The following is a 57671-nucleotide window of genomic DNA, read 5'->3' on the forward strand; positions in this document are numbered from 1 at the left end:
TTTGTTGACAGAAATACTATTTTATTGCTGCCCGCCGTACATATTGAACGCCGCCATATGTTTCTGGAATATGGCTTCATATTTCTTGGCAGCAGCCTCTTGCTTGGCTTCGCGGCATTCCTGAACGATCACTTGCATGGTGTACAGATAAACGCTCGTATCGCGGCGTCTGGTAGTACCATTATCCTTCGCCCAGCTCAATACCTCGTCAGCACGGGTCGCCATGGTCTCGGCAATTTCCAATGCTTTTTTGGTTTCCCCCAGGTCAAACAACGGCCCGATAAAATTAGCCGAGAACTGGTCGTAGGGGATGCTCTTATCCGGCATGGTACTCAGCGAACGCTCAATGGCCTTCTTAGCCTCGTCCTTTCGACCATCCGCAATCAGCTGGCCTGTCAGACGCAGGAATGCGATGCGCGCTGTTGCAACCGGTGAACCCAGGTAGGTATTGTCGTAATAGGTATTCGGATTGTCCAGGTCGCGCCAAAACATTTTGGTCATCATGTTGTTGTACATCACATCCACGTTCACATAGCCATCACTTGCTCCCGGCACTTTAACAGGCAACAAACGGTAGGCATAGCCTTCCAGTTGCATGTATTCTTTGAGATTCAGATAGCTGGAACCTCCGAGTGTCGACGAAAAGTAAATGGGGCGTTGCCAGTCATTAGTTGCGATAATATCCAGCATGATCAGATCCGATTTATACAAATCACCTTTTCCAATCGTCCAGCTGATCGAATCGCTCACAAACGGAATCAGATCGCTTTTGATGATATTCATTTTTTTCACCGCTTCCGCATTTACAGGCAGGAACAGTACCGACGATGGCAGGATGGACGTCATATCGCCGCTCGTCAACGGAACCTGGATCGCCTTGTTTTCCTGCTTCACCAGGCCAAGATACTCTTTGAGGTTGATCCCCGCTTTTACACTCGGAATTTCGTAGAATGGAACAATGTCGTTCTTTCCGAATGCATAATTATTCTTATCCAATGAAATGGGCAAAGCCTCCGATTTGTAGGTAGGGCGCTTCATCTGATCGATATACCAGTCGGTACCCAGGAGGCTGAGGTTACACACACGCACATCTGTACGGAAGCCCTCTACTTCCTGAACGTACCACAATGGGAAGGTATCGTTATCACCACCTGTGAAAAGGATCGCATTCGGCGCACAGGAATTGAGTAGGTTTTTCGCAAAATCAACCGAATGATAGCGATGGTCCCTGTTATGGTTATCCCATCCTTTGGCTCCCATCATAACCGGTACGACCAATCCCAATGCAGTTGCCACACCGGCTCGGGCCGTTCCGCTTTTCACGAATTTGCTGATGGCATCCGCGATCGCAATGACACCATAACCGATCCAGATACAGAAAATATAGAACGAACCCACATAAATATAATCCCGCTCACGAGGCTCCGTCGGTGGTGAGTTGAGATAAACAACAAGCGCCACACCGGTGAGGACAAACAGGAAACCCAGAACGAGCAGGTCCCGCTTCTGGCGGAAATACATCATGACCAGACCAAACAACCCGAGCAGGAACGGCAGCATGAAATAGTTGTCATGTGCCTTGTTGTTAGCAATCGGCTCCGGATATTTTTTAGAAATATCCCAGGGAAGCATGTTACCAGCCCCCTCCTCATCGCTTTCCCGACCCACAAAGTTCCAAAGGAAATAGCGCCAGTACATATGTCCGATCTGGTAGGAGAACATAAACGACAGGTTATGTCCCATTGTCGGCCTCTGACTTTCGGCAAGACCAGTCAACTGCTGGTACAACTGGGGGTGTCCCGATTGCGTGCTGTACATACGAGGCAACAGCATATTGGCACCTGGTTCATACTCATACTCCGGACGGTAATCGTAAATCACATACTTTCCGTCCTGCTTACGATACATCGGCGCTCCGCGCTTCTGGCTTACCGGGCGGGATACAAACGACGGGCCGTACAGCAATGGCCGACTGCCATATTGCTCACGTTTGAGGTAAGAAACAAAGCTCAATACGTCATTCGGGTTGTTTTCATTGATCGGCGGGTTGTATTCTGCGCGAACCAATACCATCAGGTAACTCGCATATCCGATCAAAACAAATGCCAGCGAAAGCAGTCCGGTGTTCAGCAACACGTTTCCTTTCTTTTGCGAATACCGGATACCCCATATCAACGCACCGATGAAGAGAACGATGAAGAAAATCACGCCGGATTTATAAGGCAATCCCAAAGTGTTCACAAAAAATATCTCAAACTTACCTGCAATGCTCGGCAGCCCCGGGATGATGCCCGAGTTGATAATTCCAAGCACTACCAAACCTCCTATGAATGCGATAATCCCTCCAAAAACATTGATTTTCTGGTATTTCTTAAAATAATAAACCAGTGCAAGTGCCGGGATAGTCACCAGGTTCAGCAAGTGGACACCGATCGAAAGCCCAACCAGGTAGGCTATCAGGATAAGCCAGCGGTTTTCAGCAGCCGGATCCTGGATGCGCTCCCATTTGAAAACCGCCCAGATGACAATCGCCGTAAAGAAAGACGACATCCCGTAAACTTCCGCTTCCACTGCTGAAAACCAGAATGAATCAGACCAGGTGTAAGCAAGAGCACCTACCAGGCCAGCACCCATCAACAGGATGTTATCAGCCGAAGTAAGTTCTTCATCGCTCTTGGCGATCAGCTTGCGGACCAGCAAAGTGATAGTCCAGAACAGAAAAAGAATGGTAAATGCGCTGCTCAGCACGGATACCATGTTGATCCAGTAAGCTACGCTGGAAAGATCACCAAATGAAAAAAGAGAAAAAAGCCTGCCGATCAAAAGGAAAAACGGCGCACCTGGCGGGTGAGGCACCTGTAACTTGAACGCACAGGCGATAAATTCGCCGCAATCCCAGAAACTGGCGGTGCGCTCGACTGTCAGGGCATATGTGATGAATGCAATAGCAAAAACAATCCAACCCGTAAGGTTGTTAATACGGTTGAAACGGGTCATCTGAAAGACGGTAAATTTGAAAAAGTTATATGCACAATGGGCAAAGATGGCGGCTCTTTTTGAGCAGTTCTATCAATGATCGGCCAAAATTAGCAAAATTACCACAAGGGCAAGGGTTTTCGAATCTTAAAAAACGTTAAAGTCGGCCCGCCGGCTGTTGGTGGTCAGATATCCATAGCCGATAGCTGGCAGTCGAAGTCACTTATAAAATATCCATTTGGCCAACTCCTTGTAGGACACCTTTTTGCCGTACATAAGAATACCTACACGATAGATCCTGGCCGCGATCCAGGTAGTACCGATAAAGCCGAGCACCAGCAACACCATCGACAATGCTATTTCCCAGGCCGGCACCCCGAATGGAACGCGGACCATCATAATAATGGGTGAAGTGAAGGGGATAATCGATGTCCAGAATGCAAGCGTACCGTCCGGATCACGCAACACGAACTGCGCAAAAACAAACGAGAAAATAATGGGCAGGGTAATAGGGAGCATAAACTGCTGGGTGTCCGCGTCATTGTCCACCGCCGCTCCCACCGCACCGAACAATGCACTATACAAAAGATATCCTCCAAGGTAGTAGAACAAAAAGCAACCCACGATGAGCGGAATATTCAGGCTCGACACCGCACCCAATACTTCGGCCACGGGGTTATCTACGTTTCCGCCTGGCATGCCCTGGTTCGGCATCTGCACCTTATTCATTTCCTGCGCCATCTTTGCCGGATCTTTGGCCATTTTGCTCCCCAATACTGCCGAAGTAGCACTGGTCAGCGCGGTAGTCAGCAAAATCCAGAGCACAAATTGTGTGAGACCTACCAATGCCACGCCGATAATTTTTCCCAGCATTAATTGAAAAGGCTTCACCGATGAAATGATCACCTCTACAATCCGGCTGGTTTTTTCTTCTGTAATGCCCCGCATAACCTGCGTTCCATAGATGAAAACCGACATGTAGATCAGGAATGCGCAAATACCGCCAATGACCGTAGCTGCACCCGAACTGCTCGTTTTTTCACCTTCCTCACTCAGACTGATCGTCTCTGAATTGATATTCACCCGCGAATCTTCGAGGATCTTATGGGTAATTCCCGCTTGTTCCAGCTTGATATCCTCGATCTGTTTCTCGATAACCTTTTCGATCTCCGATTTCAGGTCCATACTCACATTTTTATCTGAATAGATGCGCACGCCCTTGGGGTGGTCGATCACATTAGCAGGAATATAGACCAATGCGTTAGCATCGCTCTTCTTGAAACTGACTTTTGCCGAGTCCAGACTGGTATCGATATAGCTGAATTTCAGTGCTTCGGAATCCTTGAATTCCTTTTTGAATAAACCACTCTCATCGAGTACTTGCACCGCCTTGGTGTCCACCGAACCCAATGCCACCCAAATCACAGTTGCATAGAATCCCACAAATAAAAGAGGGCCCAGCACTGTCATAATCAGAAATGATTTTTTCTTAACTCTGACTAGGTATTCCCTTTGGATAACCAGAAATATATTTCGCATAAGATTTTGATTAATAAGAGGAAACGGGAATAGCGCGCGTCACGCTTCCGGCACTTCATTCACTGCCTTCATAAAAATATCACTCATACTCGGGATGTTCTCCCCGAATGCCCGGACCTCAACCTTCGATAACAAATTGAGTAATAACGCATTGGAAGTAGCATCACCGTCCAGATGAATACTGGACCGGAAATAACCGTCTTCCAGCTCTTTTTGATCCAGTACCTGGTAAATACTGTCGAGCTCGTCGAGATAACCTTTATATTCTACAAAATAGGTGTGTGTCTTGAACTGCTCCTTGATCTGCCGTTTCGGGCCATCGAGTACCTTTCTGGATTTGTGTATCAGGGCAATATGATCGCAGAGTTCCTCCACCGTTTCCATTCGGTGGGTCGAGAATATAATAGTACAGCCTTTTTGTTTCAGTTCAAGGATTTCGTCGCGGATGAGATTCGCATTGATAGGATCAAAACCGGAGAATGGTTCATCGAGGATGATCAGGTCGGGCTCGTGCAGCACCGTGGAAACGAACTGGACCTTCTGCTGCATCCCCTTCGAGAGGTCAGCTATGGTTTTATCCCACCAGGTTTTGATATCAAATTTAATAAACCAGGTTTTGAGTCTTTCCATGGCCTCCTGTTTCGAAAGGCCTTTGAGCTGCGCCAGATACAGCAGTTGCTCCCCCACTTTCATTTTTTTATACAACCCCCGCTCTTCCGGCAGGTAACCGATCCGCGAAATGTGGTTTGGGTTGAGGGGCACCCCATCGAAGAATATCTCACCGCTATCCGGCCCTGTGATCTGGTTGATAATGCGGATCAAAGAAGTTTTGCCGGCTCCATTCGGCCCCAGCAAACCAAAAATACAGCCTTTGGGAATAGAAATACTTACGTTGTCCAAAGCAATATGATTGGAATATTCCTTCGTTACGTTCCTTACCTCAATGATGTTCATACAATTCAAAACGGTATATACGCGTCAAATATGCGAAGTATTTGTCAAGGCGATTGTCACCACAGGTACAAAAGTCTCTTTTGACTGACAAAAGGCAAAAATAAAAAGCGGACGGATAACCCGCCCGCTTTGGTCGAAAGACGCGATTAATATTTAAGCGTATTTTTCTCTGATCTGGAACAGCACCCAGAAACCCACAAGTCCGCCGATAACGAAACCGAAAATACTGAGCTGAATGAGGTTACTCACGAGCCCGATCAGCAGGGCGTAGTACAACAGGTTCCAACCAGCCCTTTTCCGTGCTTTGAGGGGAGAAAATGCCAGGAGATACATGACGAGCGTTACAATACCCAATGCGATACCCACGTAGAAGTTAAAACCTATCCCAACCGAAGCTGCGCCCATTCCGAACACCGCCCCTCCGACGCCAAAGGCAGTCAGCAAACCGAGGATGCCGAGGACCGACAGCACGAGGATAAAGTAAGGGCCGTACTGCACCAGGAATTCCTTCACGCTGTCGGAGAAGGGAGGGAATTTTTGGAGGAAGATCGGTTCCAGTTCTTTTTCAAGAGGTAGTTTAGATTCCATAAAACGGGGATTTATTTGAGCTGAATTTCAATTAATTAATTTCTAAAACTAAAACAAAATTCAGGAACCCGGCCCCCACAACCTAGTAACCGTTCCAACTGTTTATTTAGCGGCCTCCGGTGCGTTTTCCTCCAACATCCGCTGGCTAATCCTCCGGATAAGGTACGAATACAAATCCGGAAAATTCGCCTATCAATGCAAACAGACAGCAATATTCGTCCGCATTCTTATAGTTTTCAGTGAAAAGCAGCACCGACTCTTCTCCGATCAGCTTCCGGTCCACAAATTCCTGCAGATACGACGCCTTATACACGTAAAGGTTTGTCAGCTCATGGGAATCAATCAGCAGCGCACCCAGGTCCATACTGTTGTTAGTGACGGCAAAAATAGGGTACTCCGAAAACCCGCGCTTGCGGATCTGATAGGAAGCTTCTTTGAGCTGGTCGGCTACCTTAATAAAATCCTGTGATATATTGCCCATCAGTTTCTGATTCAGATCCGGCGAATTTGCATCGTCCATCAGGGCATTTTCATTGCTATTATTGATCATATTTTTACTTCGGATGTGGCCTTTTATTTACTTCGGCTGTCGGCTACTGGCAGTCGGCTTTGCGTTTGATGTTGATAACCCTGACATAAAATCGATGGCCGACAGCCGATTGCTACTACATTCTCGCCGCCAGCAACAATGTCAGGTCTTTATAACGCATATTGAAACTTCTTGCGATATGCGAATTGGTGAGCGTGCCTTTATGGCAATACACTCCTTTCATAAACCACCGATTGGCATAAATCATTTCCTCGATACCTCCAATTGTGCCGGTTTGTAACAAAAAAGGCAGAAAAACATTGCTGAGCGCAGTGCTCGCCGTATGCGCCACCCGTGAAGGAATGTTGGGGACACAGTAATGGATGACATCATTGTACTTGAATATCGGGTTTTTGTGGGTCGTCATCCGGGATGTTTCAAAAGATCCGCCCTGATCGATGCTTACATCGATGATCACCGATCCGGGTTTCATCTGAGAAACCATGTCACGTGTCACGACCATGGGGCTAAGTCCGTTCTCTGCACGCATCGTGCCGATCACCACGTCGGCCCGCCCAATGGCTTCTGCAAGTGTTTCGGAATCGATGATCGACGTGTATAAATTTTGACCAATGGAATATTTAAGTCTCTGCAGGCGGTAAATGTGCTTATCAAAAACCTTCACATCTGCTCCCACGCTCAGCGCAGCGCGTGTGGCGTATTCAGCAACTGTACCCGCGCCCAGGATCACGATCTTGGTAGGCGGGACACCCGTGATGCCTCCCAGGATAATGCCGCGACCGCCATTGGGCGTGGAAAGGTATTCAGCGGCAATGAGCAGCACCGTACTCCCGGCGATCTCACCCATTGCCCGGATGATCGGCTTTCCCCCTACTTTATCTTCAATCAGCTCATAACCGATGCCGGTGATTTTCATCTCGTTGAGCTTTTCAAAATAACTTTTTTCCAGCGCAGGCAGGTTCAATGCCGAAATCAGCGTCGTTCCGGCCTTCACAAAACCAAACTCTTCTTCTACCAGCGGCTCCACTTTCAGTATGACATTGGCCTGGTAAACCTCCTTAGGGCTGTGAACGATTTTAGCACCCGCTTCGCTGTACTCATGATCCGACAGGTTCGCCCCTTTGCCAGCATCCTTTTCCACCCATACTTCATGACCGTTCCTGACCAGTATCGCTACCGCATCCGGCGTAAGCGCTATCCGGCTCTCCTGCAGTGAAACTTCCCTGGGCAAACCAATATGCAATGAATTCTGGTCCTTCCTGACAGCCATCAGTGATTCCTGCGGATACAGCACCGACTGTTTGGCAAGCTCTTCAAAACCGGTAATCTGAGGTTGTGCCATTGAATAGCAAAATGAAAGTGAAACTGTTACTGACTAATTAAGACCTCTTATACCTTGGTGACTTCCAATATTCTCATGCCACTTTCATCCGCGACGAGATGCAACTGCATATAATGCGGTGGCCAGAGGTTCTCAATCTTCCCGGGCCATTCTACAAAACAGAAATCCCCTGAATCGAGATATTCCTCGACACCCATGTCGAGCGCTTCCGTTTCGTCCTTAATTCGGTAAAAATCAAAATGATAGATAGTTTTTCCACCTGCGTCATACTCGTTAACCAGGGAAAAAGTGGGGCTTTGAACGTGAGTCGTAACCCCTAGATGCTTGCACAATGCCGTAATCAGCGTTGTCTTTCCGGCGCCCATTGCCCCTTCAAACAGCCATACGGGGGTGTCCGCACCAAGCCTTAGGAGTGCCTCGGAAACACTTCCAAGCTCGTCGAGTTCTTTAAAATGAATGGTGGTGGGCTGTGCAATCATGTTACAAAAATACACAATTTGGAAAACCCGTGACAATTTTATGCCCCAGACACCCCCTTCCGACAGAAATAAAAAGCCGGGATCTACTGTCGCATCTCCCGGCTTTGTTCATGATCAGGCTTGTGGGCCGTCAGACCTTCCACTCTTTACGCATGGATCTCCCCAGCAGCTTATCTGCCTCTTTGTCTCCCACAAATAATTCTTTAACAGGATCCCACCGGAGCGAACGTTGCAACCGGTACGCAATGTTTCCAACATTACAAACCGAAGCCGTGCGATGCCCTGTTTCCACGTCACAAATCGGCGGCTTCCTGGTTTTAATGGCATTCAGGAAATCCTTATAGTGGTTATCACTAACATATACATCCGAACTTCCGTCGGCAAACGCCTTGTCCTTTAATGTCTCCGGAGTTGTTTTTAGCTCGCCCCTCGCCACAAAAACTTCTCCTTCCGAACCTACGAAGTGGCAATGTTGCTTGCCTTCCATAGGCCTGTGGATCAACTCCACGCCGTTGGCATATTTATAAACAAGCCCCTTACCAGGTTCTGAATAGACGAGCTCGACCGGCCCGCTGGCGTCCATATTCAGGCCCCATTGCGCTATGTCGAACATATGTGCGCCCCAATCGGTCATCCCGCCACCGCCAAACTCGGCATAATCCCTCCATTTGGGCCAGAAAGTTGCATCCATTGCAGGAGCTAGCTCATTGTTATAAGGCCTTTCGGTCGTGTTAGGCCCCATCCAGAAATCCCAGTTCAAGCCATCCGGCTTCACCTCGCTTTGCAGATCCCATTCTTTCGGCGGCCCGCCCACGTTCACATATACTTGTTTAACCGTACCGATCGCACCGCTTCTGACCAGCTGGACTGCTTTGGTAAACTCCTTCGCAGAGCGCTGCATGCTTCCCGTCTGAAACACCCGGTTGTGCTTCCTCGCCGCATTCACCATCGCCCTTCCTTCCCGGACTGTCAGCGATAGCGGCTTCTCACAATAAATGTCCTTCCCGGCTTCAGCAGCACGAACTGCCATCGCAGCATGCCAGTGATCAGGCGCCGCGATCACTACCGCATCGATGTCTTTTCTCGAAAGCAAATCCCGGAAATCATTGATACCGACGGCAGCCTTATATTCACCCTGTTCCAGCTTCTCAGCATACCATTTATTGGTCGCGTTCACAAACATATCCAACTTGACGCCATAAACATCCGACGCGGCCACAATGCGCGTCTCACGCGTATCCAGGAAGCGGTTACGCAATCCGCCGCTCTGTCGGCCGCAACCAATGAAACCCATTGTAACCATGTCACTCGGAGCCGTATGGCCTCTCCCCAGGACATGTCTGGGCACGATCATGAATGATGACACTACCGCTCCTGCTTTAAGGAAATCACGGCGGCTCAAACGCTCAGTAGTCATATTTTTTCGAGAAATTATCCTGATTGAATTTAAATTAAAGCCCGAAGCCAGTGATTCTACTGGATATTGGAGTCTTATATTGCAATCGCATTTAACTTCCTAAACCACAGCCTTTATGATCAAAACAGTACTGACACTTGTCATAGCCGCCTCCCTGTCGGTCAGCGCACAAGTCACTCAGCGTAACATTCTTTCCAAAAAGTACAGTCAGAGCACGTTGCGAGAGGCCCTTGTCAACCGGGAGAGCTGGAAACCGTATCCCCAAACGCCCGAAGAATGGCGGAGTAAAACCGATCCTGCCCACCTCAGCGCTATCATCAAAGCCGGGGAGGAAGCGCTGGAAAAACCCATCGCTCCCATTTCAGCGAGCCTGCTGCTCGAATACGTACGGAGCGGTGACCGGGAGAAACACGGTACGGCATCTTATGGCCGGCGCAACCAGTTAATGAACCTGGTGTTAGCCGAGTCGGTTGAAGGCAAAGGCCGGTTCGCAGAAGCCATTATGAATTCAGTGTGGGCCATTTGTGAAGAAACTTACTGGGGCGTGCCGGCTCATCTCGGTGTTCAGAAAGCGAAAAATGGCCTTCCCGACGCGGAAGATCCCACTGTCGACCTATTTGGGGCGGAAACCGCAGCGGTACTCGCGTTAACGGATTACCTGGTGGGGGAAAAACTGGACAAACTTTCGCCGCTGATCCGCCCGCGAATGTATTTTGAAACCAATAAAAAAATCTTCGAGCCGCTCAAACAGAGCAATCGTTACGGCTGGCTAAGTAAAACTAATCCGGTTAATAACTGGAATCCCTGGATCGTATCCAATCTCCTCATCGCCGATCTCCTGCTCGAAAGAGACAACGTAAAGCGAATCGATCACGCATTTGAGTACATGGTATTTCTGGATTCGTATTTCAACAGCCTCGGCGAGGATGGTGGCTGCGATGAAGGACCCAGCTATTGGTTTGCTGCCGGCGCAAGTGCCTACGATGCACTGGCTATTCTGGAAAGTGCCACAAACGGCAAAATCAATGTGTATGACGATCCATTGATCAAAAAAATGGCCGCATACGTCTACAAGGTACATATTGCCAATGACTATTTCGTCAATTTCGCCGACGCCGACCCGAAGCTCAGGCCCGATGGTGCCATGCTTTATCGCTTCGGCAAAGCAGTTGGCGATCCGGAGCTCGTTGCATTTGGCGAGTGGGCATTCGGGAAATTCGGCCCGGTGGTGGGCGGTAACGGTTATCAAAGGCCCCGAAAGATCTGGAACCTCCTGACCATCCGTGAAATAGACCACGTCCAACCCGAAACTTTCAAGCCGGTCTCTTATGCATGGCTGTCCGATATCGAAGTGCTCACCGGACGTTCCGGGAACGGGCTTTATCTGGCCACGCACGCCGGCCACAATGCCGAAAGCCACAACCACAACGATGTAGGCGATCTCATCGTGTATGCCGACGGCGAGCCGGTAATTGTCGATGCGGGCAGAGGAAACTATACCGCCCGGACATTTTCCTCCAAGCGGTATGAGTTGTGGTTTACGCAGTCGAAATACCATAACCTACCTATTGTCAATGGCTTCGGACAACCCGCAGGAAAGAATTTCAATGCTCGGAATGTTAAAAGCACCACCAACGATAAGGAGGTTTCGCTCGCAATGAACATTGCTCCGGCCTTCGCCCCGGAAGCCGGCGTCGAATCATGGGATCGCCTGGTGAAGCTCGACAAAGTCAAAAACAATATCGAACTGGCTGATAGCTACCTGCTCAAACAGAAACCGGATACGATCCAACAAATCTTCATGACCGTTTGTGATGTCAGCACGGACATCCCGGGAAAAATCACTTTCACAACAGCCGGTAAAAAAAAGGTCTTGCTCACTTATGATCCTAAGATCTGGACTGTCACAATCGAATTACCATCCACCGAAGGAATGGAATACAGCAGTTTCAAAACCAAATGGGACGGTCATCCCGTTCGCAGGATCATTCTCACCAGCAAGAAATTGCAGGCAAAAGGGAAACATAATTTTATCATCTCAAAATCTTAATGCAGTCCATGAACTTATCCAGAAGAGATTTCCTCATTAACAGCACGCTGGCAGCGGGCATCATTCCTGCTTTACAGAAAGAAACGCTCGGCAGCCCCGTCGCTGGCGCGGCGGAAAACCTGAAAGTCAACATATTCTCAAAGCATCTTCAGTTCCTCAATTACCAGGACATGGCGGAAGTGGCCAAGGAACTCGGATTTGATGGTATCGACCTGACAGTACGTCCCAAAGGTCATGTGCTCCCGGAAAAAGTGGAAACAGACCTGCCGCTGGCCGTGGAAGCGATGAAAAAAGTAGGGATCAATCCGCTGATGTTCTGCACGGCGGTGGAAGATGCCTCCAACCCGGTCGACAAAAAATTACTCGAAACCGCGGCGAAACTGGGGTTCAAGTACTATCGCATGAATTGGTACCGCTACAATGAGCAGCGCGCCATCCCTGAACAACTCAATGAATTCGGTGGAAAAATGGCCGGACTGGGCCAGCTGAATGATAAATTGGGCATTCATGGCTGCTATCAGAACCATTCAGGCAGAATGGTTGGCGCATCGATGTTCGAAATATGGCAGATACTGCAAAAAGCCAATCCCAGAACAATGGGTGCCCAATACGATATCCGCCACGCCACTGTCGAAGGAGGACTCTCGTGGCAAACCGGCCTCAACCTCATCCGTCCCCATATCAAGACGATTGTCATCAAGGATTTCATGTGGGCTCAGAACAATGGGAAATGGGGAGTCAAAAGCGTGCCGCTTGGGGAAGGAATGGTTGATTTCAAAACCTATTTCAAACTGCTGAAAGAGCATAAGGTAGATGTCCCCATTTGCCTGCACCTCGAATATCCGCTCGGAGGGGCTGATCAGGGCGCCTTCCAGATTACCGTCGACAAAAAGGTAGTCTTCGATGCCATGAAACGGGACCTGCAAAAACTGAAAGAGCTATGGGCAGAAGCCTGAACCATTTTCTCACTTGTGTTCCATGAAACCTGCCCCAATCCTCCTTTCCGCCTCCATCGCCATGCTGAGCAGCTTCATAATCGGCACAAATCCGGGGAATGCAGACTGGCCGGAATACAATGGTGACGGCTCCAGAAGCCATTATTCGCCGCTGAAACAGATCACCGCGGCTAATGTAAGTCAGCTCAAAGTGGCGTGGACTTATGCTTCCGGCGGGGCCGATACGTTACGGAACCGGACGCAGATGCAATGCAACCCGATCATAATCGAAGGTGTGCTCTATGGCGTTTCGGCGGGCACGCAAGCTTTTGCCATCGATGCTGGAAGCGGTCGTGAGCTATGGAAAACGGATATTGCCGATAACGGAGGCACAACAAGCCGGGGCGTTACCTACTGGTCCGACGATCGGGATAAGCGCATTTTCTTCGGTGCCGGGAAATGGATCTATGCATTGGATGCTGGTACCGGAAAACCGGTGCAGGCCTTTGGCGAAGACGGAAGGATCAACCTAAAAAATGGTATCGAGCGGCCAGGTTCAGATGACTACGTTACACCCAATACTCCCAATACGGTTTACAAGAACCTGCTGATCACCGGAGCACGTGTCAACGAATCGGAAACTGCATTGCTCGGAGATATCCGTGCATTTGATGTGCATTCCGGGAAATTGGTCTGGACGTTCCACACGATCCCGGCCAAGGGAGAATATGGAGCAGAAACCTGGCCGGGCGATGCCCGGCAAAATTTCGGGGGAGCCAATGCGTGGGCCGGGATGGCCATTGACCGTGAACGTGGGATCGTGTACATTCCCACAGGTTCGGCGGCCTATGATTTCTATGGCGGGAATCGGCCCGGCAACAATCTTTTTGCCAATTGCCTGATAGCGCTCGATGCAGCCACGGGAAAGCGTCTGTGGCATTATCAGCTCGTTCACCATGATATCTGGGACCGCGATCCGCCCTGCCCGCCTAACCTCGTTACGGTCTTGCAAAAGGGCAAACGGATCGACGCCGTGGTTCAGGTAACCAAGCAAGGTTATGTTTTCGTTTTCGACCGGGTTACAGGAAAACCATTGTTTCCCATCAAGGAAACTGCATTTAATTTTCCAGCCATTGATGGGGAAAAAGTAAGTACGACCCAGCCTATTCCAACACTACCGGTACCTTTCACGAGGCAGCAGTTTACGGCGAATGATTTCAGCTCATTCGTCGCAGATCGTGATTCTCTCACCCGTGTTCTCGCGAACGCGCGTACCGGCAGCGCGTACATACCCATTACGGCTCGTATGACGGTCTTCTATCCCGGAACGGACGGCGGAGCTCAGTGGGGAGGAGCCGCAGCAGATCCGGGCGGTATTATGTATGTTCCCGCCAAAGAAATCCCTGTTTATACCTCCCTGGTAAAAAAACAGGTACCTCAAAATACAAAAGGCGTCACCGGCGCACAGCTCTATCAGATCAACTGTGCGGCTTGCCACGGAGCAGACAAAATGGGGAACCACGACGGCTCCTATCCTTCCCTCGCCAATCTCGAAAAACGACTCACTACGACTCAGATTCAAACAATTCTGCAAAATGGACGGGGAATGATGCCTTCTTTTACCCATATCTCCGAGACGGAAAGAAAATCGATTGTTTCTTATCTGACCAATAAGGAAACCGGAGAGAGTATTTCGGTAGATAACCGTAGTAGTCAGGTGCCCTACCAGCACACGGGATACAATCGCTGGTATGACCGCAATGGATACCCCGTGAGTCAGCCACCCTGGGGTACCCTGACTGCCATTGACCTGAATACCGGGAAACGAAAATGGCAGGTGCCACTGGGTGAGTACAAAGAACTGACAGCAAAAGGCATCCGGCCGACCGGCACCGACAACTACGGAGGGCCTCTGGTCACCGCAGGTGGCGTGATATTCATTGCAGCGAGCCGTGATGAGCAGTTCCGGGCGCTGGATAAGGAAACAGGTAAGATTCTTTGGACTGCCGCATTGCCCGCGGCCGGGTATGCATCGGCGAGTACCTATTCGGTGAATGGCAAGCAATATGTCGTCATAGCCTGTGGCGGCGGTAAATTGAATACGAAGTCAGGAGATCAATTTGTGGCTTTTGCACTGCCGTGACAACCAGTCAGTTCCAGAGGATCGGAACCAGCTTATCTCTTTGCCCCACTCAGGTCTTTTGATCCTCAGTCCAACAACCTTTTTTCCTTAATAGATTTTCAACCCTATCCATCAGCTCAGCATTCTCCAGACCGACAATTTTCCTAATAATCTCTATTTTCTTTTCGTCCGTTGTCATGGCAAAAGCATTTCGTATTAGTCAAACATACTGTTATGACGGCAAAACGCCAATAATCAATCCTTAAACCAGTGATGGAAACCTTGCTGATTTTTCAACTAGGGTTACCTTTGCTTCAAAGCAAAATTTAAAACTATGCCTTCAAAAATTCTCAATGTCGGTTTAATCGGTTTCGGTTTATCGGGACGCTATTTTCATTCGCCATTCCTGAGCACTAACCCTGGATTTAAGATCAAAACGGTGGTCGAAAGGACCAAAAACGAGGCACAGGAGTTTGACCAGTCCATTGGCAATGCACGGTCGGTAGACGAATTGCTGGCCGATGAGGCAATCGACCTGGTTTTCGTATGTACCCCCAATGATACCCACTTCCAATATGCGATGGACGCTCTGGAAAACGGCAAACACGTCGTTATCGAAAAACCCTTTTCCGCTACCGCAGAAGAAGCCAGGCAACTGACCGAACTGGCAAAGAAAAAAGGGCTCGTGCTGACTGCTTATCAAAACCGCCGCTGGGATTCCGACTTCCTGACCATTCAAAAGCTTTTGGCAGAAGGCAAGCTCGGCGATGTGATCGAATATGAATGCCGGTACGACCGCTTCCGCGAAGCCACCAAAGGTTCTTGGAAAGAAAGAAGCGTTCCGGTCGGCGGCAATGTCTATAACCTCGGCCCGCACCTGATAGACCAGGCTCTGGTGCTGTTTGGCGAACCCGAAACTGTTACTGCCGATATCCGCATTGTAAGGCCCAACAGCGAAATCGATGATTATTTTGACATTCGCCTGGGCTATGCCGACAAACTGGTGATCGTCAAATCCAGTCTGATGGTTTACGAAAACCACCTGCGCTATGTCCTGCACGGTACGAAAGGTTCATTCATCAAAGGTGGACTCGATCCGCAGGAGGAAACTTTGCGCAAAAACATTCTCCCTTCCGAAAAACCATGGGGTGTGGAGCCGGAAGATCGCTGGGGAAAACTTTACAGCGAAGCATTTACCGGCATTATCAAAAGCGAGGCGGGCGATTATATGCCATTTTATCAGAACGTTTACGACGCGATCGTGGATGGCGCCGAGCTGGCTGTCAAACCCGAAGAAGTGTTGCGCACTTGTCGCGTTATCGATCTGGCGTTCAAGAGCAGTGAAGAGAAAAAGGTGCTGACTTACTGAATTAGCCCCTGTAAAAGCAAAGGCAGCCCGGAATCCCGGACTGCCTTTTTAATATCAAATCAATCAGGTTGTTATTTGATAACTGCTGTCACCTGACGTTTTGTTTCTGTGGAGATCACAAACGGCTTGGTAGAAATCTCGCTGCCATTGTTGATCACGAAGCTGTAATTTCCATCAGCCAGGTTCGACAGGTCGAAAATTTTCGAATAGTTTTCCGACTTAGGGATGGAGGTGCTGTAAACGATCGTTCCAGTGTAATCTTTGATCACCAAAGAAGATCTTTCTTTCACAGTTTCCAGAGAAAGTTTAAATTTCAGTTCGCCGGTCGAAACAAGCTCGATAGATGCATTGTTTTCTTTTGCCTTGTCAGCAGCGATTGTAAGATTTGCAGCAGATACTCCCACCAAAACTGCGATTGTCAAAATTGCCTTTTTCATTTTATTTGAATGTTTAATGTCTAATTCAATGTTTTCAATTGTACTTTTCTGGCATTTACTCATTCTCGCCTTCAAGTTTCCTCAAACCAGCTTTTCAGTTACGATCTCTGCTGTTTTGTTGATTCAAAGTTACCTAACATTGTCATTAAAAGTCAATAACCCCATTTCTGAACCGCAAAAGTTCTTTTTCTTGTGACGCATTAATATTGAAATAATTATATGTTTCTAGAAAAAGTACAGCAAGTCGTTTGAAATCTGCCAGTTAAATTAGAAAAGTACAATTAACAATTATTGCACTTTTCTAATAATTTTAACTAACATTACCTGCCTCCTGTTTTGCTACGAAGGCATTCATTAACACGAAGGCTCCTGATTTAGCGTGTCTTCGTGTAGGCTGTAACAAAAAATCGTTTCATGCTTAAAGTATTTTCAGAGCCTGCACGTCTGCCATTTCGTAACCGATTCCATTCTCCTTGTCTCAAAAAAAGCCAAATATCATTCAAACTGTCGCTTCCTATGGCAAGCAGTTACTTGGCTTTATCCGTCAACGGGTCAATTCCGACGAGGACGCGGAGGATATTCTGCAGGACGTCTGGTACCAGCTCAGCACCGTGCCCGAGATCGAGGCGATCGAACAGATGAGCAGCTGGCTTTACCGTGTGGCCCGTAACCGCATTATCGACAAGTATCGCAAACAGAAACCGGACTCACTCGAAGACTATGGTTATGAAGACGAAGACGGGGAGTTCCATTTCAAAGATATCCTGCTTGCCGACGACCGTACGCCTGAAACAGCTTACCTGAAAGAGCTGTTCTGGGAACAGCTTACGCTCGCATTGGAAGAACTACCCGAGAACCAGAGACAGGTTTTTATCTGGAACGAGCTGGAAGACCAAACCTTCCAGGAAATCGCCGACCGGACCGGAGAGAATATCAAAACTTTAATATCCCGCAAACGCTATGCCGTCCGCCACCTGCGCGGGCGACTGGAAAGCGTGTATCAGGAGTTTGTAAATTACTAAATTTGCCCGATCATGATGAACCCGCGAAACAGACCTCACAGACACAAGATAGCACTGCCTGTCTTTGTGATGATTGCCGCCCTATTGCTCGGCGCGGTTGTGCAATGGCTTTGGAATGCGATCCTGCCCGCTGTGGCAAACGTCAACCCGATCAGCTACTGGCAAGCAGTAGGTTTATTTGTTTTATGCAAGATCCTGTTCGGCAATTTCAGGAGGCCGGGACGTCCCGATCCCCGCGAAAAATGGCGTCGGTTCAGAAATAAATTTGGGCACGAGGATTTCGAACGTATCGCGGCGTGGAAAAGCAAATGGATGAAAATGACCGACGAAGAACGCACCCGCTTCCGGCAGGAAATGTGGAACAGACGTCGGAAACCTCCAGAAAACATGTAACACACCTCAAACCCGGTCCGAAAGCCGGGTTTTATTTTTGTTAGCATTTAAAGTAATTCCTGTCCTTCCGCGTCAGCATAGGTGTGCACGCATTCAGCTGTGCGATCATTCATCAAAACCGGATAAAACGACCATGTTCATTTCAATTTTCAAAATCGCAGCCGCCGGGGTTCTGGGGTTAATGCTTCTCCTCGCCATCCCCTTTCTGATATTTAAAGCATTTCTCTTCTTCCTGTTCCTGGGGCTCTTTTTCAGACTGATACGGGGGAGACGAACATACCGGAGATGGAGACATCATCATCCCTATTTTCCGGATTATCAAAACCGATACGATGGCTTTCACGAGCGCGAGGGCCTGTATGAGCGGTTTGAATATCATCCCAAACAAGTTTAACCACATTCATTAACTAAAAACCAATCAACATCATGTGTAATAACAGATTCGGACGTCGTGGCTTCGGAATGCGCCACGAGCATTATGCAAATCATTTCGGAGCTCAGCGCGATTTCAGGGTGCCGGTCAATATCGTCAAAAATGACGCCAGTTATGAAATGCTGGTATTTGCACCCGACCGCAGCAAAGATGACTTCAAGGTCAATGTAAGAGGCCACGAACTGACCATTTCTTACGAACTCAAAAACGATCAGGGCGAAAATCGCAATTGGATCCGGCATGAATTCAGCAAAACCTCATTCGAAAGGACGTTCATGATCGATGACAGCGTCGATACTGAAAACATCCGTGCTGAATACACCAACGGCATTCTGCAACTCACGCTTCCGATCATCCCCGGTTCCGAAAAACCGGCGCAGGAAATTGCGATAAGCTAGAAACTGCTGCACCTGCTGGTAACAAAGAAAGCCCCCACGTAACTGCGGGGGCTTTTCTGATTACAAACGCTTAACAAATACTGGTTTTAACTAACCAAAATCATTTATTTCTAATGTCGATAATCGCACGAGATGGACTACTCATGCTGTTACTAATCTATTTTATTAGTTCAAGCCACCCCTTATCGGTTCTTTTACCTCCACACCTATTGTACATTACTGTTGAATAATAATATTGACCAGCGGAATTACTTGATGCAGAACTATTAGGCCATAATATTAGACCTCCATTTAATAATGCCGGACTTACAGCACTAATTACCTTAGGGCCGTATACAATGGCACCCCACCGATTAAAAATGGTAACTTCAACTGACGACGCTTGCAGTGATCCAGTACCATGTGCCAAATCAAATAACTTAAAATCATCGTTGCTGCCGTCCCCATTGGGTGTAAAAACATTTGGGAACCAATATGAAAATGCTGAACAACCTGTTGATCCTGTACCACCAATCGGGTCACCTGTCGGATTATAACAATAAACTGCAGCGCTCCAATGGTCACTATTGGTAGCATTTGTCTGAGTTTCTACGGTTAATGTAAAACTTGAACTGGCAGATGTCTTGTAAAAATAGAGTGTACCGGTCGTCGCCGCATTAATAGACGCCCCCCAGGGACCGGTATAACTGGCTTGCCCCAGCCACCCACTAACATTTCCATAAATATCAGATGAAGCCGCGACAGTTGTGCCCGTTTCGTCTTTCACCGTAAATCTATTAGGAACGTCATCGACCGTGACCGTCAAACCAACAAGTCTTCCAACCGGCTCTGCGCTAACATCGATCGTATAACCGGTGTAAACGTGAAAATTGTTTGGAGTTGCCCAAAAGCCATCCATGTAAGCACCACACGCATAATTGCTGGCAATTTTTAAGGAGTTTTTAGTTCGATTACTTGACTGTGTTAATACAGTTTCAGGAGAATCAACATTTTTGTCACAAGCAATAATAAAAACTGTCTGGAGTAGAATAAGGAGAAAACGGCTTAAATTTTTCATGTTAGTTAGATTTATGCTTAATAAAAACGACCAACTTCAATTTAAACAAATATTTATTGGTTAAGTAATATAATTATTTACCGGTAAAACTATTATTGCCTTCGCAAAGGATAATGGCATGCTCAACAATTAGTTTATGCTGTGGATTCTAATGGGCATTAATAACCCGTATATTTCTACTTCCCTTTGAACCAAGTATAGTAACGCTTTCAACATAGGAAGGCAAAAACAATGCATGGCTCGATTGCGAGAGAAACGATGAACCGTAACCTGGTTCCTCTTTCCTCGTTTTTCCGTTTTTAAAATGCAGCAATACAGATGTTTCACCGACGCCGAGCCCCACTTTTTGCGTCGGCTTCGAGGCACGGTGAAAGCGCAGCAGTTCCCGGTTCTGGGAAGTTACCGAGAGCCATTTACCGTCGGATGAAGCCAGACGTACCAGGCTCTTCATATTGCCATTGACCATGTACCCGCTTTCCGAGATCCTGAGCGGACGGAAACTGCCCTTGCCGTCGCCTGTCAGGACAAGTCCGTACATGGCGTCATACCGCCCGACCGAAACTTCCGAACCATAATCATTTCCCGAAAGCATTAGATCCAGGTTGCCGTCCTGATTGAAATCGTCGGCTATCATTCCAAAAACAGGGGCAAACTGCGCCTGCACCGGCAGCTCCCGGATTGCAAACTTGCCGCCGCCCTGATTCTCGATATAGCTGCTTTTCATCCACGTGGCCGACAAATGCAATGCGTCTTTCAGCTCCTCCGGTTTCAATATTTCCCCCAACCCCGATTCCGCAAACTTCCCGTATTCCTGAAAGCGCTGACGCACCTGGATCACCTGCTTACCCATGTCGTCGCGTGTGTTGTAGGGAAACTCTTTGTAAGTATCGTCCTGCGCCCTGTAAAAGACCGTCGGGATGGCGTCGAAATAGCCATCGTTGTTAAAATCTTTCGCGTACACGCTCACGGGGCGGCTTTCGGAAGCTCTGCTAAGGGTATTCATTCCAAGGTTTCCGCCGATATAGTCCATATCGCCATCGTTATCGAAGTCGCCCGCGGCAAGGCTCCCCCACCACCCTTTTTGGGCTTCCAGTCCGGAGACAACCTTTTTTAGTTTCCCTTTCTCGTTTTTCAGGAAAGTCAGCGGCATCCATTCTCCGGCGAGCAAAAGGTCTGTCCAGCCATCATTGTCATAGTCGGTCCAAAGCGCATCACATACCAGCCCGATTCCGGCAAGCTCGGGCGCCACAAGTGCCGTGACATTTGAAAAACGTACCGTAACGCCATTGGAATCGTTGCGTAAAATATAGCTGGAAACCGGTTTCGGATATTTTCCTGCCTCCACCCTGCCACCGACAAACAAATCCAGATCACCGTCACGGTCGAAATCGACGGCTTTTACACAGGAGCCGTTTACCAGAAATGCTGGCAACGCGGCAGTATCACGTGCGAAATGCCCCTTTCCGTCGTTGAGATATAGGGCATTCTTCAATGCGTCGGATCCTTCCTGCAACTCATAACTGCCGCTGACGATGTAAAGATCCAGATCCAGGTCGCGGTCGGCATCGAAGAGCAGCACACCCATGTCCTCCGAAGTCTTTTCGAATCCTTCGGCCCCGGGCAGCAGGTCTGCAACGGTGAATTTGCCGTCCGGCCGTTGAAGCAGAAACCGCCCTTTATGCAGATATGCACCACCCACAAATACGTCCTCTAATCCGTCGCCATTCACATCCCCGGCCGCAAGTGCCGGCCCGAATTGCGACATCTTGTGCGGCAGCAATTTCTGTACATTAAAATCAATGATATCCATTTCCTCGTGGCGATAAGGCACATTCAAATCGCTCGTAATGTCGGTAAACAGCTTCTCTTCCGGTGACGGAACAATTACCGGCTGAACCACCGCTTCCTTCTCCTTAACCACAAGCATCTGGTTGGCTTTGATATTTTTCAGAACCTGGCTCTTGCCACCGGGCCATGTGACTTTTACCTGTTGAATGTTCTGCTCCCGCCCCAAACCAAAATGGACAAATGGCTCCACGGTCGAAAGGTAGCCCCGATAAGGAGAATTTTCGGCGACCTGTTTCTTCCCGTCGGAATAAGTGATTTCCGCGATGGCACCGATACCGGCCCGGTTATAACGCTCCCCATTAAACGCAATGCGAAGATAATTGCTTTCGGCCGGCTTGATCTGGATACTGTTGTTGCGGTAGACAGCGGCTGAGTCATTGATATTATTGACGATGTAGTCGAGGTCGCCATCATTATCCAGATCGGCATACGCAGCCCCGTTGGAAAACCCCGGTGTTTCGATCCCCCACGAATCGGAAACATCTTCAAAAGTCAGATCTCCCTTGTTTCTGAATGCGAAGTTCCTGACCCTCACGCTCGGAATGTAGTCCAGCATCATCATTGGAGCCATAATGCTCGAAACTTCATTCCGGTAGGCTATAAAATCGAGATCGGTAATGTCTCTCGGAAAACCGTTCGTAATGATGATATCACGCAATCCGTCGTTGTCGAAGTCGGTCACCATCGGCGTCCAGCTCCAGTCGGTTTCGGCCACTCCGCTAAGCAGTCCGATTTCACTGAATACCGGGGTGTTGGCTTTCCCATTAATTCCTCCCTGGTTCAATTGCAAGGTATTGCGGGCTACCTGGTATTGATAGCCAAACAGTTCGTTGTTCTGATAAGTGACATAGCTGTTCGCCGGTGTCATCATTTTTTTTCGTCGGTTGGTAGCAGGCATCATATCCACTGCCACTACGTCCACGAGTCCGTCATTATTGATATCTGCCACGTCATTGCCCATCGCGGAATGAGAAGTGTGTTTAAAATAATCCGGCGCCTTGTCCGTAAAGGTGCCATTCCCATTGTTGATGTACAGCAGGTCATTGGTCAGATAGTCATTAGTAATGTACACGTCCTTCCAGCCGTCCTGATTCACATCCGTGACGTTGATCCCGAGGCTGTACCCTTCGATCAGAATGCCCGCCTCCCTGGACACATTTGTAAAAACGGGATGATTGAGCTTTGCGTCCCAATCGTTCCGGTAAAGCCTGTCGGTCCTGCGCGACGATCCGTCGACAATTTTTTTATGGTATTTATTCGGAAAGTTATTGTCATCCATTTCATTGACGATCAGGAACAGGTCGAGGTCGCCATCGTTATCGTAATCAAAAAATGCCGCATTGGTGGTGTGTGTAGTGTCTGCGATACCATATGCTTTCGCCATTTCCTTGAAAACCGGCACTTTGTTCGCGTCCAGCCCCTGGTTGACATACAACAGATTTTCGCGCTCCTGCGGTACCTTGCGTACTGACGCGCATACATATATGTCGAGCAGATTATCATTATTAATATCCACCAGTGCGACTCCGGTCGACCATTTGTTGCTCGGCGCGACGCCCGCTTTTTCCGTAACATCTTCAAACTTGAAATCCCCCTTGTTCAGATACAGCTTATTGGAGGTCGTATTGCCTGTAAAGTAGACATCAGGAAGGCTATCGTTGTTAAAATCGCCCAATGCAACTCCTCCTCCGTTGTACACATATTCGAATGCCAGAATATTCATCGTATCATTTTCCGCAATCCGATTAGCAAACCGGATGCCTGTTTCATCCACAGGCAATTCCGTAAAAATTTTAAGCTCTTTCTTGCAGGATACCAGCAGCAATACCGCCGCAAAAGCCGGAATGAGGTGCTTAGCGAACATTAGTCAGGTGCAATAAAATGATAGAAACGGGATATTTCGAAATTAAGAAAAGGAGATGGTAAATACATACCATCTCCTCCGATTTAGTTAGATTAAAAAATCAGAAACCAGGGTTCTGTTTGAGCACATCAGCGCCCTGAAGATCTATTTGTCCTTGTGGAATCGGCAAGAGCTCGTATTTGGCCGTAAACTTCGCTGTACCCAGCGCACCTGTCAATCTGGCAGCCTCATAGGTCAGATAAGCGTTGAGTTCTTTGTCTGCTACTCCCCAGCGAACCAGATCAAAAAACCGATGCCCTTCCAGGTTCAATTCGAGCTTTCTCTCGAAACGCACAGCAGCCCGCGCTACCTCCTTATCCGTCCAGGCTGTTTTATAAGTACTGATCACGTATTTGGCTGCGGGGGCACCGTTCTTCATGACAAAGCCATCCGGATTAGCCGCCCTCGTACGGACCATATTCACATATTCACGCGCTTTTTCCAGTGTTCCTGCTTCCACTTCCGCTTCGGCAGCCATCAACAGCACGTCGGCGAAACGGATCACCGCATAGTTGATGGCAGTATAACCAGGGGTCCAGGAGCTGTTGTCCTGTAATGAGCCCACGTCGGTTTTGTAGTATGCAAATTTCTTGGGGCTGTACGGGCCGCCATTCGCCTGGTTACGAATCCAGTCGGCACCCGGGTGATCGATCCAATCCAGGAACGGGATGCCCCGACGACCCACCGAATGATCCAGACGTGGGTCCAGATTACCAGCATCCGGCGTGAACTTGTCCTTGGAAAGCAAGCCCATATCGGTCACAACAGCATTAGCAGCCGTATTGTAGGAGCCGTCCAGCAACGGCAGGCCATTCGAATTGGTCCGGTGTGAATTAACCATTTCAAAGCTAGGCTGAAAAAATCCACAGCAGTTGCCAGGTCCATTCGCGCCGGTATTATACGGCCAGTTCAAATCGAATTCAGGGTTGGCATTATTCACACTACCCGTATTCGCAGCCGCCTGTACTGCAAACACCGACTCCTGGTTGTTATCATTGGATGCCCGGAATACATCTGCATATTTGGGTACCAATCCGTACTTCTTACCATTGGTTGTTTGCCCATTGGCAATGATCAGATCAAAAAGCCCCTTTGCTTCTGCAAATTTCTTTTGAAACAAATAGGTTTTTGCCAGATAAGTCGCGGCAGCCCATTTATTGGCCCTACCTACAGCATCCTGGGTAACGGGCAGGTTGTCATAGGCAAATTTGAAATCCGCCTCAATCTTAGGCCAGAGATCAGCGTCGTTCTTCACTTTCTCTATACCCGAGCCGTAATCCACCGTTTCATCGACATAGGGCGTATTGCCGAATGCCCTTTTCAGTTCGAAATAATAGTGCCCTCTCAGAAACCGCGACTCGGCCGTGATGCGTGTCTTGGTAGCATCTGTAACATCCGGATCCGCTTTGGCTACCAGCCGCAATACGGCATTGGCCCGGGCGACGCCTTCGTAGTTACCATTCCATTTATCGAGAATCACACCCTGTGTACTCTGGTATTCGTAACGCTGGATCGGGTTGATGTCGCTGAAATCACCGGGATCGGTACCTTTATTGGCATCGCCACCGCGAATACTGCCCCACACCCAGTTACTTGGACTGGCCATCCGGCCTCCGGCACCTTTGCCGTTGATCTGCCCGTATACCGAGATCAACGCTCCTTCCAGTCCTTTGGTAGAGGTCAGCAGCTCTTCACTCACTGCACCCGTCGCCGGCTTTTCCAGAAAGCTCTCTTTACAGGAGAAGAATAATGTCATTAGTACGGTGATGACCGCCATACTATTGGAGAATATCTTTTTCATCAGTCAGAATATTTATGATTCAGTAATGTAGAAATGTCCTGTCAAACCACCGGTCAGAAACCCAGGTTGAGACCGAAGACCCAGCTTCTGGTTACAGGATAGTTACCTACATCAATCCCAAATTGCGTATCTGCGTTACCGCCTACACCCGGATCGAGTCCCTGGTATTTCGAAATAGTGAAAATGTTGTTGGCCGAAGCATAGATCCTCAGTTTTTGCATTTTCAACTTCGACAGCAGCGTTTTGGGCAGGTTATAACCCAGAGAGATATTCTGCATTCTTACATAGTTGCCGTTTTCTACATAAAATGAGTTAGCCTGGGTATTCGTGCTAAAGTTGGAAGCACTTTCAAAGATCGGGATGGTGGCACCGGTGTTGGAAGGTGACCAGGAGTCTTTCACCCTTTCGCTGATGGCTGCACCCGCAAACGATGGATAAAAATCTGTAAACCATTTCGATGCATTGAAAATCTTGTTACCCACGGAGGTATACATGTAGGTTTCCACCTCGAAGTTCAGGTAGGTCAGTTTCAAGTTCAGGCCGCCGGTGAATTTAGGAACCGGACTTCCCAGATATTTACGGTCATCTGCATTGATCAGGTTATCGCCATTGACGTCTTCATACCGGAAGCGGCCAATACCTTTGCCATCCTGCGCAGGTGCACGGTCAACTTCTTCCTGGGTCTGGAAGAGGCCGGTTACATTGTAGCCATAGAATGCGGAAAGCGAATATCCCAGTTGATTGCGGATCGGCTGAAGGCCCCGGTAACCAGGGTTGATGCCCGACAGGTACTTGTCGCCGCCCAAGTCGCCGATTTCGTTTCTCAGCACACTACCAGTTACATTTAGCTCGTAGCCCAGTTTGTCGCCCGCCTTCCCTTTTGTGATGATCTGAAAGTCGATACCCTTATTGGTAATGGTACCTGCATTCACATAAGGAGGTGTTGCACCGGGGCCTACCACAGCGGGTACTCCTTTCTGGAACAACAGGTCTTTGGAGTCTTTCTGCCACAGATCAAGGATCACGTCCAGTTTACCGTTGAATAAGGTCGCGTCGAAACCGATGTTTTTCGTAACACTGGTTTCCCACTTCGCCTCCGCATTGCCCAGTTTGCTACGATAGTACCCTTCCGCTGCGCTTGTGTTGGAACCCGTAATGTCATAAGCCGACGATCCGATTCCCGCGGAATAGAGGCTGTATTGATTGTCCGGACGGACGGCATTGGAGTTCCCCATCGTTCCGTAGCCCCCTCTGATTTTCAGGTCGCTCAGGAAAGTCAGATTTTTCATGAAACTTTCAGAAGTGACACGCCAGGCCACCGAGACCGCCGGGAAAACCCCATAACGGTTGGCCGCACCAAAGCGCGACGAACCATCGCGGCGCAATACACCGGAGATAATGTATTTATCATTGAAAATGTAATTCAACCGGCCGAAGAGCGAGTAAAACGTCACCCCGTTGTTCAGCTGGCTATTTACCACTTTCGATGACACATTGGACATGTTCACGTAGTTGATATCATTCGAGAACGGGTTGAGACCGGATGCCTGTAGATCCCTGCTTTTACCGGTGTTCAAAGCTTCCTGCCCCACCAGGACGTCGACATTATGTAAACCGAAAGTCTTGCGGTATTGTGCGGTATTGGTAAAGCTCCACGCAAAGCGGTAACCCGAACCTTCGCCATATCCAACGGCCGAGTTGTTCTCGGAGTTTTCATACTGACGGCGTGAATAATTCCAGTAGGTGTAGTTGTTGTACTGCCCACCGACACTCGACCGTAATGTCAGGTTTTCAATCGGATCATATTCCAGATAGAAGTTACCAAAGCCATTGGCATTAAAGGCATTGTTGTTTTTCATCCCGTCGCGGGTTGCCACCGGATTCCTGGGGTTATTGAACCCTTTGGCCGCGGTTCCCGCATATCCGCCAAACACATCATAAACCGGAATGATCGATGGCATCCGGAACGCGCTCAGAATATCGTTTTCATCATTGGCAACCCCCTGCCCGTTATTGGCGCCCCCGATACCGAGCACCTGCCGGTAAGTTCCTTGTATATTTTCTCCGAACCGGAGATTTTTGAGGATATTGAATTCGGTATTGACACGGAATGAGTAACGTTTGAAGCTGTTATTCAAAAGGATACCCTGCTGATCCTGTAAACCCAACCCGACAAAGTAACGGCCATTTTCACCACCGCCTGAAAATCCAAGTGAATGCCTGGTCACAGGTGCAACCCGGGTGATCGCGTCATACCAGTCCGTACCTTCTTTATTGGCCTTCATGACCTGATAAACCGTTCCAGCGGTAGGATCGACATTGTACTTCTTTCTTTCCGCCTCCAGGTCGACCGTGCCGGTAACGCCATAGGATCCGCCTACCATCAGATAATCCGGAATGACAGGACTCGCGCCCGTTCCAAATTGCGGATGAGTCCATGTCTTATCGCCCACTTTCCAGCCTGAATTGCGGAATGCATTCCATGTCCAGTCAGCAAAATCCGTGGGGTTCATCATTTTCTGACCGCTTCCGGGTGTTGTAAAACCGACCAGGCCGTCATAGGTAACACTCAGTTTCCTGTTCCGCGTACCTTTTTTCGTGGTATAAACAACCACACCCGCTGCGGCACGGGCTCCATAGATGGATGCCGCGGCTGCATCTTTCAGGACTGTGGTCTGGTCGATATCATCCGGGTTGAGAAAGTCCGTAGACCCCACCGGTACCCCATCCACGATATACAATGGCTCGTTGGCCTCGAAAGACCCGAATCCGCGAACACGGATCTGGCTATTGGTACCGGGCTGCCCGTTGGTAATTACAGTAACTCCGGCAACACGTCCTTGTAACTGTTGCTCCACATTACCCGAAGGAACTGCCGTCAGATCCTTGGATTTTACCAGGGCTACCGAACCGGACGTTTCGCGACGCTTATCGGTAGTATAACCGGTCACGACCACCTCTTCCAGCGCCGCCACGTCGTCCTCCATTTTCACTTCGATCACGGTCTTGTTACCGACGATGATCTCCTGGGTTTTGTAACCCACGAAGCTCACCACGAGAACATCTCTGTCTGATCTTGCATTGACAGCAAACCTACCCTCCGCATCGGTATTTGCACCGATCTGTGTGCCTTTGACGAGAATGGTTGCTCCCGGAATTCCTGTGCCTGCGGGGTCTATGACCACACCTGTTACCCTTCGCTCTTGCGCCATCGAAACTTGGATCGTTAAAAAGAGGAGGAGAGAAACAAGCAAAATCCGCCGGGGATTTTTGTAGATTCTTTTCATAATTTTTAGCTAGGTTAATAATTCATTAGGCATATCAAATTTATCATTATTTAAGCAAATAATTATCTTAATAATTTACTCATTTTTATTTTTTGACAGAATAGTACCATAAATAGCTAAAATAATGTTACCAAAAGTCTCAAATAGTGACAACAATCACTTTTTGAATCGCGCTTTCTCAATCCACAATACTATACGATATTATGATTGGCGGCATTCCGCTGTCAGGAATGTCCCTGCGGGGAAAGAATCAAGTCATTTAGGCTACTTTGGAATCCGTTTAAGAGTATACGGTCGCAGCAAAGGAAAAGAGCTTATCAGGAAATATTGCACCAGTAGAGGAGGCGTCGGGACGCAACGCATAACCTTATACGCGACATTGATGCAGGCAGGTGGCCGAATATCATGGTGTTCTTCATCCAGGGTATGCAGGGTTCCGGATGTGAGTAAATGGCGGGCCCTGTTCTTTAAGCCCTGCCTGGGTTTTCGGTAGATTTCAATTTTAAAACAGATCTGGAATCCCTAGTTATCCTTTATTCCAGAAACAAACCGCTAAACTACTCGACCCGAGATCATTCATCGCGTTTCCAGTCTGCCGGCAAAAGGGATGAAAAGCGGTCATTACCGAGGTCTCCGGCAATTTCAAAACCCATTGGCATCACTACCCAACCTTGTGGCGTGATGACCATATAACCTTGCGGGAGCGTGATCTGTGTGTAAGCATAGGGCATATCCGAATACGGTGATCGGCCGCCTTTCTTCGTGTTGAACACTTCCAGCTGCGTCAGCGACACAACCAACCGCTCGTTGGGCAGTTCGCCCGGCCTTACAAGCCGCATTCCGCGAATAGCCTCAATACGGTTATGCAGGTGATTCGAAATGGTGTTGTAGCCATTCACGGTCCGTACGGATTTGAACATCCTCATTGAATCCGGGATGACCTGGTATATCTTAAAACCCTGCTCCTGCACGCTATCAGCTACAATGCTGGCCAACAGGTGTTTCAACGACCCTTGATAGGCTGTTTTCTGGTTAGCCCGCCACTGCTTGCGCTGTGTTTCGTCTTTCGGTTCCAGCAGTTCGAAACGGGTGCTCCCTCCGTAGTAAACTTTTCCGTTGAAATAGTCGAAATCATCAAGGTCCTGGTGAATGCGGTAGCCCAATGCATAATTTTCTATGATCAGTGGTTTGATGGTCTGAGCTCCCAAATGCCCGTCGTCATCTTCGGAAATTCTCAATACTTCGGGGTTTGTGATTTTACACAACTTGCTAAACTTGCTTTTACCCAATAGCTCGCGCGTGATGATTTTCAGGTGCTTCTCCCTCTTTTTGTTCTTTCTGGCGTACACAGTCACGCCTTTGAGCTCCTGGCCTTCCCGCAGCTTGAATACTACGGTTTTATTGCCCGGCTGTTCAAACCGAAGCGTTTGTTTGACAGTTTCATAGCCGAGGAAGGATACCACCAGTTCGAGATTTCCAACGGCCAGGTTAGGCAGCCTGTAATTACCATTTTCATCGGAATTGGTACCGATAGTCGAATTATTGATAAAGACATTGGCAAATGGCAATGGCTTGCCAGTCTTTTCATCCGTAACCTTACCCGTAAGCGTAACCGACCCACCCTGTGCGTAGATTTCCGTGCAGGCCATGAGTGCAAAAACCAGAAAAAGCAGGCAACGATTGAAGGATGTGCTGCAAAAATTCAAAATCGGGCGTTTCAAGAGTTTCAAAGCTTTAATCCTCAAAGATAAATGAGGAGTTTGTAAACTTTTGAACTGATACCTCAATTGTTGGATTAATGTTGCACATCCTTCCTTCCTCTCACGGCTTTGTTTTTAATGTAACATTTCGCTGCGAGGAAGCCAGTCCGTTATCCGCGATCACCTCCGCGAAAATCACGGTGGTCACATTCTTTCCTTTTGGCGCGGTAATGGGCACCTTCACTACATAATTGCGGAGTTCAGGATCATATTTCTGAGCACCGGCGGCCAGGGTCGCGATGAGCGTCTGTGTGCCGGAGCTGGTCGGCGAAGAGTAGATTTTGAACTCTTTCACCGGAATCTCGGACGTGTACTCCACATTGACGTTCACCGCACTCAGCGAGTCGACGGTAATGCCGGGCTGCAAAACGCCCGCGGCATTGTAAACCTTCGTATCCCCGAGCCACACCACGGCGATCTGCGCGACCTTGCCGTTACTGACCAGCAGGTCATCGAACAGATCGGGTTCTTCGTAACACCCTGTCAGGAGTACCATGGACGCGACAAAGGCAAACATATATTTCAAAATGCGTTTCATATTATTTCAGTTTTATCAATGGAAAACTATTTGCTCATCAGCCACATGATCGTTCCAGGATCTTTCTGATTCGCCAGCACGGCCTTTGAATTCCTCGTCTGTTCCGAGTCGGGATATTTCATGCGTTGAATGCGTTTCCCCTGCAAATCGGGATTGACATTCGCTGGCACGGGGAAGTCCAGATAGTCGTATTTGCGGATGTCTGTCCAGATGTCACCGATCAGCAGCATCGACTTGAATTTTTCGGTGATGATATGCTTCATGGTGAGCTTGGACGCACCGACGTTGATCTTGTTGTCTTTCAGAAAAGTGTCAATATCGCCTTCGGCCACACCCACTTTTTTCATATTGGCCGATATCATTTGCTGGTAGGCCGCATAGCCTTCGGCGGTGGTGCCGGCAGTGCCTCCATTCAGAATAAATCTTGCCTCGGCTTCGATCGCTTTCAACTCGGAATAGGTCATCATGACCAGCGGTGAATTCACGTTCGAGTGCCAGGCTTTGGCATTCAGATCCACCGTAGAGCCGCTCCCTGTTCCAGGGGTAACCCCGGCGTAAACCGTCTGACTTCCTTTCAACCCGATCACTTTCGACAGGCGGGGATCGATCACCCCCTGCGTAGTCCCGTTCATCAGGTCTACGATTGTATTGGTAAAAGTGACCGAAAGATTGCCCGTCGTATTCGGAATTGCCACACGGCTGTGCCAGGGGCTCAGGTTTTTGGAATTGTACTGGAGCTGAAAATCATCCTCATTGCCCTTCATCCCATTCGGAATGGATGTCAATGCAGCCTCTGCGGCCTGTTGTGGTTTCTTCACCGACGCATGCATATTGTACCGGGCCCTTAACGAATGCGCCAACCGCGTCCATTTGCCCAGATCACCATTGTATACCAGATCATCGGTGGCCGGCTTTTGCCCGGTATTGCCGCCAAGTTCAGTGACGGCTTCGTCGAGCAGACGCAGAATGGTCGCATAGACCTGCTCCTGGGTATCATACGCGGGCGAGAAGTTTTTCTGATCCGCCTGCGTGTAAGGTACATTCTCCCAATTGACGGTCGCGATACCAAGATTATAGGCCATCAGCACCTTGGCCACACCTACATAAGCCGGGGCACCCTCTTCCTGTCCTTTCTTAATGATCGTATTGAGTTGCGGAAATGCATAGAGGTACAAATTCGACCATCCAAGCGTATTGTCAGTCTCCGCATAGGTATCAATACCATTCGATCCCAATGCACTGCCCAGCTGCTGGGCGTACTGACAGGCTACGTAGGCTTGCTGATAACTTGCCTCCGCCGTATAGAATTCGGCTGTTGACAACAATTCCTGCATGGTGGCGTCGCCTTTCAATGTTTCGTCGGTGTTGACATCGAGAAATTTCTCGCAGGACGTCGTCAGCAACGCTGCGATGCAAAGTGAGGTCAATCTGAATATTTGTCTGATATTTTTCATAGTTTCTAAAAATTAGCATTGATACCCAGTTGAAAACTCCGCGTTGCCGGATTGTTCCGGCCTACAAAACCAATGAGGTTGGTACCGGAGCCGAATGTGAGCGCTTCCGGGTCGTAGCCCCTGAATCGTGTGTTCAGGAACAGGTTGGTACCGGTGAAACTAAACCGAACGCCATTCTTGAATACCGTTTTAGCCAATGCAGCTTTGGGAATAGCATAAGAAAGAGTTACCGTCCGCAATCTGAACCAGGAGCCATCCTGTATATTGAACTCCGCCGAATTACCCATATAGCGCGCCGTAGACGGATTGTAGAATGCATCGTCCAACACAACCGCCTTCTTATTGGGAACATAGGTGACGCTGCCATCCGCTGATTTTTGTTCTACAACTCCTTTGAAAACGACCTGTTCGTATCGCCGGCCGGTAATTTCGATGGAACCTGAACGGAACGCATTACGCTCGCCCAGATCTACCACGTCGCCTCCCTTCCTCCATTCCAGCAGAAAAGACAGGCCCAGGCCCCGGTAATTGAATGAATTGGTCAATCCGGCCGTCCAATCCGGCAATGCATTGCCATAGGGGGTAGTGACGAGGCTGGTCAGCGGAAAGCCGTTGGACTGAATCAGCATTTGACCATCCGGAGCACGCAAATAATCGAGGCCCCACAGCTCCCCTACTTTACTGCCTTCCCGCACTTTCAACACCCCGCGGCTACCATTATCGAAATAGGCTATTTCTTCGAGCTCATCTGGCATTTCCACTACTTTGCCCGACATTTTGGTAAAATTCAAAGAGAGGTCCCAGCTGAAACGCGACGTATGCACCGGCTTGAACGAAGCCAGCAACTCCACGCCCTTGTTCCGTATCAAACCGATGTTGGTATAATAAAAAGAATAACCCGAGACATTCGACACCGGGGCACGCACGATCTGGTCTTTGCTATCCATCGTAAAATACGTCGCATCGAGCATGAGGCGATTCCTGAAAAAGCGTAACTCGGTACCCAATTCGATAGATGTGGTCCGTTCCGGCTTCAGATTATCAGCAGCTGTCGTTGACCGCCGGACGTACCCCGGCACTGTATTGCCAAACGGAAAATTGTCCGTCAGTTCATAATACACGCCGATCACGTACGGGTCGGTGCCTTTACCCACCTGTGCCCACGACGCGCGAAGCTTACCATATGACAGGATGTTGTTCTTAGGTAAGCTTTCGGTAAAAATATACCCTGCGCTGAACGACGGATAGAAAAACGAGTTGTTGGCCTTGGGCAAGGTTGAAACAATATCGTTCCGGCCCGTCGCATTCAGGTATAGCATTTCCTTGTAACTGAGCTTGGCATCTGCAAAGAAACTTACAATGCGGTACTCTAATGGCGAATAGAAACGCTTCTGCTGGTTGCGGTAGCTGCTGATTTCGTCATCGAACGGGGCTTTCCAACCTTCTCCTCGTTCATAGTAACTATCAGGCCGTTTGCTCCCTACCACCGAATTTCCGACCATCAGCGAACCGCTCCAATTCTCGTTGAACTGTTTGGAAGCGGTCAGGTACAGGTTGGAATTGATTTCGCGATAATTGATATTTTCTTTGATCAAAAACCCTTTCACCGCCGTTCCAACATCGAATGTACTGTCCACCTGCCGTTTCCGGCGTTCATTGAATGCGTCCATTGTGATCTGATACTTGGCGGTTAGCCAATCGGTTATATGATAATTCAATGTCACGTCCGCGATGAAACGGTTCACCGCATCGATCCTGGGACTTTTTTCAACCAGGTAGCGCGGGTTATCGGTGAAACCCGGCAGCAGGTTTTTATAGGAGCCGTCGGGGTTCAGGTAATCATTGACATCATACGTATTCGGCCAGTATGACAAAGCGCTAAAAACCGATTTATCGCCGGCAGGAGGGCGCTTTCCGCCCGAATGGATGTAATTGAAGGAGCCGGACAGCGAAACTCGTTTCGTCAAATTGTAAGTACCGGCAATTTTACCGGAGGTCCGTTCGAAATTGGTGGTTGGGACAATGCCTTGCTGATAGTTATGACCGGCGGAAAAGTAGATGTTTCCTTTTTCGCTTCCCTTTGTGAGCGTGATGCTGTTGTTGGTTCGGAAGCCCGTTTGGTAAAAACCCCGGAAATTGTCATAGATGCGGTCGGTTGTGTTGCCGATAACAGACGGCCCAAAGGACTGATACGGCGTCCGCTGGCGTACTTCGGTAGGTGAAATAAATTCACCAAACCGGCCCTGAATAAAACGTTCCTGGATATCAGGCGATTTCCCAAGCACGTCCACCCCTCCCGACAATGACACCGACACGTTCAGTTTACCAGATTTGCCTCGTTTTGTAGTGATGATGATGGCCCCGTTGGAGGCGCGTAAGCCATACAAGGCTGTTGCAGCAGGGCCTTTCAGTACCGAAATACTTTCGATATCATCCGGATTAATGTCCGCCGCACGATTGGTGTTCGCAAATTGTTCCGAGGCTCCCGGCGACGCGGAACCGGCACTCGGCAATGGATTGCCAGCTGTGGTGGAATTACTGATGATAATACCGTCCACGACAAAAAGGGGCTGATTATCCGCGCTCCCGCTGAGCGAAGTGACACCTCGCAGAATGATGTTGACACCCGCACCGGGAGCGCCGCCGGAGCCCGTGATGACTGCTCCGGCCACTTTTCCCTGCAATGCGCCCACCATATTGGGATTACCGGATTCCCTGATCTCGTCCGCTTTAATTGACTGGACGGAATAACCGATAGCGCGCTTTTCCTGCGTTTGCCCCAACGCGGTTACCACCACCTCGTCAAGCATTGCTACGTCGGCTTCCATTTGCACATTCAGCATGCTCTCGCCTCCGCGGGTTATCTCCTGCTTTTTAAAACCGATGAAGCTGAAAACGAGCACCGTACCCGGCGTAACATAAATTGAATACTTTCCATTCGCATCGGTCAAAGTTCCATGGGATGTACCCTTGGCGCTCACACTTACGCCAGGAATTTCAATTCCGTCCTTGTCCGTGACTTTACCGGCCACCGACCCATCTTGCGCCTGGGCGACATTCCAGCAGAATACTGCCAACAGGCACAGCAACATCAAGTTGTTGTGAAGTAGTTTTTTCATCATAAATAGTTAGGCATTGTTTATACATACCATGTAATTTACAATTCCTTCTTCAAAAAGTATCAGTAAATACCCCATTAAGACAACAAAAGGTAACATGCAGATTAGCTACCGGTCAATTACAAGCCTGTTACAGTCCCGCTATTAATCCAATCACAAATAAAAAAATCAATACTACTAGAAAAATAGTTTGTTAACTATAAAAATAGTTTATATGTTTGGATCATGGAACTTGACAAGCTCACCAACAAGGAAGAAGAAGTAATGCGCGTGCTTTGGGACATGCAGAGTGCCTTTATCAAAGACATGCTGCCCCATTTCGCCGAACCCAAACTGCATTACAATACCGTTTCGACCGTTATCCGCAACCTGGAAGAAAAGGGGTATGTATCGCACCGGCAATTCGGAAACACTTATGAATATTTCCCGAGCGTCAGCAAAGAAGATTATCAGAACCACTTCGTGCTGAACAAGGTCGTTGGAGGATACTTCAATGATTCGTACAAGGATCTGGTCGCTTATTTTGCCCGACAGGAAAAGGTAACGCCCGACGATCTGCGGGAGATTATCAGAATGATTGAAGAAGGAGAATAATCAATCGACGTTCAACCCCATTAACCCGCCAACTTATGCTGTTCCCTTACCTACTAAAAGTAAGCCTGGTATTGGCGACACTGACGCTAGCCTACCGCTGGCTGATCCAGTTCGAAACATTTTCAAAACTTAACCGGGTGCTCCTCTGGTTTAATGTAACCGTAGCATGGCTGCTGCCGTTTACTCCTTTGCCCGACTGGGGGCCTGTCGAAGTACAACGGCAGTTTCATCAGACGCTGCCGGAGATCAGAACGAATATTCCGATATCTGCTCCGGTCTCATTAATTCCAGCACGTTCCGTGGCTTCCGCACCGCTTGCCACTGGTAAGGACCCCGCTCTCGCAAACTGGCTTCTGATAGGCTACCTGGCCGGATTGCTTATTGTAGCAGTGCGATTCTTAACTCAGCTAACCAACTTAGGCAGTATTATTGTCGGGTCTGATCGTCGGCGGAGATCTGACGGTGTTGTGCTGGTCAGCAATCCTGAAACTGTATCGCCTTTCTCATTTTTCCGGTGGATCGTTTACAATCCCAGCCGGTATTCCGCCGGAGAGCTCGGTCATATTCTCGCGCATGAGGCCGAACACGTAAAGCAGCATCACAGCATCGACTTATTGATTAGCGAAATACAGCGGATCCTATTGTGGTTCAACCCATTCGCATGGTACCACCGCCGGCTGGTACAGGCCAATCTCGAATACCTTGCCGATAAAGCCGTTCTGAATTCGGGATTTGAGAAAAAAAGGTACCAGTACGACCTCCTTAATGCAGTGATGAGAACCCGTGAACTGCCGCTCACCAGTTCATTTGCCCAATCCCTGCTTAAAAAACGCATCAAAATGATGAACCGGAAACCTTCGCATTATTGGGTTTGGGGAAAATATCTGGCTGTACTTGCATTGATCTATATTTCCTCAGCATTCGTAGCGCCATTTAGGGAACGACTTGTGGCGATGGCTCCGCCGGAAATGAGGCCGTTTGTAAAGCCGCTGGTTAATGAAGTCATAATGCCTGAGGTAAGGACCATGGAAATACCCGATGAGGCTGAACAGAAAGCGGCCGGATCCGAAGTAAAGCCGGATCCGAAAGCCAATCTGTTACTTTCGGATACTACCCAAATCAATCAGGAACAGGAAAAGAGAGTGAAAGGTGTGCTTATCCGTAATGATACATTGTACTGGGCTATTACCCCAATGATGAATTGGGACGATATTAATGTGGTCCGGGAAGTTGTCCACAAATTTGGGGCGGAACTCGCGGTCAATAAGTTGCAATATGATCCTTTGCAAAAATTCATCACTTCGGTTTCTGTCATGACCCGAAGTAGTGGTAATGGTTCTTCCGGCTCCGGTTCCCGCGCCGGAGACGATGATTTCAGTCCAACAAAAGGCTATTCAGGTTATATACTTCAAAAAGGACTCGGGATGGGGCAGCTTCCGCCGGCACCGCTTGCCAATGAGCTAAATGAAGATTACGAGAAGGCCACGATGATCAAGAAGAAAAATGAAGTCGCCTACTTTGAATATAAACTTGTACATCAACTCAAAGGACCATGCGCTACGTCCGGCTACCCTCAACGAATGCTTTCAGATAAGCTTTTTGAGCTACAGGGAATTGGCAAATCATTGCAGAATACACTAAAAGTCGCTTACAAGTTGGACAATTCTGAATTCTATCTCAATACCCAACCAGCAACCCGCAACGAGCTGAACGAGATACCCATAGACCAGGTCGAAAAGGTGAACGTGATTGAGGAAAAGGGTGGTAAGAAATATTATATTATTTACACCAAATAAAGAAGGCGGCTCATTGGAGCCGCCTTCGCCTTGTATCTCACCTTGAAGTTCTATTTCAGATTCAGCTCCTCCCCGATCGCCTTCACTTTCTCTTTCAAAGAAGCATAAACGCTGTCGAAATCCTCATTCCTTTCCAGCGCGGCACGCACACCGACATAGAACTTGATCTTCGGCTCGGTACCGGATGGGCGGCAGGTGAATTTCGTACCGTCTTCGGTAAAGAACTGCAAAACATTCGATGATTCGATACCCATTTCACCGGACGGAATAGCCGTCGTAGTACCGGTCTTGAAATCGGTGGTCGTCAATGCTTTATAGTCATCCATTCTCACTACTGCTGATCCCGCGATGGTCTTGGGAGGGTTGGCGCGAAAACCGGCCATCATCTGCTGGATTTCGTCCGCGCCCGATTTCCCTTTTTTCGTCAGGGAGATCAGTCCTTCATAATAAAATCCAAACTGCTTGTAGATCTCCATCAGCATATCGAACAGGCTCAGGCCTTTGTCCTTCGCATAGGCAGTCAGCTCGGCGATCATGGCGCAGGAGGCAATTGCATCTTTGTCGCGAACTGCGTCGCCAATCAGATAGCCGTAACTTTCCTCACCACCTCCGATAAACTGCTCCAGACCTTCTTTCTCGCGGATTACCTGCGCGATGTATTTGAAACCTGTCAGCGTGTTGTAGCACTTCACACCATACGCAGCTGCCATTTTATCGATCAGGTCGGTCGTCACGATGGTTTTGCAAACGAACTGGGTACCCGTCAGCTTGCCTGCGTCCTTCCACGCATTCAGGAGATAGTAAATGAGCACGCTGGCCGTCTGGTTACCATTCAGCAGCTGGATTTCGCCGTGGTGGTTTTTAACTGCAATCCCTACGCGGTCGGAGTCGGGATCGGTACCCATTACCAGGTCAGCGTCGATTTCCTTCGCCTTGTCAACGGCCTTGGACATCGCTTCGCTTTCTTCCGGGTTTGGATACACCACCGTCGGGAACTGTCCATTACCTTTCGGCTCGGCCTGCTCCTCAATCACTGTTACCGCTTCGAAACCCATTTTGGCCAGCAACTGCGGCACCAATGTCACACCGGTTCCGTGCAGAGGTGTGTAAACGATTTTCAGACCTTTCTGGCGCTCCAAAGCCCCTTTCGAGATAGAAAGCGACAGGATATGGTCAATGTATTTTTTGTCCACATCAGCACCGATTTTAGTAATCTTCGAGCTGTCGCCGTCAAATTTCACCTCATCGATCGACTGGATCGCATTTACCTCATTGATAATGTTGGTGTCGTGCGGGGCCACTACCTGCGAACCGTCCGTCCAATAGGCCTTGTAGCCATTGTATTCTTTTGGGTTGTGCGATGCTGTCACCACTACCCCGCTTTTACAGCCCAGCAAACGGATCGCAAATGAAAGTTCCGGGGTCGGACGCAGTGCCTCGAAAAGGTATACAGAAATGCCATTGGCAGAGAAAATATCCGCTATGATTTTCGCAAATTCATCCGATTTAATGCGGCTGTCATAAGCAACCGCCACGCTCTTCTCCTCGTTTGGGAACGCCTGGTTAAGGTAGTTCGCCAATCCCTGGGTAGCAGTTCCCACCGTGTAGCGGTTCATGCGATTCGAGCCAATACCAATAAGGCCTCTGAGCCCTCCCGTACCAAATTCCAGGTCTTTATAAAATGCATCCGTCAGTTCCGTATCGTTTCCTTCATCGATCAGTTGTTGAATGGATTGCTTTGTATCGATATCATAATCACCGTTGAGCCAGCTGCTCACTTTGGTCATCACATTCGGTTCCAATTTTGCAGTCATAATCAAGTTAAGTAGAATTAATTAAGAAAATAAAATGTAAAACGAATCCCTTTCTGACATTACGTCCGAAATCAGAAGCGCACATCAAAAAGGGACTAATGATTATCTGAAATACTCCGTTAGCGTCATCAATGTAAATATAAAAAGGAATTATTTGCTTATTTCCACCTCTTCCTTCTCCACCGCCGCAAAAGACTCCTTCGCTGTTTTATGGATCAATTCGGCGACCAGCCCCGTCCAGCCTGTCTGATGGCTGGCGCCGCAACCACGGCCATTATCTCCATGGAAATACTCATAGAAGAGCACATGATCGTTGAAATTCGGGTCTTTCTGCATTTTCTCGTCATGCCCGTACACCGCACGTTTGCCTTCGGTATCTTTTTTAAAGATATCGATCAGCCGGCAGGCTATCGCCAGCGCCGCATCCTTGATCGTGGTCAGGTTGCCGGAATTTGTCGGATACTCGATCATAAAATCCTCCCCGTAATAGGTATGGAATTTCATCAAAGAATCAAAAATGAGGTAGTTCAGCGGGAACCAGATCGGACCGCGCCAGTTTGAATTACCCCCCATAATATCGGTCAATGCTTCGGCTGGTGTATAGTCTACCTGCAGAACTTCTCCGTTGATATAGAATTTGTAAGGATTCTCTTCATGGTATTTAGACAATGCGCGCACACCGTAGTCGGACAAGAATTCGCTTTCGTCCAGCATCCGCTTCATGATCATTTTCATCCGGTGCCCACGTAGGATCGAGAGCAATCTGTTTTCGCCCTTACCCGACTCGAACCAGCGTGAAATCAGGCGTGCCAGGTCCGGGCGGTTGGCCAAAACCCATTCCACGCGACGTTTGAATACCGGCAGCTTGTCCAGGTTCTGCGGGTCCAGGATCTCGACAGCAAATAATGGAATGAGCCCGACTATGGACCGTACCTTCAGGAGAATGCTTTGCCCGTTGGGAATGTGGATGACATCGTAATAGAACTGGTCTTCTTCATCCCAAAGGCTGATCGACGAGTTTTTTCCGCCAATCGACTCCATCGCACCGGCAATGTGGAGGAAGTGTTCGAAGAATTTGGAGGCCATATCCTGGTAAACCGAATGCACTAGTGCAATTTCTACCGAGATACGAAGCATATTCAACGTGTACATCGCCATCCAGCCGGTAGCATCGGCCTGCTGCAACTTGCCTCCAAATGGCATAGGTGTCGACCGGTCGAATACTCCGATATTATCCAACCCGAGAAAGCCGCCGCTGAAAATGTTGTTTCCTGTATCGTCTTTCTGGTTGACCCACCATGTAAAATTCAGGAGCAGCTTGTGGAATATTTTTTCCAGAAATTCAATATCCCCTACGCCATTATTCTGCTCGCGATCGATCTCATAAACCTTCCAGGTAGCCCAGCCGTGTACCGGCGGGTTTACGTCCGAGAAATTCCATTCATATGCGGGTATCTGCCCGTTGGGATGCATGTAGTATTCGCGCAGAAGGATTTCGAGCTGCCTTTTTGCAAAATCAGCATCTACCCTTGCCAGCGGCACGCAGTGGAATGCAAGGTCCCAGGCAGCAAACCAGGGATATTCCCATTTGTCGGGCATCGAAATGATATTGGCCGCGTAGAGATGCTTCCATCCTGAATTACGGCCCCATTTACGGCCCTGATTGGGACCCGGCTGCGCAGGATCGCCTTTCAGCCATTCGTATACATTATAATAGTAAAATTGCTTACTCCAGAGCATTCCGGCGTAGGCCTGGCGCTGAATCGATCGGAGGTCTGAATCCGCAACGTCGCGCTGCAAGTCATCATAAAACTCATCGGCTTCCCGGATCCTTTTGGAAAACAAGTCTTCAAAACCACCAAAAGGTTCTGAAATGGAATGGTTTACAAAACGAAGCCGGAACGTCGCGCTTTCTCCACCTTTAATCGTTTTGGTAAACCTGGCGGCTGCTTTCGTCCCGATATTATTGGGGTTAACACTATTCGATTTCTGACCACTGACAATATAGTCGTTGATACCGTCTTTCGGGTACGCCGTGTTATTGGCAGTACCGTAAAGTTTTTTGAAGTTGGTCTCATTCTCGCAGAACAGCAATTCATCCGCTCCATCCAGATACAGGTTATACTTCCCGTGCTTTCGGTGTGTCACCTCGATGAGCCGGTTCGAAATACCGTTCATGATCGGCTTATAGTTGAAGGCCTCGTATCCCCATGACCAAGTATTCCGGAACATGATCGTCGGCAGCACCGTAATGGGCGCATCTTCTGTCCCCCGGTTGAATACCGTCACTTTCATCAGGATGTCCTCCTCGTCGGCCTTGGCGTGCTCGATGAAAATATCGAAATATTCATCGTTATCGAACACACCTGTGTCCATGATTTCGTACTCGGGGTCCTGCTTGCCACGCCGTCCGTTTTCCTGCCGCAGATTTTCATAGGGAAACAACTGCTGAGGGTACTTGTAGAGCATTTTGGTGTAAGAATGCGTGGGTGTGCTATCCAGATAATAGTACATTTCCTTCACATCCTCTCCGTGATTCGATTCCCTGTTGGTAAGACCGAAAATCCTTTCCTTCAGTATTTTGTCCTTATGGTTCCAGAACCCGAAGGAAAGACATATATGCTGCTTGTTGTCAGAAAAACCACCGATACCGTCTTCTCCCCAGCGGTACGCCTTAGAGAGCGCCATTTCGTGGGTAATGTAATTCCAGGCGTCCCCATTCCCGCTGTAATCCTCCCGAACGGTTCCCCATTGCCGCTCCGACAGATAAGGCCCCCACTTCTTCCATCCCTTGTTTTCTTTCTGAAGACTCAATCTAACTTTTTCAGCTCCGTGTGCCATTAATCTGTCAATTTTTCGAAAGGAATGAATTTCAATATTTACCCAATTTAGAAAACCGGTTTTCAAAAACACGAGAAACCGGCAGAAAATTGAAAAAATTTAACAATCGGAAACATTTTGTAACCACTTCACCAACAAATACATAAGCCCCTCATTATGAGACTTTGCAAGTAACTATAAAACGGCTATTGCAGGGTATTCAGATCAGAAAGAACCTCGATTTCATAGGATACATCACCGGCGAAAAACGACGTGATGGCGGCGGCCCTGTCCGAAGTTTCTGTCAATAAAGGATGTCTCCGGGTATCCAGCAACGCTTCCACATCCGACACGTACTCCTTGAACATGAGCGGATTGGAAAGTTTGTAATACCGGTCTTCCGCAACCTTCAATACCGGTACCGGGGTCACTTCTCCTTCGGCATTCAACTTCCCGTAACGAAGCCGGGCCGCTACGTACTCTTCATCCGTTGCGTTGAAAACAATCAGCTCCGTAGGTTTCGCAGATGCATTATTAGCAATGATTCGTTCGTCCAGTGCCGCGAGCAATGTGCGCAAGCGCCAGGTTTGCTTGCCTGTACGTATGCGTTCGCGCAACGACTGACGGATCAGGTAGGTGAGTGCCTGAGTCACATTAAGCCCGATTTCCGCCATTTGCTTAAAAATGAAGGAGGTAGGCGACATTCCCGGAATCGTGTTGGGGTCATGAAGCAGAATTGTCCCGTTCTCGGTCAGAAAGCCATCGATCCGTACGCATGCATTGATGCCCAGTTGCTGGAACACACTGGCGATCATTTGCTGGATCTCCTGGTTCTTTTCCAGTGTGGTGTCCACCGGAATCCGTTTCCGGCTGGCTCCCGGCTTATATTTAGCATTGAAGTCGAATACCTTGACCATCTTGATGACCTCGCTCGGTGGCAATGCCAGCGGTGAGCCATCGTCGAACTGAATGCAACCACAGGAAAACTCCTGCCCATTCACAAATTCTTCGATCAGCACCTGGTCTTCCGCGTTGGAACTGCTGAGCAAAGCGTGGGTATTCCCTTCCGAGAAGTATATTTCCAGTTCAGTGATCAGCGCAGATGGATGGTAAATCGCCCTCCCTTCAAAAACAACCGGAAATCCGATGCCTTCATCCAGATTGGCAATTTTTTGGCCCCAGGCAAGCTTTTCCGCCTGGTCGAATGCAGCCCAGGTATCGGCATCGAGCTCGACCTGGAAAAAGCATTGATTGACTGCCGAAACGAATTCGTCCAGCGAGTCGTCCTTCACAATCGCAACACCAATAGAAGATCCCTGATGCGGCGCCTTGATCACCAACGGAAGGCCTAAATGCTTTTTCAACACCTGAAAAAGCAACGGATATTCTTTCGGGACCCATTGACTGTATCTGAGCGTCCAGCTCTTTTTCTCCTGGCCATTGACCAGCGCGATCATCTCATTCTGCAGTATTTTGTCGATTCCGACTGCTGAACCCATCAGGCCCGGGCCGCTGTACGGTATTTTGTACCATTCCAACAATCCCTGTATCGCTCCGTCTTCGCAATCGGGGCCATGCATTGCAAGGAACGCAAAGTCAAAATGAGCGCTGAATTCCGACGGGGCAAGCAAAATACCGGTTTCGGCAGGAACGCCGGCAGCGGCAAGTTCGGGGAAGGACTCTATATAGGTTTTAAAACCGTCTTTCTGAATGTCGGGAGCGGGATAAAACTCCCGGATTTCGGATGAGTACATCAGCTCCTTATGTAGCAGGATAAAGCGCCCGAAGCTATCGACAAAAACCGGTACCGGCTCAAAAAGTGACTTATCGAGGTATTCAAATGCCGTTTTACCACCCGCAAATGAAATCTCCCTTTCCCGGGAAGGGCCTCCAAAAAAAATTCCGATACGCATACTTTATTATCCTGATTAATGCATTCCAATGATGTCCGCAATATAAGGGACTAATCGGGAGGAATCAATTTATGCCTGTTCACCGCACCGATTAAAACGCAAAAAGCAGTTCCCGATTACAGGAACTGCCCACATTTGGATACACAGTATTATTTTCGCTATTACGCCAATTCTGGCACGTTTACCGAAACAACTTTATTGATATGGGGAACGGCCTTGCGGATCGATTCTTCCAACCCGGCACGGAAAGTCATGGCGCTCATTGGGCAGCTCTGGCATGAACCCTGCAATTCCAGTTTCACGATCAGGTCATCCGTCAGCTCTACCAGTTTCACGTCGCCGCCGTCTGCGTGCAGATAAGGACGCACCGTTTCGAGCGCCTGCTCGATTAATTCTATGGTTTTTTCTTTTGAATCCATTGTTAAAAAGTCTGTCTGCTAAGATGCAAGATTATATCCAAAAAATCAAATCATTCACTCACTTCGTATTAAACCTGGATTTCCACAGGCTGTGTTTTAGCCCGGGAGGCATTGCGTATCGCCACTTGTTGCGCCAAGGCTTCTGCCGCAGCCATAAATGCTTCATTCACAATCTCATTGTTATCCATTACCGCTGGTTTCCCCTCATCCCCTGCCTCACGTATGCTTTGTACGAGGGGAATCTGTCCAATCAATGGCACTTCAAATTTATCTGCCAGCGCCTGGCCGCCACCTTTCCCGAAAATAGGGTACCGGTGATCCGGCAGCTCTTCGGGTGTAAACCAAGACATATTTTCGATCACACCCAGAATGGGTACATTGATCTGGGGCTGTTTGAACATCGAAATTCCCTTGATCGCGTCCGCCAGCGCCACTTTCTGAGGTGTTGTCACCACTACGGCACCTGTAACGGGTACAGTTTGTACCAAAGTCAAATGTATATCACCTGTTCCGGGAGGCAGGTCGATCAGCAGGTAATCGAGCTCACCCCAATCTGTATCACCAAAAAACTGCCGCAATGCCTGGCTGGCCATGGGCCCTCTCCATACTACAGCACTGTCTGGTGGTGTCAGAAATCCGATGGAAATCATTTTGATACCATATTGACGGATCGGATTGATGTAGTTCTTGCCGTCTTTAGGTGTGATAGTAGGCTGCATATTCTCCGCACCGAACATCACCGGGATCGAGGGGCCTGAAATGTCAGCATCGATAATCCCTACTTTTGCGCCCGAACGATGCAGCGCCATCGCCAGATTGGCCGTGACTGTCGACTTCCCTACTCCTCCTTTGCCTGACGAAATTGCGATGACGTTTTTGACCTCTGGGATCAGCGGACCGGCATGCCTCGTGGTCGTAACATTGGCCGTCAACTTGATGATCACTTCCACCTCCGGACTTAGGTGCTCGTGGATCGCATTCTCACAATTTTTACGGATCAGTTCTTTAAGAGGGCATGCGGGGGTTGTCAGTACTACGGTAAAACGAACCTGATTGACACCGATTTCAATATCCTGAATCATACCGAGCGTCACCAGATCCTTTTTCAGGTCCGGTTCCTCCACAGTACTTAATGCCTGTAATACTTTTTCTTTATTGATTGTAAATTCTCCCATTATCTGGTATGGTACTTTGACTAATACTATTCAACACGAAATGTGTCCAATCAGTTTGTCACATTCCTGGAAATTCTCCGATTCTTTTTTCCACTTCCTCCATTTCCGCCGAAACGTCGAGGCTTCGGGAGAATGTGTTCAGCCTGCTCCACAGCGATTTCAGCATTTTCAAATGCCCGGGTGTGAAGCCGTGCTGCGGGCGATGCGCCAGGCTATCGCGCACTGAATCCCATTCTTTCATAAACTTCTGCGCTTCCGGCTGGATGAATGCCTGCCCGAAAGCATTGAAAATGTACGCTTCGGCCACACCGCTCGGATGGATCATATCTTCCTTGTAAAACCGGTAATCGCGCAACTCGTCGATCATAATTTCATACGAAGGAAAGTAGCCCACATGTTTGTATTTTTCCGATAACCTGTGGCATACCAGGCATAATGTGGATTTGCTCACCTGGTTCAGCGGTAATGTATCTCGCGTATGACGTACGGGACTGACAGTAAGCATGATCCGCAGTTTCCGGTTATATGGGATCAGTTTCTGGATCAACTGTTCGAATGGGATGAGGATCTGATCGAAATGCAGCAGTTCCTTCAAGAACCTGTCGCCTGGCAGCTTATGGCAGTTACCAATAATCTGATTGGTCTTCCGGTGGCGATAGGCAAAAGCGGTACCAAGCGTGATCACCAGAAGGTCGGCTTCTTTCAGGAAGCTGCCAACTGAGTCGGCCTTATCGGCCAGCATCCCCGCCAGAACACTTTGTTCCTTAGCCCAAAGGGAAGAATGATAGTCGTGATGTAGCCAGATATGATCTGAATTTTGCAGGAACAACGCCGGATTGGGTTGCTTCCTGTCCATTGCCTGATCTATGGTCTTGCAGATCGTGAGCGGGTTAAATATGGTTCCGAACGGGTTATTGAGCACATCGAATTTATAATTCTCAAGCTGGCCTCCCAGTACATCAGCGAAACAGGAACCGATGGTCAGTATTTTGGAATGATGATCTATTTTCCAATCCGAGGCATCCAACTCAACCTCCGTCCTCAACTTAATCTCCTTCATTACATAAAACGATGTGCGGGACTGCAAAATTAAGCATGAAATGGTCAGGATTTTACTAAATGCTGGGTTTCATGAATTTATAATTCAGGGTTATGGGAAATTTTGATATGTTTGGGAAGATCCGGCGAGACTCCGGGTGCTCTTTCGTCCAGAACAATCAGTGTGAATTAAGAAATTGAACGAAGCCAATGCTGCGCTCAGAAGGATCGATTTAAACTGTTTCGAAAATAAGATTGAACAGAAGCGTAATGATGAAAGAAAATTGTCATCCACTTGGCCAACTGCTGGCCATTGTAGCGGCGGGGGTATTGATCTCCACGTCAGGCTGTGCTCAACTTTCGGAAAAACCGAAGCCAATGACTTCAACCTCCGAATTCGCCACTACTCCATCCTGGCAGGACGAATTCAACTACACCGGCAAACCCGATGCCTCCAAATGGAGTTACGACCTCGGAGATCACGGATGGGGAAACAATGAACTGGAAAACTACACCGACAAAATCGAAAACGCCAAGGTCGAGCATGGAAATCTGGTGATTACAGCGATTAAAGAGCCCTCGGGAAAACAACAGTATAGCTCCGCACGCCTGGTTTCGAAAGGCAAAGGCGATTTTCTTTATGGTAAGTTCGAGATTCGGGCGAAGCTGCCCAAAGGCCGCGGCACCTGGCCGGCGATCTGGATGCTGGCCAGTGGTAATGACTATGGCAACAAAGGCTGGCCGGATAACGGTGAGATCGATATCATGGAACATGTGGGATTCGACCAGGACCGTCTGCACGGCAATATCCACACCAAGGCGTTCAATCATGCCATCAAAACCAACAAAGGCAACAATATCGTTGTGAATGGCCTCTCAGATGGCTTCCATATCTATTCATGCGAATGGACGCCCGCAACGGTTTCGATCCTCGTAGACGGCAATCCCTATTTTACATTCAAAAAAGAGCCGGGTTATCAATGGGCGGAATGGCCTTTCGACAAACCTTTTCATATGATTTTGAATGTGGCGGTAGGCGGCAATTGGGGCGGGCAAAAAGGCGTGGATGACAGCATTTTCCCTCAAAAAATGGAGGTCGATTACGTGCGTGTCTACCCCCTCGTCACAAAAAAGTAGCTTTGAAAATCCGGCCCGCGGAAGTAACTTGCACCATGGATCATTTCGTTGTTTCGGCCAGGAAGTATCGTCCCGTCACCTTTGATTCGGTGGTAGGGCAGTCACACATCACTACCACTTTAAAGAATGCGATTCGCACCAATCACCTCGCCCAGGCCTTTTTATTTTGTGGCCCCCGTGGCGTAGGAAAAACGACTTGTGCACGTATTCTGGCCAAAACAATCAACTGTCAGGACCTGGGCGACGACGTTGAGGCCTGTGGGGAATGCGAGTCCTGCGTGAGCTTTCAGAACAATGCGTCCTTCAATATCCACGAGCTCGATGCAGCTTCCAACAACTCGGTCGAAGACATCCGGAATCTGATCGATCAGGTCCGCTATCCTCCCCAGACCGGGAAGTACAAGATCTACATCATCGACGAGGTACACATGCTTTCGCAAGCAGCTTTCAATGCATTTCTGAAGACGCTGGAAGAGCCGCCATCCTATGCGATCTTTATCCTTGCTACCACTGAAAAGCACAAAATTCTGCCCACGATCCTGTCGCGTTGCCAGATTTTCGACTTTAACCGCATTCAGGCCAAGGACATCGCCTATCACCTGGCTGACATTGCACAGAAAGAGGGAATCGATGCTGAAAAAGACGCACTTGAACTCATCGGGCAAAAGGCAGATGGCGGACTACGCGATGCATTGTCGATGTTTGATCTGAATGTGACTTTTTCCACCAATAATCACCTCACCTATGAGGCTGTACTGGAAAATCTCCATATTCTCGACTACGATTACTATTTCAAAATCACCGATGCCCTGACAGCAGGCAGCATTGCCCGGTCACTGGTGTTGTTTGATGAAATTCTGAGAAAGGGTTTTGACGGTCACTTGTTCGTAGTTGGCCTGCTGGAACATTTCAGGAACCTGCTTGTTTGTAAAGATCCGGCGACGGTAACGCTCCTGCAGGTATCGGAGTCGGCAGAGCGGAAATACCTTGAACAGTCATTAATGGCCGATTTGAGCTTTCTATTATCGGCACTCAGCATTACGGGGCAATGTGACATCAATTACAAATCTGCCAAAAACCAGCGACTACATGTAGAGCTCTGCCTCATGAAACTCGCCAATTTGCCCCAGGTTCTTCAACTTCATTCACTTGCCGCCGTTGATGAAACGGCAAAAAAAAAAGTTGACCCCCAACCTGAGCAACCCGTAGCTGCACCTGTCTCTGCCTCGCCGGAAGCTGCTGCCGTCAATGGCAGTCCCTCAAATGGGGTAACCTATGTGGCTCCCCAGCCTCAACCTGTTCAGCAAGCAGCCGCTCCTTCACGTCTGAAGAGTACTATTTCGCTGACGCCCCCGGTGATGTCCTCACCTGCTCCGGCGACGAAAGAAATGCCCAACCAACCGGTGACTGACTATGCAGCCCCCGCCGGCAACGGAAAAAAAGAGCAACTAACCTTGAGTAATCTTCAAAGATTATGGTATGAATTTTCGGAAAGACGCCAGCAAGGAGGAAATTCGACGACCGAACAGATTACATTGAACCGGGAATTCCAGCTGAACGGAACCACAATCGAAATTGCCCTCGATAATGACCATCAGTTCGACGCCGTCATGAATGTACGGTACGACCTGCTCGGCTTCCTGAAAAGCCGTCTCGATGCTCCGAAACTGGATATCAACCCCCGGGTAGCTCCTCAGGAGGTGAACCGATTGCCTTATACACCGGCAGAAAAATTCAATTACATGGCGGAGAAAAATCCCTATCTGCTTGAGTTGAAACAGGCTCTGGGACTGGATGTAGATTTCTAAAAGGCTTTATCTGGCCAGCCGGAAAATCCGGTGCAGCTCCAAAACCTGTGGTATCAATGCAGAAGAGTCGTCATTGTTGACTACATAATCGGCAATGTCAAGGCGAGAAGCGTCTGAAACCTGCCGCGCAATGATCGCCCGTATCTCCTGCTCAGTCCTTTGATCTCTCTGCAGAATACGTTTAACCCTGATCTCAGCCGGCGCTTGCACCACTACAACATAGTCCACCACATTGGCCTGACCTGCGCGCCCCATGATTGCCGCTTCTTTTACCACATAAGGCAACCCGGAGTGCTGTTTCACCCATTCCTGAGTATCCCTGAGAACCACAGGATGGATAATCGCATTCAAGTCTTTTAACAAAGCCTCATTTTTGAAAACCTTTGACGAAACAAAAACAGTATTGTAACGTCCCTCCGGCTCGTAAGCGTCCGGCCCAAGCAATGCAACTACCCGCTCGCGAATTTCGCTGTTATGATTGGTGAGCCATTTAGCCCGGCTGTCGGCGTAGTAAACAGGAATATCCAGGCATTCGAACAACCTGCATACCATGCTTTTACCGGAACCTATGCCACCGGTAACTCCTATCAGACGCGGTAAATCCATGATGCTTCGAAAAAATGGGATAAGCTTTACTCCTTAGGTGCCGCATTCAGGTACTGCGCTACCTCAAAACTTACATAAACGTCCCGATGGCTTACCTCCACCAGCGGCGATACCGGCAATGGAATGGGCAGGCTTTCATCATAGTTGTTCTGTATTTTGGGAGTGAGTACCGGCACCCGGATGGTATCGGGATACGTTTTGATCAGTGAAACAGGGCCATCCACTGATATAAGAGACGGCGACACATTGATAAAACTGGATATTACATAGCCTTCCCGCATGTCAATGCCGGTGCTATCTACCCTGATGGGAATAATTTTCCTGATTTTAGGCTCGAAGTTGAGTTCGAAAGTATCGGACACTACATAGTTGACATGCAAATTGGGGAACATGTCCGTGATCTGGTCCGTCAATGTAGTCGAATTGATAAAGCTGGCGACAGTCGGGTTCTGCACCCGATACACCACCGGGTTGGCATTGAAATTCAGCCAGGACTTTTGCAGCAACGTCCAGCCATCGCCCGTCACATTTACCGAAATGCGTTTTGGCAAAGGCTGCATAGGGACATAAGCGGAATTATCATACTCAATGGAGAGTGGGTAATTCAGTTTCAGGGAATAGTTGTCCTTATTCAGCACATTCATTAACCAAAAAAAGGACGCTGCAAGCAAGCATCCTATGAATGTTTTAATCCTGTTCGGGTTGGGTGGGACTTGGCTCACGACAAATAAAAAAATGCATGCACTACAACGAATGCATGCTATCCATGATTAGTTACCCTGCAATGGTGCGGGAAATAGCTGATTTATCAACAGTCAACTTCACACCTTTGTCAAGTTCCAATGTAACAGTAGCTTCTTCAACGGTGTAGATTCTTGCGTGGATTCCTCCAATCGTAACAACCTGATCACCTTTTTTAAGATTTGTAAGCAATTCCTTCTGTTCCTTCTGCTTTTTCTGCTGCGGACGAATCATAAAGAAGTAAAAAACACCGATAATACCGACCCACATGATCACCTGATAAATCATGGCTTGTGAACCGCCGGCTGCTGCTTGTGCTAAAAGAGAAAAATTCATTTGGATTGATGGGTTGTATAAATGTTTTAAAGAAGTGCGGCCCGCTGCGAGAGATTACTTTTCGCCCTCCGGCTTCGGCGCTGCATTTACGATACCTTTTAGCCTGAGCTCCGAATAGGCAGGTTCGGTGTTAGCATAAACAGTCACTGTCTTCACCTGGGGCCCCGCTTTGTGCTTACTGTCGAAACGGACTTTAATGCTCGACGTCTGCTTCGGCGCAATCGGGTCTTTCGGCCATTCAGGTGTTGTACACCCGCAGGATGAGCTGATATTGTTAAGAATCAGCGGATATTCGCCGTCATTACGAAATTTGAAGTCATGCTCCACGATCGCTCCTTCCTCAATGGTACCGAAATCAAATGAGGCGCTGTCGATCAAAGCAAAAACAGGCATTTTCGATTCTGCCTGTTTTTGCTCACCTTTCTTTTCGACTTTCGAACAGTTGGAAAAAGCCAGCGCTGTTCCCAACAGGACAAATAGCGATATTCGTTTCATAAAAGGATCAGCTGGTCTGGCCTTTGATCTGAGCCATCAGACGATCCACGTCTTCAAGCAACTTCTCCGCTTTTTCGCGGGCATCATTCACTACGCGCTCGCCCTCGGTGCGGGCCAGACTATCGGGCTGGTCTTTCTTATCAACCAGATCCTGTATTACCTCCTGAAGCTTCTCCCGATACTTTGACAGTCTGTATGTGAGTTGCGTCCTAAGTACCTCTCCTTTGTTGGGTGCGTAAAGGATTCCCAATGCGGCACCTGTGGCACAGCCGGTCACGAATGCTATTAAAGTATTACTGGTTTTACTCATGATTTCCTATCGTTTTTAGCTGTCTATCCGGACGCTGTTCGTTTATCAAACATGGTACCAAAAAATTGTTCCATGCCTTGCGGCACAATTTCGGCAGCTTTTATTTATTATCAATCAATCCGCGACCGCTTTTTCTGATTATGCCCTCCTGCGCCAGTTTGACTGAAAGCACATCGAGGACACCGTTCACAAACTTACCACTTTTTGGCGTACTGTACCTTTTGGCAATCTCGATAAACTCATTGATGGTTACTTTCACCGGAATTCCCGGGAAATGGATCAGTTCCGCCAATGCCGTTTTCAGAATGATGAGATCAACCAATGCAATCCTTTCGAGCTCCCAGTTTTTCAGCTGGTCTTCCAGATAGATATCGTACTGATCGCTTTCAGCCACGACAATCTTGCACAATTCCTCCACAAATGCACGATCTTCCTCCCAGTCCTTGGTGAGCGGCGCCAGTTGGAAGGTGTGGCTGTGATCTGCCGATTTTAATGTTTTGATAGAAAGGCTCCTGATCAATTCGCTATGATCCACCCAGTAGAGATCGCGCTGTTCGAGATATCCCAGTGATACTTCATGTTTCAGGATAATCTGCCTGAGCACATATTGCACAATGGCCTGGTCCTCTTCCGGCGTATGGGTAACTTCTTTACAATACTTCTCATATTCTTCATCCTTCCGCAACCCTTCCCTGTAGATCTTCCGGATCAGGTTGATTTCACCGCTCCAGTTAATTCCGCTCCGGATGATTTCCTCTTCCAGTGCCTTGTCTTCGACCAAAACCTTGATCACCCTGTTTGTGTCCAGCCCGGAATCCTTTGGAAATGGGGCTTCGGGGTCGTCATACCTTCTCTCCCTATCGATTTTAGCCTGATGGGAAAGCTCGATCAGCATCGAAAGCACGCGTATGAAATCGGCATAAATGGTCTCCGTCTCATTCAAAACCCGGCGAATCACCTTCTCTCCGTCGCTGATCGTCTGCCGGTTGTAGGCTTCATAAGCACTCCGGGCCACTTTCAGTACCTGCTCAGGCAACTCTTCATCGTCGTTTGGCTTTCCGTTTTTGATGAGCTCGTCGAGCGTCATATTGGCCAGTTTTTTCATTCCTGCCAGTTTCGGCCGGTTCTGAAACTCCATAGAGTTAAGATCCGGAGCAAAAGCCTCTTCAATATGGTCGAGAGCCAGCAAACGGTTTGCATCAGCTGTCAGTTGCCGGGCATAAAGCGCCTGGACCGCTTTGGTCCTGAGTAATCTTCTATTCAGCATAAGCCGGAACACTAATTGGATAAAAGGTACAGTAAATCAAAGAACGTGTCTGCATGTATTGCAAGGCCATTCAGTTGTACCCCGCATTGAATGTTTAAATTGACCGCAAAATTAGACTATTTTGTTCACAATCGGAAAATTGAGATGCAGCGTTTTAATTTTGCAACGTTTTGGTAAAATAGGATGTTGCCTGTAAAGCGTCTTGCGGCGCAGATCTAAAATCTGAACTGGTGAAAGCATTAAAATTCCTCAACAAGTATTTGTGGAAATACAAATGGTATCTCATTCTCGGTACCATTTTTACAATTATCTCCAACCTTTTTGGCATTATTCCTGCCCAGCTCGTACGCTATGCGCTCGACCTGGTGATTGAAACGCTGAACGTCTACTACCTTTTTAATGGCGTCTCACTGCAAACCGAAATGTATGACATCTTCGCGTTCAGCATTCTGCTTTATGGGTTTCTGATCCTGCTGATGGCATTCCTGAAAGGCATTTTCCTTTTTCTGGTCCGGCAGACGATCATCGTGATGTCGAGGCACATTGAATTCGAGCTTAAAAACGATATTTATCAACACTATCAAACGCTTCCGGCTGCCTTTTTCCGCAGGCATAGCACCGGCGACCTAATGGCCCGCATTTCGGAAGATGTCAGCAACGTACGCATTTACCTCGGTCCGGCGCTGATGTACGGGATTAACCTCATCGTGCTGTTTTTCCTGGTCATCTCTTACATGGTGTCCGTCAGCCCCAAACTGACTTTCTACGTCCTGTTACCACTGCCCGTTCTGTCTGTCAGCGTATATGTGGTCAATAGCATGATCATGAAGCGGTCGCAGGAAATCCAGAAACAGCTTTCGGCACTTTCCACTTACGTGCAGGAGGCATTTTCAGGGATCAGGGTAATCAAATCCTTCGTTCAGGAAAACCATTCTTTTACTAATTTTGAAAAGGAAGCCGAAGTTTTTAAAACCAAATCCCTCGGCCTCACCAAGGTCGATTCTTTTTTCTATCCTGTGATCCTCCTGCTGATCGGGCTGAGTAATATCCTGATCATTTACATAGGCGGTCAGGAAATCATCAACGGGCAACTTACCCCCGGTAACATTACCGAATTCATCCTGTATGTCAACATGCTGACATGGCCTGTGATGGCTTTGGGCTGGACCACCAGCCAAATCCAGCGGGCCGCCTCATCCCAGCTCCGGATCAATGAGTTTTTGGATGAAAAAACAACCTTGGTTTCTGAAAAAGACGTAACCCGCACATTAGACGGCAAAATCACATTCCGTCATGTCGGTTTCGTATACCCCGATTCAGGTATCCAGGCCTTGCATGACTTTGACCTCACCGTCGAAGCTGGTGAAACCGTCGCGATCCTGGGGACTACCGGTTCGGGTAAGAGTACGCTCGCACATTTGCTCTGCCGGCTTTACGACCCTACCGGCGGACAGATCCTGATCGACGATATACCCATGAAGGACTATGATGTGAGGGAGTACCGCCGCCAAATCGGTTACGTTCCTCAGGATGTCTTCCTCTTTTCGGATACAATCCAGAACAATGTGCGTTTCGGAACGTTGGATATGCCATTTGAACGGATCGAACAGGCTGTGAAAGATGCAGATCTGTATTACAACATCCAGGATTTCCCGCAGGGCTACGAGACCGTTCTCGGAGAACGGGGTATTACCCTTTCCGGCGGCCAGAAACAGCGCCTATCCATCGCCAGGGCTATCGCCCGCGACCCAAAAATCCTTGTGCTGGACGACTGCCTCTCCGCCGTCGACACCAATACCGAGAACATCATCCTGAACAACATGAAAAGGATTATGGAAAACCGCACTTCCGTGATCATTTCACATCGGGTATCATCGGCAAAACTGGCCGACAAGATCGTCGTTCTCGACGAAGGTAAAATCGTGGAGCAAGGCACTCATACCGAGCTCATGGCAAGCAACGGGGCTTACAAAGAATTGTACGAAAAGCAATTGCTCGCGGAAGAGGTTTAGGCAGGCAAATCCGTACTATCCTTTTGCAAGCTTTTTCACCTCCTGTCTGAGATCCCGCATTTCCTGATAAATGCTGTGCAAGCTAACCTGTTGCTGATCGGCCTCTAAGTCGAAACTCAGCTTACTGTTCACCTGCCAAATTTCCCGGATTTCGCTTCGATCGATCCGGATCGGTGCATATTCCGGATTGAGGGATATCAGATTGGCAAAATTGCCTGGCTGTTCTCTCCGTACTTTCTTAACCAGCACGCTGTCGACGGTAACCACAACATATATATTCTTCTCATTCAGGCCATCCCAGTCATCTATCGCTCTTCCAACGATCCACTCGCCCGACTGTAATGCGGGTGTCATACTGTCACCGTCGACCTGAAACCCACGAAAACTGGCATTCCGGTATTCGGGCAATGGGATTGTGAATGCGGGTAAACTTTCAAACCATTGCGCATCACCGATATTGTTAGGGTAACCAGCGGCGGCTTTGACACTTACCATCACAATATTCTCCTGACCGGTGTTATCCACTGTCACCACTTTCGGGTTCAGGTAAATTTTATCCGCATGCAGGTATTTCTGCGAACTATCCCCAAACAGCCAGAGCGGGTTGATATGATATTTTCTCAGCAGTTCCTTCACGACCTGCCCGGGTATGCGTGTACGCCCGCGCTCAATATCCGCCGTGGTGGCACTGATCCCCAGTTCTTCCGCGAATGCGGACTGGGTCATATTTAGCTCCTCCCGGATCTGTTTAAAACGCCTGAATTCTTCCTCGATCACCATAAGCAAGTGGGTTATACCAATCCATTTGTGTTTCATTGGAACACTTCCAAACATACAAAAATATTTTGGAATATTTCCTTTCACATCATGGATCATATCCATATATTTGGAATAAATCCAAAAATTAGTAAAAACTCCAAGACCGTGGACCGTGCGATATTACATTTTGACCTGGATACATTTTTCGTATCCGTAGAACGCAAGACCGATCCCCGCCTCGAGAACAAGCCCATTCTCGTGGGCGGGACCGGTGATCGGGGCGTCGTGGCCGCGTGCAGCTACGAAACCAGACAGTTCGGAATCCACTCCGGTATGCCGATGAAAATGGCCCGCATGCTCTGCCCCGAAGCCACGGTGATCCGCGGAGACGGCGGTACCTACGCAAAGCATTCAAAGGAAGTAAGTGAGATCATCAGCCAGAGTGTACCTGTTTTTGAAAAAGCGAGTATCGATGAGTTTTACGCAGATCTGTCAGGAATGGACAAGTACTTTAACTGCTACAAAATGGCCACAGAGCTGCGCGAACGCATTATTAAAGAGACCGGCCTCCCGATTTCGTTGGGGCTGGCTACAAATAAACTAGTTTCCAAGGTCGCTACGGGCGAAGCTAAGCCCAATAATCACAAGAAAATCGATGCCGGGCAGGAAAAGCCGTTTCTGGCACCAATGAAGGTGCAGAAGATCCCGATGGTCGGTGAAAAGACGGGACAGACCCTGAATAACCTCGGTATCAGATATGTCCGTACCATCCAGGAAATGCCGATGGAGGTAATGGGGCAGATTTTCGGAAAAAACGGGATTGCGTTGTGGAACAGGGCTAACGGCCGGGACGACTCCCC

At 48.6% G+C, this 57671-nt stretch carries 44 protein-coding genes (1 of these 44 running past the window's edge); 14 read left to right on the forward strand and 30 right to left on the reverse strand.

Features of this window, described 5'->3' with window-relative positions; all coding sequences use genetic code 11:
* Positions 1–21: 21 nt before the first annotated feature.
* The 8 genes from BP71_RS10915 to BP71_RS10950 all read right to left on the reverse strand — a co-directional run bounded on the left by BP71_RS10915 (position 22) and on the right by BP71_RS10950 (position 9845).
* Positions 22–2997, reverse strand: a complete 2976-nt coding sequence (locus BP71_RS10915; protein ID WP_496379037.1) for a glycosyltransferase family 117 protein — start codon at positions 2995–2997, stop codon at positions 22–24.
* 198 nt (positions 2998–3195) lie between these two features.
* A complete protein-coding gene (locus BP71_RS10920; RefSeq protein ID WP_496379039.1) occupies positions 3196–4515 on the reverse strand; it encodes an ABC transporter permease in 1320 nt (439 codons plus the stop codon).
* Between the two features lie 39 nt (positions 4516–4554).
* Positions 4555–5469 (reverse strand): ABC transporter ATP-binding protein, encoded by a 915-nt coding sequence (locus BP71_RS10925; protein WP_496379041.1) that lies wholly within the window; start codon positions 5467–5469, stop codon positions 4555–4557.
* A 153-nt stretch (positions 5470–5622) separates the two neighbouring features.
* Complete coding sequence (locus BP71_RS10930; RefSeq protein ID WP_496379043.1) at positions 5623–6057, reverse strand: hypothetical protein; 435 nt, start codon at positions 6055–6057, stop codon at positions 5623–5625.
* A 145-nt stretch (positions 6058–6202) separates the two neighbouring features.
* Positions 6203–6607 carry a hypothetical protein gene (locus tag BP71_RS10935; protein WP_496379045.1) on the reverse strand — a complete coding sequence of 135 codons (405 nt, stop codon included), beginning with the start codon at positions 6605–6607 and terminating at the stop codon, positions 6203–6205.
* Between the two features lie 115 nt (positions 6608–6722).
* A complete protein-coding gene (locus BP71_RS10940) occupies positions 6723–7949 on the reverse strand; it encodes an alanine dehydrogenase (protein WP_496379046.1) in 1227 nt (408 codons plus the stop codon).
* A 47-nt stretch (positions 7950–7996) separates the two neighbouring features.
* A complete protein-coding gene (tsaE, locus tag BP71_RS10945; protein WP_496379048.1) occupies positions 7997–8428 on the reverse strand; it encodes a tRNA (adenosine(37)-N6)-threonylcarbamoyltransferase complex ATPase subunit type 1 TsaE in 432 nt (143 codons plus the stop codon).
* Between the two features lie 130 nt (positions 8429–8558).
* Complete coding sequence (locus BP71_RS10950; RefSeq protein ID WP_496379050.1) at positions 8559–9845, reverse strand: Gfo/Idh/MocA family protein; 1287 nt, start codon at positions 9843–9845, stop codon at positions 8559–8561.
* A 115-nt stretch (positions 9846–9960) separates the two neighbouring features.
* Between BP71_RS10950 and BP71_RS10955 the strand changes: the two genes are divergently transcribed.
* From BP71_RS10955 to BP71_RS10970, 4 genes are all read left to right on the forward strand, one after another.
* Positions 9961–11895 carry a heparinase II/III domain-containing protein gene (locus tag BP71_RS10955; RefSeq protein ID WP_496379052.1) on the forward strand — a complete coding sequence of 645 codons (1935 nt, stop codon included), beginning with the start codon at positions 9961–9963 and terminating at the stop codon, positions 11893–11895.
* 8 nt (positions 11896–11903) lie between these two features.
* The gene (locus BP71_RS10960; RefSeq protein ID WP_496379054.1) at positions 11904–12851 is read left to right on the forward strand and encodes a sugar phosphate isomerase/epimerase family protein; all 948 of its coding nucleotides are present in this window, start codon (positions 11904–11906) and stop codon (positions 12849–12851) included.
* 22 nt (positions 12852–12873) lie between these two features.
* Positions 12874–14973 (forward strand): outer membrane protein assembly factor BamB family protein, encoded by a 2100-nt coding sequence (locus BP71_RS10965; protein ID WP_496379056.1) that lies wholly within the window; start codon positions 12874–12876, stop codon positions 14971–14973.
* Positions 14974–15286: 313 nt separating this feature from the next.
* On the forward strand, positions 15287–16321 hold the full coding sequence (locus tag BP71_RS10970) for a Gfo/Idh/MocA family oxidoreductase (protein WP_496379058.1): 1035 nt from the start codon (positions 15287–15289) through the stop codon (positions 16319–16321).
* Between the two features lie 71 nt (positions 16322–16392).
* On the opposite strand, the gene BP71_RS10975 is transcribed toward BP71_RS10970, so the two are convergent.
* Positions 16393–16758 (reverse strand): T9SS type A sorting domain-containing protein, encoded by a 366-nt coding sequence (locus BP71_RS10975; RefSeq protein WP_496379060.1) that lies wholly within the window; start codon positions 16756–16758, stop codon positions 16393–16395.
* A gap of 473 nt (positions 16759–17231) precedes the next feature.
* Here BP71_RS10975 and BP71_RS10980 point away from each other — a divergent pair, with 473 nt between their 5' ends.
* The 4 genes from BP71_RS10980 to BP71_RS10995 all read left to right on the forward strand — a co-directional run bounded on the left by BP71_RS10980 (position 17232) and on the right by BP71_RS10995 (position 19004).
* Positions 17232–17780: an RNA polymerase sigma factor gene (locus BP71_RS10980; protein WP_496379062.1), complete on the forward strand. Its 549-nt coding sequence runs from the start codon at positions 17232–17234 to the stop codon at positions 17778–17780.
* Positions 17781–17792: 12 nt separating this feature from the next.
* Positions 17793–18173 carry a hypothetical protein gene (locus BP71_RS10985; RefSeq protein ID WP_496379064.1) on the forward strand — a complete coding sequence of 127 codons (381 nt, stop codon included), beginning with the start codon at positions 17793–17795 and terminating at the stop codon, positions 18171–18173.
* 133 nt (positions 18174–18306) lie between these two features.
* Entirely contained in the window at positions 18307–18567 is a 261-nt protein-coding gene (locus BP71_RS10990; protein ID WP_496379066.1) for a hypothetical protein, read from the forward strand.
* Between the two features lie 32 nt (positions 18568–18599).
* The gene (locus BP71_RS10995; RefSeq protein WP_496379068.1) at positions 18600–19004 is read left to right on the forward strand and encodes an Hsp20/alpha crystallin family protein; all 405 of its coding nucleotides are present in this window, start codon (positions 18600–18602) and stop codon (positions 19002–19004) included.
* A gap of 157 nt (positions 19005–19161) precedes the next feature.
* Here the strand turns inward: BP71_RS10995 and BP71_RS11000 are convergent, their stop codons facing one another.
* The 8 genes from BP71_RS11000 to BP71_RS11035 form a co-directional block, all read right to left on the reverse strand.
* Positions 19162–20061 (reverse strand): T9SS type B sorting domain-containing protein, encoded by a 900-nt coding sequence (locus tag BP71_RS11000; protein WP_496379070.1) that lies wholly within the window; start codon positions 20059–20061, stop codon positions 19162–19164.
* Positions 20062–20209: 148 nt separating this feature from the next.
* On the reverse strand, positions 20210–23773 hold the full coding sequence (locus BP71_RS11005; protein WP_496379072.1) for a CRTAC1 family protein: 3564 nt from the start codon (positions 23771–23773) through the stop codon (positions 20210–20212).
* Positions 23774–23873: 100 nt separating this feature from the next.
* On the reverse strand, positions 23874–25613 hold the full coding sequence (locus BP71_RS11010; protein WP_496379074.1) for a RagB/SusD family nutrient uptake outer membrane protein: 1740 nt from the start codon (positions 25611–25613) through the stop codon (positions 23874–23876).
* 53 nt (positions 25614–25666) lie between these two features.
* Positions 25667–28900, reverse strand: a complete 3234-nt coding sequence (locus tag BP71_RS11015; protein WP_496379076.1) for a SusC/RagA family TonB-linked outer membrane protein — start codon at positions 28898–28900, stop codon at positions 25667–25669.
* 572 nt (positions 28901–29472) lie between these two features.
* Positions 29473–30621 carry a carboxypeptidase-like regulatory domain-containing protein gene (locus tag BP71_RS11020; RefSeq protein WP_496379078.1) on the reverse strand — a complete coding sequence of 383 codons (1149 nt, stop codon included), beginning with the start codon at positions 30619–30621 and terminating at the stop codon, positions 29473–29475.
* Between the two features lie 100 nt (positions 30622–30721).
* A complete protein-coding gene (locus BP71_RS11025; protein WP_496379080.1) occupies positions 30722–31198 on the reverse strand; it encodes a hypothetical protein in 477 nt (158 codons plus the stop codon).
* Positions 31199–31224: 26 nt separating this feature from the next.
* Positions 31225–32652 carry a SusD/RagB family nutrient-binding outer membrane lipoprotein gene (locus tag BP71_RS11030; protein ID WP_496379082.1) on the reverse strand — a complete coding sequence of 476 codons (1428 nt, stop codon included), beginning with the start codon at positions 32650–32652 and terminating at the stop codon, positions 31225–31227.
* A 5-nt stretch (positions 32653–32657) separates the two neighbouring features.
* Complete coding sequence (locus BP71_RS11035) at positions 32658–35774, reverse strand: SusC/RagA family TonB-linked outer membrane protein (RefSeq protein WP_496379084.1); 3117 nt, start codon at positions 35772–35774, stop codon at positions 32658–32660.
* A 222-nt stretch (positions 35775–35996) separates the two neighbouring features.
* Here BP71_RS11035 and BP71_RS11040 point away from each other — a divergent pair, with 222 nt between their 5' ends.
* Positions 35997–36365 (forward strand): BlaI/MecI/CopY family transcriptional regulator, encoded by a 369-nt coding sequence (locus tag BP71_RS11040; protein WP_496379086.1) that lies wholly within the window; start codon positions 35997–35999, stop codon positions 36363–36365.
* A gap of 35 nt (positions 36366–36400) precedes the next feature.
* Positions 36401–38161 carry a M56 family metallopeptidase gene (locus tag BP71_RS11045; RefSeq protein WP_496379088.1) on the forward strand — a complete coding sequence of 587 codons (1761 nt, stop codon included), beginning with the start codon at positions 36401–36403 and terminating at the stop codon, positions 38159–38161.
* A 50-nt stretch (positions 38162–38211) separates the two neighbouring features.
* Here the strand turns inward: BP71_RS11045 and BP71_RS11050 are convergent, their stop codons facing one another.
* From BP71_RS11050 to BP71_RS11075, 6 genes are all read right to left on the reverse strand, one after another.
* Positions 38212–39975, reverse strand: coding sequence for a phospho-sugar mutase (locus tag BP71_RS11050; RefSeq protein ID WP_496379090.1), 1764 nt, complete (start codon positions 39973–39975; stop codon positions 38212–38214).
* A 150-nt stretch (positions 39976–40125) separates the two neighbouring features.
* Entirely contained in the window at positions 40126–42816 is a 2691-nt protein-coding gene (locus BP71_RS11055; RefSeq protein WP_496379092.1) for an MGH1-like glycoside hydrolase domain-containing protein, read from the reverse strand.
* Positions 42817–43001: 185 nt separating this feature from the next.
* Positions 43002–44708 carry a D-alanine--D-alanine ligase family protein gene (locus BP71_RS11060; protein ID WP_496379094.1) on the reverse strand — a complete coding sequence of 569 codons (1707 nt, stop codon included), beginning with the start codon at positions 44706–44708 and terminating at the stop codon, positions 43002–43004.
* Positions 44709–44869: 161 nt separating this feature from the next.
* Complete coding sequence (locus BP71_RS11065; protein WP_496379096.1) at positions 44870–45127, reverse strand: NifU family protein; 258 nt, start codon at positions 45125–45127, stop codon at positions 44870–44872.
* A gap of 68 nt (positions 45128–45195) precedes the next feature.
* Entirely contained in the window at positions 45196–46302 is a 1107-nt protein-coding gene (apbC, locus tag BP71_RS11070) for an iron-sulfur cluster carrier protein ApbC (RefSeq protein WP_496379098.1), read from the reverse strand.
* Between the two features lie 58 nt (positions 46303–46360).
* Positions 46361–47362: a GSCFA domain-containing protein gene (locus BP71_RS11075; protein WP_496379100.1), complete on the reverse strand. Its 1002-nt coding sequence runs from the start codon at positions 47360–47362 to the stop codon at positions 46361–46363.
* 356 nt (positions 47363–47718) lie between these two features.
* Here BP71_RS11075 and BP71_RS11080 point away from each other — a divergent pair, with 356 nt between their 5' ends.
* Positions 47719–48477 carry a glycoside hydrolase family 16 protein gene (locus BP71_RS11080; RefSeq protein ID WP_496379102.1) on the forward strand — a complete coding sequence of 253 codons (759 nt, stop codon included), beginning with the start codon at positions 47719–47721 and terminating at the stop codon, positions 48475–48477.
* A 35-nt stretch (positions 48478–48512) separates the two neighbouring features.
* The gene (locus tag BP71_RS11085; RefSeq protein WP_496379103.1) at positions 48513–50285 is read left to right on the forward strand and encodes a DNA polymerase III subunit gamma/tau; all 1773 of its coding nucleotides are present in this window, start codon (positions 48513–48515) and stop codon (positions 50283–50285) included.
* A 6-nt stretch (positions 50286–50291) separates the two neighbouring features.
* On the opposite strand, the gene coaE is transcribed toward BP71_RS11085, so the two are convergent.
* The 6 genes from coaE to nusB form a co-directional block, all read right to left on the reverse strand.
* A complete protein-coding gene (gene coaE / locus BP71_RS11090) occupies positions 50292–50891 on the reverse strand; it encodes a dephospho-CoA kinase (protein ID WP_496379105.1) in 600 nt (199 codons plus the stop codon).
* A 26-nt stretch (positions 50892–50917) separates the two neighbouring features.
* Positions 50918–51535, reverse strand: coding sequence for a YbbR-like domain-containing protein (locus tag BP71_RS11095; RefSeq protein ID WP_496379106.1), 618 nt, complete (start codon positions 51533–51535; stop codon positions 50918–50920).
* A 130-nt stretch (positions 51536–51665) separates the two neighbouring features.
* Positions 51666–51968: a preprotein translocase subunit YajC gene (yajC, locus tag BP71_RS11100; protein ID WP_496379108.1), complete on the reverse strand. Its 303-nt coding sequence runs from the start codon at positions 51966–51968 to the stop codon at positions 51666–51668.
* 54 nt (positions 51969–52022) lie between these two features.
* Positions 52023–52463, reverse strand: coding sequence for a DUF1573 domain-containing protein (locus tag BP71_RS11105; RefSeq protein WP_496379110.1), 441 nt, complete (start codon positions 52461–52463; stop codon positions 52023–52025).
* Between the two features lie 7 nt (positions 52464–52470).
* Positions 52471–52773, reverse strand: a complete 303-nt coding sequence (locus tag BP71_RS11110) for a YtxH domain-containing protein (RefSeq protein WP_496379111.1) — start codon at positions 52771–52773, stop codon at positions 52471–52473.
* Between the two features lie 100 nt (positions 52774–52873).
* Positions 52874–54040, reverse strand: coding sequence for a transcription antitermination factor NusB (gene nusB, locus BP71_RS11115; protein ID WP_496379113.1), 1167 nt, complete (start codon positions 54038–54040; stop codon positions 52874–52876).
* A 230-nt stretch (positions 54041–54270) separates the two neighbouring features.
* On the opposite strand from nusB, the gene BP71_RS11120 reads away from it, so the two are divergent.
* Entirely contained in the window at positions 54271–56052 is a 1782-nt protein-coding gene (locus BP71_RS11120; RefSeq protein WP_496379115.1) for an ABC transporter ATP-binding protein, read from the forward strand.
* 15 nt (positions 56053–56067) lie between these two features.
* Here BP71_RS11120 and BP71_RS11125 read toward each other — a convergent pair whose 3' ends face one another.
* Complete coding sequence (locus BP71_RS11125; RefSeq protein ID WP_496379117.1) at positions 56068–56832, reverse strand: XRE family transcriptional regulator; 765 nt, start codon at positions 56830–56832, stop codon at positions 56068–56070.
* 144 nt (positions 56833–56976) lie between these two features.
* On the opposite strand from BP71_RS11125, the gene dinB reads away from it, so the two are divergent.
* Positions 56977–57671: the 5' portion of a DNA polymerase IV gene (gene dinB / locus BP71_RS11130; RefSeq protein WP_496379119.1), read on the forward strand. It continues 535 nt past the right edge of the window; 695 of the gene's 1230 nt are visible here — the first part of the coding sequence; it begins with the start codon at positions 56977–56979; the stop codon falls past the right edge of the window.

This window comes from Dyadobacter ginsengisoli DSM 21015 (assembly GCF_059568735.1).

Bases quoted from the DNA above. Each gene is read 5' to 3' on its own strand.
- BP71_RS10915 (WP_496379037.1), bottom strand. From the start codon at position 2,997: ATGACCCGTTTCAACCGTATTAACAACCTTACGGGTTGGATTGTTTTT.
- BP71_RS10920 (WP_496379039.1), bottom strand. From the start codon at position 4,515: ATGCGAAATATATTTCTGGTTATCCAAAGGGAATACCTAGTCAGAGTT.
- BP71_RS10925 (WP_496379041.1), bottom strand. From the start codon at position 5,469: ATGAACATCATTGAGGTAAGGAACGTAACGAAGGAATATTCCAATCAT.
- BP71_RS10930 (WP_496379043.1), bottom strand. From the start codon at position 6,057: ATGGAATCTAAACTACCTCTTGAAAAAGAACTGGAACCGATCTTCCTC.
- BP71_RS10935 (WP_496379045.1), bottom strand. From the start codon at position 6,607: ATGATCAATAATAGCAATGAAAATGCCCTGATGGACGATGCAAATTCG.
- BP71_RS10940 (WP_496379046.1), bottom strand. From the start codon at position 7,949: ATGGCACAACCTCAGATTACCGGTTTTGAAGAGCTTGCCAAACAGTCG.
- tsaE (WP_496379048.1), bottom strand. From the start codon at position 8,428: ATGATTGCACAGCCCACCACCATTCATTTTAAAGAACTCGACGAGCTT.
- BP71_RS10950 (WP_496379050.1), bottom strand. From the start codon at position 9,845: ATGACTACTGAGCGTTTGAGCCGCCGTGATTTCCTTAAAGCAGGAGCG.
- BP71_RS10955 (WP_496379052.1), top strand. From the start codon at position 9,961: ATGATCAAAACAGTACTGACACTTGTCATAGCCGCCTCCCTGTCGGTC.
- BP71_RS10960 (WP_496379054.1), top strand. From the start codon at position 11,904: ATGAACTTATCCAGAAGAGATTTCCTCATTAACAGCACGCTGGCAGCG.
- BP71_RS10965 (WP_496379056.1), top strand. From the start codon at position 12,874: ATGAAACCTGCCCCAATCCTCCTTTCCGCCTCCATCGCCATGCTGAGC.
- BP71_RS10970 (WP_496379058.1), top strand. From the start codon at position 15,287: ATGCCTTCAAAAATTCTCAATGTCGGTTTAATCGGTTTCGGTTTATCG.
- BP71_RS10975 (WP_496379060.1), bottom strand. From the start codon at position 16,758: ATGAAAAAGGCAATTTTGACAATCGCAGTTTTGGTGGGAGTATCTGCT.
- BP71_RS10985 (WP_496379064.1), top strand. From the start codon at position 17,793: ATGATGAACCCGCGAAACAGACCTCACAGACACAAGATAGCACTGCCT.
- BP71_RS10990 (WP_496379066.1), top strand. From the start codon at position 18,307: ATGTTCATTTCAATTTTCAAAATCGCAGCCGCCGGGGTTCTGGGGTTA.
- BP71_RS10995 (WP_496379068.1), top strand. From the start codon at position 18,600: ATGTGTAATAACAGATTCGGACGTCGTGGCTTCGGAATGCGCCACGAG.
- BP71_RS11000 (WP_496379070.1), bottom strand. From the start codon at position 20,061: ATGAAAAATTTAAGCCGTTTTCTCCTTATTCTACTCCAGACAGTTTTT.
- BP71_RS11005 (WP_496379072.1), bottom strand. From the start codon at position 23,773: ATGTTCGCTAAGCACCTCATTCCGGCTTTTGCGGCGGTATTGCTGCTG.
- BP71_RS11010 (WP_496379074.1), bottom strand. From the start codon at position 25,613: ATGAAAAAGATATTCTCCAATAGTATGGCGGTCATCACCGTACTAATG.
- BP71_RS11015 (WP_496379076.1), bottom strand. From the start codon at position 28,900: ATGAAAAGAATCTACAAAAATCCCCGGCGGATTTTGCTTGTTTCTCTC.
- BP71_RS11025 (WP_496379080.1), bottom strand. From the start codon at position 31,198: ATGAAACGCATTTTGAAATATATGTTTGCCTTTGTCGCGTCCATGGTA.
- BP71_RS11030 (WP_496379082.1), bottom strand. From the start codon at position 32,652: ATGAAAAATATCAGACAAATATTCAGATTGACCTCACTTTGCATCGCA.
- BP71_RS11035 (WP_496379084.1), bottom strand. From the start codon at position 35,774: ATGATGAAAAAACTACTTCACAACAACTTGATGTTGCTGTGCCTGTTG.
- BP71_RS11040 (WP_496379086.1), top strand. From the start codon at position 35,997: ATGGAACTTGACAAGCTCACCAACAAGGAAGAAGAAGTAATGCGCGTG.
- BP71_RS11045 (WP_496379088.1), top strand. From the start codon at position 36,401: ATGCTGTTCCCTTACCTACTAAAAGTAAGCCTGGTATTGGCGACACTG.
- BP71_RS11050 (WP_496379090.1), bottom strand. From the start codon at position 39,975: ATGACTGCAAAATTGGAACCGAATGTGATGACCAAAGTGAGCAGCTGG.
- BP71_RS11055 (WP_496379092.1), bottom strand. From the start codon at position 42,816: ATGGCACACGGAGCTGAAAAAGTTAGATTGAGTCTTCAGAAAGAAAAC.
- BP71_RS11060 (WP_496379094.1), bottom strand. From the start codon at position 44,708: ATGCGTATCGGAATTTTTTTTGGAGGCCCTTCCCGGGAAAGGGAGATT.
- BP71_RS11065 (WP_496379096.1), bottom strand. From the start codon at position 45,127: ATGGATTCAAAAGAAAAAACCATAGAATTAATCGAGCAGGCGCTCGAA.
- apbC (WP_496379098.1), bottom strand. From the start codon at position 46,302: ATGGGAGAATTTACAATCAATAAAGAAAAAGTATTACAGGCATTAAGT.
- BP71_RS11075 (WP_496379100.1), bottom strand. From the start codon at position 47,362: ATGAAGGAGATTAAGTTGAGGACGGAGGTTGAGTTGGATGCCTCGGAT.
- BP71_RS11080 (WP_496379102.1), top strand. From the start codon at position 47,719: ATGACTTCAACCTCCGAATTCGCCACTACTCCATCCTGGCAGGACGAA.
- BP71_RS11085 (WP_496379103.1), top strand. From the start codon at position 48,513: ATGGATCATTTCGTTGTTTCGGCCAGGAAGTATCGTCCCGTCACCTTT.
- coaE (WP_496379105.1), bottom strand. From the start codon at position 50,891: ATGGATTTACCGCGTCTGATAGGAGTTACCGGTGGCATAGGTTCCGGT.
- BP71_RS11095 (WP_496379106.1), bottom strand. From the start codon at position 51,535: ATGAATGTGCTGAATAAGGACAACTATTCCCTGAAACTGAATTACCCA.
- yajC (WP_496379108.1), bottom strand. From the start codon at position 51,968: ATGAATTTTTCTCTTTTAGCACAAGCAGCAGCCGGCGGTTCACAAGCC.
- BP71_RS11105 (WP_496379110.1), bottom strand. From the start codon at position 52,463: ATGAAACGAATATCGCTATTTGTCCTGTTGGGAACAGCGCTGGCTTTT.
- BP71_RS11110 (WP_496379111.1), bottom strand. From the start codon at position 52,773: ATGAGTAAAACCAGTAATACTTTAATAGCATTCGTGACCGGCTGTGCC.
- nusB (WP_496379113.1), bottom strand. From the start codon at position 54,040: ATGCTGAATAGAAGATTACTCAGGACCAAAGCGGTCCAGGCGCTTTAT.
- BP71_RS11125 (WP_496379117.1), bottom strand. From the start codon at position 56,832: ATGGTGATCGAGGAAGAATTCAGGCGTTTTAAACAGATCCGGGAGGAG.